The sequence below is a fragment of the Mesorhizobium sp. L2C084A000 genome (genome assembly GCF_000502875.1).
Taxonomy (GTDB): Bacteria; Pseudomonadota; Alphaproteobacteria; order Rhizobiales; family Rhizobiaceae; genus Mesorhizobium.
In genome coordinates this window covers 57,672-115,342 of the sequence record NZ_AYWX01000001.1, presented here as the reverse complement: position 1 = coordinate 115,342, position 57,671 = coordinate 57,672, and the positions used below count along the sequence as shown (strand labels likewise).

Sequence of the window (57,671 nt, the reverse complement as noted above, 5' to 3'; positions counted from 1 at the left end):
GGGCGCGGGAGTAGTAGCCGAGCCCGGCCCAGGCCTTCATCACGTCCTCGGTGGGCGCCGCGGCCAGCGCTTCGACATCGGGCCATTTCTCGACGAATACCTTGAAATAAGCCTTCACCGCTTCGACGGTGGTCTGCTGCAGCATGACCTCGGAGAGCCAGATGCGGTAGGGATCAGGCCGCACGCCGCGCGCATGCTCAATTGGTGTGATGCGCCACGGCAATTCACGGTGATGCACATCGTACCAGCTGAGCAGGCGGGATGCGATATCGTCGCTGACACCGGATGCAGCTGTGCTGCTATCTCCGGATGTGGCTTTGCCACTATCCCAGGATGCGGTCTTGCGGGTCTGGTCTGCTGGTGCCATTGATCTTGTATTGGCCTGGCCGGTATCTGCTGGGTCGTCGCTGGAGGACGTACATGGCAGGGAGAACGCCCTACGGCAATCCCATCCCGGTCAGCGATCTCGCGACCAGGATCCTCGATCCGGTGCTGCGCAAGCGGGCCGGCATTTCGATCGGCCTCGTCCAGTCATGGGACGAGATCGCCGGCCCGCGGCTGGCCAGCCATTCGCGCCCCGAAAAAATCCAGTGGCCGCGCCGTATGCATGAGGACGATCCGTTCGAGCCGGCCGTGCTGGTCATTGCCTGCGAAGGCATGGCGGCACTTCATCTGCAGCACGAGACGGGCGAGATCATCAACCGGGTCAACGCCTTCCTCGGCTTCACCGCCATCAATCGCATCAGGATCCTGCAGAAGCCGGTGACAGCCGACAAAGGAAAGCGCAAACCGGCCCTGAGGCCGCTGACGGCGGCTGAGAAGACGAAATTGTCGGGAACTGTCGGCCTGGTCGATAATGATGAACTGCGCGCCTCGCTGGAGAAACTTGGCGCGACCATTATTGGGGAGAGAAAATCATAGGCGTCTCGAAGAAAGTCATGGATTCGTCGTCAATATCTCGCATTCGTGATCGCCCTTGTCAGGTTTCGCGATTGGATTGGGGATCGAGATGCCTTAATTCGCGCCAACTCTCGCCTTTTCGTGTCTTTGCATTGCAAAATCCAACCCTTGTCAGGTGATTCGTATGAACCGTCCCCCGTTTGGTCAAAGCTTGTCTCGCAGAAATGTCCTGTCTTCGCTGGCCGCCATTCCGGCGGTGGCCCTGCTCGCCGCCTGCAGCGACTCTGGCGAGGAGGCGAAGGCCGCGGATGTGAAGCCTGCGGCCCCGGCCGCCCCCGCGAAGGCGGCCACGCCGGCCGCCGCCACCGCGCCGGAGGCCCAGGGCACCGTGGATGTGGCGGAACTGATGAAGCCGGGTGCGCTGCCCGACAAGCAGCTTGGCAAGGATGACGCCAAGGTCACCATCGTCGAATACGCCTCGATGACCTGCCCACACTGCGCGCATTTCGCCGANGGCAAGGATGACGCCAAGGTCACCATCGTCGAATACGCCTCGATGACCTGCCCACACTGCGCGCATTTCGCCGAGACCACCTTTCCGGACCTGAAGACCAAGTACATCGACACCGGCAAGGTCCGCTACATCCTGCGCGAATTCCCGTTCGATCCGAGCGCCGAAGCCGGTTTTATGCTGGCGCGCTGCGCCAAGGATAACTATTACCCTATGGTCGACGTCCTGTTCAGGCAGCAGGCGAACTGGGTTGGCGTTCAGAATACCAAGGATGCGCTGCTGCAAATCTCGAAGCTCGCCGGTTTTACACAGGAGTCCTTCGAGGCCTGCTTGACGGACCAGAAACTTCTGGACGATGTGAGATCGGTCCAGAAGCGCGGCGCCAATGAATTCAAGGTCGACTCGACACCGACCTTCTTCATCAACGGTAAGACCTACAAAGGGGCGATGTCGATTGAGGAAATGTCGGCCATCATCGACCCTCTGCTCTGACATCCAGTCAGCCCTGAGGCGGCGGCGCTTCGGCGTGCGCGGCTTCCTGTCGTGCCGCGAATTCCTTTCGCAAAATCACGGAAATCCGCTTAGTGGGCGGGGCGAATGAAGTTTTCGCGCCTTCGCCTCCTCGGTTTCAAGTCCTTCGTCGAGCCCGGCGAGTTCGTCATCGAACGCGGCCTGACCGGCATTGTCGGGCCGAATGGCTGCGGCAAGTCGAACCTTGTCGAGGCGCTGCGCTGGGTGATGGGCGAAAGCTCCTACAAGAACATGCGCGCGTCCGGCATGGACGACGTCATCTTTTCCGGCTCGGGCACTCGGCCCGCACGCAACACCGCCGAAGTCACGCTTTTCCTCGACAACAGTGACCGCTCGGCGCCCGCTGCCTTCAACGATGCCGACGAACTGCAGGTGTCGCGCCGCATCGAGCGCGAGGCCGGCTCGCTTTACCGTATCAACGGCAAGGAGGCCCGTGCCAAGGACGTGCAGCTTCTGTTCGCAGACCAGTCAACCGGCGCGCGTTCGCCGTCGATGGTCGGTCAAGGCCGCATTGGCGAACTGATCCAGGCCAAGCCGCAGGCACGCCGCGCGCTGCTCGAAGAGGCGGCAGGCATTTCCGGCCTGCACACCCGCCGCCACGAGGCAGAACTGCGGCTGAAGGCGGCCGAGCAGAACCTCGAACGACTGGACGACGTCGTCGGCGAGCTGGAAAGCCAGATCGAAAGCCTGAAGCGCCAGGCGCGCCAGGCGTCCCGCTTCAAGAACCTGTCGGCCGATATCCGCAAGGCAGAAGCGACGCTTTTGCATTTGCGCTGGACACTGGCCAAGACCCAGGAAGGCGAGGCACGTTCGGCGCTGGCGGTTGCGACAGCACTGGTCGGCGACCGCGCCGCAGCCCAGATGGCCGCCGCCAGGGAGCAAGGCATCGGCGCTCATAGGCTGCCGGACCTGCGCGACGCGGAAGCCGCCGCCGCCGCTGCCTTCCAGCGCCTGTCGATCGCCAAGTCGCAGATCGAGGAGGAAGCCGGTCGCATCCGCGCCCGTCAGAGCGAACTCGAGCGCCGGCTGCAGCAGCTCGACGGCGATATCGCACGTGAAGAGCGCATGGTCCGCGACAATGCGGACATTCTCGAGCGCCTTCGCACCGAAGAGGCAGCACTCAATTCGGAAAATGCCGGCGCCGCCGAACGCGAAGCCACCACCCGTGCGGCGTTCGAACAGGCGGCGTCGACGCTTTCGCAAAGCGAAGCCAAGCTCGCCGCGCTGACCGCCGAACGGGCCGAGGCTGCCGCCTCGCGCAACCAGATCGAACGGACGCTGCGCGACACCGCCGAGCGCCGCGACCGCTTCGCGCGTCAGCTTGCCGATGTCGACCGGGAATTGTCGGAGATACTCTCCAAGGTCGCTGGCCTGCCCGATCCGGCCGAGAAGCGCGTGCTGGTCGAACAGGCCATGGCGCTGCTGGAGGAGGCCGAGGCTGCCGTGTCCGAGGCCGAGCAGTCGGTCATCGATGCCCGCGCTGTCGAAAGCGCCGCCCGGCCACCGCTTCAGGATGCCAGGGCCGAGCTGGCACGGATCGAAACCGAAGCGCGCACTCTGGCAAAAATCCTGAATGCCGCCAGTGGGGATCTCTTCCCGGCCGTGTTGGAAAAGATCAGCGTCGATCGCGGTTTCGAAACGGCGCTGGGTGCGGCCCTTGGCGAAGATCTCGACGTGCCGCTCGACCGCAGCGCTCCGGTGCATTGGGGCGAAAGCGGGATCCAGCCCGGCGACGCGGCCCTGCCCGAAGGCGTAAAAAGCCTTGCCAGCGTGGTTCACGCGCCGGCACAGCTCGCCCGCCGCCTGGCGCAGGTCGGTATCGTCGATACCGCCGGCGACGGCCGCCGGTTGCAATCGCTGCTTGCTCCCGGCCAGAGGCTGGTCAGCCGTGAAGGCGCGCTCTGGCGTTGGGATGGCTTTACCGCCAGCGCCGATGCGCCGACCGCCGCAGCACAACGGCTGGCGCAGAAGAACCGGCTGGCTGAGCTCGATGCCGAGGCGATACAGGCGACGCTCGTCCTGCGCCAGGCCGAGGAGGCGCTGGGAGAGGCTGAACAGGCGCTGCGCCTGGCAAGCGAGGCCGAGCGCAACACGCGCCAGGCCGGTCGTGACGCCCAGCATCGGCTGGACGCTGCCCGCAATGCGTTGGCCGAGGCCGAGAGAGCCGGCGGCGAATTGCAGAGCCGGCGCGCCGCGCTCGATGAAGCGCGCGCCCGCATCGTCGACAGCCATGAGGAGATTTCGGCCGCCTTCGCCGAGGCGGAAATGCTGCTGCAGGACGCGCCCCATCTTGGCGATCTGCAATTGCAGCTCGAACAGTCCTCGGCCAATGTCGCCCGCGACCGCGCCGCGCTTGCCGATGCGCGTGCCGTGCATGAGGGGCTGCGGCGCGAAGCCGAGGCGCGCGCGCGCCGGCTCGATGCCATTGGCGCCGAGCGCAGCAACTGGCTGGAGCGGGCCGAAAACGCCTCGACGCAGATCGCATCGCTCGGCGAACGCAAGGCCGAGGCCGAGGCCGAACGCGAGCGGCTGGCCGATGCTCCCGATGAAATCGACGCCAAGCGGCGTGCCTTGCTGTCGCAGCTCACCGAGGCCGAGAGCTTGCGCAAGGCGGCGGCCGACCGTTTGCAGGAAGCGGAGAACCGGCAATCCGAACTGGACAAGGCCGCCGCCGGCGCCATCCAGTTCCTGGCCGAGGCGCGCGAGACCCGCGTTCGCGCCGAAGAGCGGCTGACCGCAGCCGACGAACGCCGGCTGGAGGTCGAGGCGCGCATCCAGGAGACGCTGAACACACCACCGCATCTGGTCATCCGCCACACCGGTCTTGAGGCTGACAGCCCGATGCCTGAAATGGCCGAGATCGAGCGTCAGCTCGATCGGCTGAAGATCGAGCGCGAACGGCTCGGCGCCGTCAATCTGCGCGCCGAGGAGGAGCAGAAGGAGCTATCCGACCGGCTGGAGGCGATCGTGTCGGAGCGCGAGGACATCATCGAGGCGATCCGCAAGCTCAGGCAGGCGATCCAGAGCCTCAACCGCGAAGGCCGTGAGCGGCTGCTGGCCGCCTTCGAGGTCGTCAACGGGCATTTCCAGCGGCTGTTCTCGCATCTGTTTGGCGGCGGCACGGCGGAATTGCAGCTGATCGAATCCGACGATCCGCTCGAGGCCGGTCTCGAAATCCTTGCCCGCCCGCCCGGCAAGAAGCCACAGACCATGACGCTGCTGTCCGGTGGCGAGCAGGCGTTGACGGCGATGTCGCTGATCTTCGCTGTGTTCCTGACCAATCCGGCGCCGATCTGCGTGCTCGATGAAGTCGACGCGCCGCTCGACGACCACAATGTCGAACGCTTCTGCAACCTGATGGACGAGATGGCCGCCACCACCGAGACGCGCTTCGTCATCATCACCCACAATCCCATCACCATGGCGCGCATGAACCGGCTGTTCGGCGTGACCATGGCCGAGCAGGGCGTCAGTCAGCTGGTGTCGGTCGACCTGCAGGCGGCCGAAGCGATGCGCGAGGCAAGCTGACCCAGGTCGCGCTACCTGCGAATGGGCGGCTCTGGAGCGATTTCAGGGAAAAGTGTGAACCCCGGCAAAAAAATCAGAGCGTCGGATTGTGTTTGTGCGAATGCAGTTTGGCCGAAGCCCAGACGAAATAGAGTGATCCCAGCTTCAGCACAGGCACCCTGCGATCCCGCTCGCGATCACGCAGTTCGCGGTAGGTCTTCACCTTCAGTGTGCCCCCCGGCAATCTGATTCGCAAAGCCATGATGCATAGAGCTTACGTGCCTTCTCCAGTCGATGGAAGGGTCATTTCAAGCTCCTTGTCAGTATTCGAGCTCTTGGAGGGTCGATCAGGAATTGTACTGGGCCACCAGATGACGAAATATTTGCCACACTGCCAGACCGGGACTTCGCCCTTGTACTCCCGCCGCCGCAGTTCATGACGTTGCTTGACCTTCAACACACCACCCGGAAGCCTGATCTTGATCGTCATCGTCCCTCAATACTGATGGTGCGCTTCCTGGGTGCCGCGCCCGAAGCTTCATCTGTCCGGCCAAGGTAGAAAAATCGCTACTCCCGGATCGGATCGTTGCAATCCGATTTCGCCGAGTCAATGGAGCCGAGGGCGAACTCCTGTGGCTATCGGCGCCGTGCACATAAGGCCTGACAACAGGCTCAACCTCTGCGCCGCAAGATCCAGTTCACACAGATCACGGCCACGAGGCCACATGCGATGCCGGCGCAATCGGCAACCCAGTCGAACACATCCAGATCACGTCGTATCAGCGCCGTGCCCTGGAGGACCTCGATCGCCGCTCCAACCATGGCGAGGAAGACGATCAGCCTTGTCTTGCGATCGGGCCAGCCGAGCCCTCCAAGGAAAGTCATGACGGCAAAGGCGCTGGCGTGGTTCAGCTTGTCGGACCGGAAACCGATATCGATCCCATACTCCTCGAGTCGGGGTATAGGCAGCAATGCAAGGGCAAGAACAGCGATAAGCGTGCCGAAAAAAGCGATCCGTTCGGCGGCTGGATAAAATCTCATTCTGTTCCAATCTGTGCCTGGCCGCCGCAAAGGTCGAATCCGGCTCGGTATTGGCGGTTCAGGCTGAAACTCAGATCGACGGCGTGTCTCTCAAAGCCGCAATTTTTGCTTGAGCCTCTTTAGCCAGGTTTGTTCCGCTTCATCCTGGCTTTGGTGCACCGGAACATAGCGCGGCCGTATCTTTTTTCCTTTGATGTAAAACGGCTTTTCGACTTCTCCAACCAGATTGACGAAAAGCCGGCATTTGGCTGTGGGCTGGCGGACTGTGACGCCGTGGACCGATTCAATCGAATTGATGAACAACACCAGCAGATTCCTGTCGTACTTGACGGTTTCAACGCACTCCAAGTGGGTGTCGTCGACATAGGCATCATTAAACAGCGCGGCTCTGTCCTCGAGCGTGACATACTTGGATTAAAACGACTGATTGTCGGGTCCCACAACGGCGTCGTAGTCTGCCGGTCTCATATAAAACAGGCCAGAAAATAGTTTGTCGCCATTATCGATGTGGCTTGTCCGCACCGAACCAGCATTGGTTACCGCGTGTTCCCGCTGAGCATGGCATCCATCAGGATATCATGGGTGCCATACGTGTCACTAAACCGGACACCCGCCTTCAACAGATACCTGCTTGTGTCTCATTCGAAGATTGGAGCGCTGAAAAAGGCATCGCATGGGTCCTTACCATGTCACTCATTAAAATGTCCGCGCCGGTCATGAGCGGGATCAATGTTTCTGCAAATGTGTATGCTTTGATGCCGTAAAGCCATTTCAGATAAAGAAGGGCGGCTGACGTGCCGGAGACGCAGCAAACGATATTCATCCGGGATACGATAAGCTCTATCGGGTATGTGTGCGGAAGGTTCGCCTCCGTGATCCTGGTGCTGGGGTCGGATGTCATATTTCCGACCGCATCAAGCAACTCGGGGAAGAAGGGCGCCCTTATTCTAGGATGTTCCTTCCAGACGATATCGTATCCCCTCTCGACGATCTGCTCCGCAATGTGCCGATAGATCGCCGCCTCTTGCGCGTACGACATTATGCCGTTTCGTGACAATGCCTGGCCCAGCAGCAGGATCCGCGGGTTGGTTGACGCACGGCAATCTCCATTGTCGCCGGAAAGCGCATCCCTGCTGACCTCATCTATTAAATCGCGCATCAGTGAAGCGCCGACCTGCGATCTCGGTACATCCGCCAGAGCATATGGAACGGGGATTTCGCTAAGCAAAGAGTAAAAGAGTCTCACCCGTTTCAGGTGGCGTCTTTCTATCTTGTCAGCCATTTTCCTTAAACGGAGCGCCGGTGAAATTGCAGAGAGGCCTGCAATAAAGGCTCCGGTGATGCGCTTTCGAAGCCTGGTGCCTGGCGGCCGTGCCATGGTTGACACTTCAAACGGAAGGTATGATGTCAAGCCATCCTCATACAGAACGATCTTGGCTCTTGGGTATGAGTCCAGCAGTATTTTTTCCGATGGCCGGTTAACGAAGCAGGCCCAGATTTCATCTGCAGAACTCACTTCAAGACCTATCGTGGCTCGGATCTGATGATGGATCCGGAAAATTTGCAGTTGCCCATATTTACGCTCGGATGTCAGAAGGTCGTATGCCCATATGATCCGTTTCCAGGTCCATACTGTAGACGCAAGCTTAGCAAGATCAGTCTTGAAATGCTCGGAAACGCCGGCCGTTTCATAAAGGACAAGATAGTCCTCATGCTCCTGTTGCGGCGGCGAGCTTTCATCCGCTATTGACTGGCGAAGTGAGGCAACCAAGCTGAGCAATTGCCAGGTCCCAAAGACGCAGCATATTCGGACTGGCAATTTAGAATCTCCAAATCGGATGGGAATAACTCCGCTTGTTCCGTCATTTCAACATGCCATTGCGTCAAATCCAACAGGCCGTGTGTGGCTCGGGACTGGTTGCGTCCGCTTCACAATACTCGCTCTTGCTTCAGCAAGAAATGTCTTGCCGGGCTTAACGTCCGCGGCAGACCGGAGTTCCGCGTAACAACAAGTCGGGCGATTTCCGCTAAACTGCGCGACGGACGCCTGTTAAGATCCGGTATGATCACAAGGAGGAGGCGGCAAGATCGCTCAAGTGACTCGATCCTGCCGCCGCGGGTCTTGTCTTCCGGTTGGCATCCAGGCGTGAATTCTCCCGGTTTTCGGGAAGGTCGTTGTCGGGGAAAGCGGGTTTCGCTGCCGTCAGGCAAAAGTAAGCTCCAGTTGTGAACCGGAGTGTGACGATGACAGACGCAGAAACCAGAATGTTTCGCATGCTTGGTGTGCCGGCTGGTCTGATGTGGCGGCCTGAGGTCCCTGCTGACCTGCCATGGCAGGGCATGTGTGGGCGCATCTGTGCATCGTGTCCGATGCGAAGCCCGCACTGCTCCACGACCGTTCTTGATGGCGGCGCCACGCCGCAACTTTCCCGGTGACCAAGGGTAAAGACGGCGCTGCAGAATGCGCCGCCCTGTCGCCCGCGATCAGGCGGCGAGCCAAGCCCGGGTGAAGTCCTGCTCATAGGCCTGATGCATCTGGTAACCCATCAAGGCAGGTTTCATATGGCAGAACAGCTTTCGCCAGTAGGGCTGAACGATGATGCCGGAATCCTGCAGCATGACCTGCAGTTCCTTCATCACCGCACGGCGCTGCTCCGGATCGGCGATGGCGTTGGCCTTGTGGACCTTGGCATCGAAGTCGGGATCGGCGAACCCTGTCTCGTTCCATGCCGAACCGGTCTGGTAGGCAAGCGCATAGGTCTGGATGCCGAGCGGTCGGGCGTTCCAATTGGTGGTCGCGAAGGGATACTTCGTCCAGTCGTTCCAGAATGCCGATTCCGGGATGACGGTGCGTTTCACCTTGAAGCCGGCTTCGCGCATCTGCTGGGCGACGGCATCGGAGCTTTCCTTGCGGTAATCGGCTTCGACCGAGATCAGATCAAACTCGAAATCGAGCTGGCCGGCTTCCTCGAGCAATGCCCTGGCCCGGACCGGATCACGTTTGATCGGCGGCAGGTCGGCGTGTTCGGGATGCATCGGTCCGACATGATCGTTCTGCGCGACGATACCCATGCCGTCGGCGCCCAGTTGCAGCACCGCTTCGTTGTCGACCGCAAGCTGTATGGCGTTGCGCACGCGCTTGTCGTCATAGGGTTTGGCGTTGACGTTGCAGCGCGAGACCAGGGTGGCGGCAGTGACGATCTCGCTTTTCTTCAGGCCCAGCCTGTCGAGCATGGCGACGTCATAGGACTGCGTCTGCCCATTCAGGTCGATCTCACCGGATTCGAAGGCGGAGACGGTGGCGGCCGAGTCGGTGCCGTAGTCGGTCCAGTCGATGCCGTCGAGGAACACCTCGCCGCCCCACCACGACCCGTCCGGCCGCTTGCGCACCGAGGCAGCAACGCCGACATCGAGTTTTTTAAGTTCGAACGGGCCCGTGGAAACGGGGTTGGCCGACAGTGGCGCAGCCTTCGGATTGAAGGTGTGGTGGACGATCAATGCCGGGTAGTCGGTCATCGCGGGGATGATGGTGATGTCGGGCTGAGACAGTTTCAGGACCACGGTGTGGCCGTCGCGAACCTCGATGGCACCAGTGCGCGCCACCTTGGTGTCGGGATCGATCAGCGCGGTCATGCGCCCGGCCATCGAGTTGCCGGCGGCATCCTTCTCGCACCAGCGCGTGATGTTGAAGGCGACATCCGTGGCGGTGAAATCGTCGCCGTTCGACCATTTCACCCCCGGGCGCACCTTGAGCACATATTCCGTGGCGTCCGCATTGATCTCCCAGCTCTGCAGCAGCACCGGCTCGAAGGTGAAATCCGGCTTCCAGCGCACCAGCGGTTCGAGAAACTGCATGGCGATGTTGCCCATCTGCGAAACCTTGAACTTGCGCGGGTCTTCCAGCTCCATCACCTGCATGGCAACACGCAGCACGCCGCCCTTCCTGGGTTGGGCGGCTTCTTCGGCCCGCGCCGGGACCGGCTGACCGATGAGCCCATAGGCAATCGCGGTGCTGGCGCCGAAGGCGCTGGCCAGCGCCAGGAACTCGCGGCGGCCAAGCGCGCCGCTCTTCGCGCCTTTCGCAAATGTGCCGATCGCCGGATGAAGAGGTCTGGATGTCATATCGGTTCTCCCATTGTTGATTTTACGCCCAAATTCGGTGGAATGCCCTTGCCGCGTCGTTGCTGGGCGCTGTTTTCTACAGGACGCAGCCGATGGCGGCGGGGCCGCGACGGCGAGGGGAAGGCAAGATGAATCTTCTGACGGCGATGCGGGTGTTCGATCGAGTCTGCCTGCTGGGCAGCCTGTCGGCGGCGGCCCGCGATCTCAACATGTCGACGACGGCGGTCAGCCGCACCATCAAGGAACTGGAAGACGACCTCGGCGTCCGGCTCATCAATCGCACCACAAGGCGTCTTAGCCTCACCGAGGCGGGCCGCGACTATGCTCCGCGTGCGCGCAGCCTGCTCGACGACATTTCCGAACTGCAGGATTCGACGCGCGGCCTGCACAAGGAGACGCGCGGCCTGATCCGGGTTTCCTGCTCCAATGTTCTGGGCCACACGCGCATAACCAAGCTGGTGCCGAAATTCCTCGAAGAAAACCCGCTCACCACGATCGAGTTCGACCTCACCGCGCGTTATGTCGTCGGCATTGTCGAGGAAGGCTACGATGTGGCCATCCGCTTCGGCGGTCAGGCGGATTCCGCCCTGATTGCCCGCCGGCTTGGTGAAGTCCGCAACTATGTCTGCGCCACGCCCGATTATTGGGATGCAAACGGCCGTCCGGTCCACCCGGATGAGCTGGCAAGCCATTCCTGCGTGCTGAGCAATTTCGCCAAGCGCCTTGGCACGTGGCCATTCATCGGACCCGACGGCCCTTTCGATGCGGCTGTCGGCGGGCGCATCTCGACCAACAGCGTCGAGGCCGCCTACCAGATGACCACCGCCGGTTTCGGCATCGGCAACCTGCCCAGCCTGCTGGTCGACGCTGCGATCAGGCACGGCCGGCTGGAAGTGCAGCTGGATGAGTTTCGCCCCGGCTCCAGCCCGATCTACGCGCTCTATCCGCACCGCACCTATATTGCGGCCAAGGTGCGCGCGTTCGTCGATTTCCTGATCCGCGAACTGTCGGCCGACTTCACCGCCTGAAATGCTGCGCGATTGCCCATGGCCAACGCCGTCAGGGGCCTGGCGCGAACGCCAGGCCCCCTCTGCCCCCGTCGCCCGACGCGGCAGCGTCATTTCCACCAGGCGGTGGTGTCGTACATCGGCCCCGGCTCCTCGAAGAGCTTTTCGTATTTGCACAGTGCCGGCGTCTTGCCGAGCGGCACCGAAACACCGTCCCTGAACGCCCATTCGCCACGTTGCGTCGTATCGGCCCGCACATAGCTGGACAGCGCAAAGGCCCGGTCGTGCTGCGATTTGTTGGGCGAGGAGCCGTGCACGGTAAGCAGCCCCCATAAAGCAAGGTCGCCCGGCTCCAGCACCAGCGGAACGATGGTCGCCGGGTCGATGCCGACCTTGCGCAACTCTTCTTCGGCGGTCAGGCCCTTCATCAGTTCGCCGGTTCCCTCGTCCGACAGGCCGAGATAGCCGAGCTTGTGGCTGCCGGGCACGACCTGAAGGCAGCCATTGTCCAGCGTCGCCCGATCGACCGCGAGGCCTGTTGTCACGGTGGCGTCGGCGACATTGTCGAAGGCGGCCTGGTTACGGAAGCGCAGATCCTGGTGGAAGCGATAACCCGTGACATTGGCGCCGGGCGGCTTCCAGTGCAGCTGTTGGGCGATCTGCCTTATGTCACGGCCGATCAGGCCCTCGAGCAGCTTCAGATAGTCGGGATTGCGGCGGAATTCTTCGAAATAGGAATTGATCCAGGAAAACCAGTAAGCCTGCAGCACATAGCGTTGGCCAAAGTCCGATTCAGGCAGGATCTGGAAATTCAGGTTGCCGTGCCGGAAGGTGGCGTGATGCTTGAGGCCGTCGGCATAGACCGCATCGGTTTCCTTCTTCAGCCGGATCATCTCGTCGCCGTCGACGAATTGTCGAACGACCGCGTATCCTTCCTCGCGGTACTGCTCCACCGCTTCGCGTGCCTGCCTGTCAGTCAGCATGTCCGTGACAACCCCTGTCTGTGATCCGTGTCGATCGTAACGAAGGGGTTGCCGGCGATAAGCCATGGATTTTGGCATCGACTTTCCCGATTATCGGGAAATTGAGCGGGGCCTCAAAGGTGCATTGGTCGCAATCGGCTGGTCAGATACGTGCTGCGCCGGCAGACCCTAAAAATAGGTCCGCGGCGCGACAAGGTTCTTCTGCTGGCGAACATAAAAACAGTAGAAGCCGAACGCCGCGGCAAACCACATGAAGGCCTCACCCATGGCCAGCCGGTTGTTGGAATTGGTAAGGATGCTTAGGGCGAAGAAGACCAGTGTGGAGATGTAGCAGGACCATGCGGCCGGAGCGACAAGCTTGGCTCGCATGGCCAGTAGAACCTGCCTGGCCGACCAGGTGTAGAGAAAGGCAAAGAACGCCAATCCGACCACACCATAGCGCACGGCAATCTCCAGATAACCATTGTGGAAGACGTTGAAGATCATGGGATGATAGGTTCTGTTCTGCCATTCGGTCAGCCAGCTGGAACTGGCTCCGAAGATCGGGTGGCGCTTCCAGATATTGATCGCATCCGCCCACAGCATCAGCCTCTCCTTGGCTGCAAGCGGAACCGCGTCGCTCGCGATGGCACGGTCGAAGGCGGGGAGGACCCCATGCCTGAACACATCCGGAACCAAGGTTTTGATGAATGCCATGGTATCGTCGGCGGTGGACGAGAAGATGTTGTGTGCTGCGACAATGCCGGCCGCCACGATCACCAGCACGCCACCCGAAACCAACAGTTCGCGACGATGGCCTCTCGCCAGGGTCATGACCGCCAACAAGAGCAGAGCGAGCGCAAGCGCAAGCCACACTCCCTTTGACCGCATCTCGATGATATTGACGAGGGCAAGCAGCAGGACGGCTGTCGAGAGGACCCAATGCAGGTTCTTGGTTGCTTTCCCGAGGTCCGTTCTCTGGGCCGAGTAGGCCATGAATTGCAGCGTGCAGAGGAAGATGAAACCGGCCGCTACCGACGCGTGGATGGGATTGTTGAAAAGCCACGGGGCCGGTTGGATGCCTTGAAACATGTCCGAATAGAAGGTGTCCGCAGCCAGGAAGACGAGACTGAGGATCATGAACCAGAGCACGAGCCGTGCGGGTTGCCTGACAAACAGCAGAAACGCGAAGCCGGTCGTCGCGTAGAACAGCGGAAACATGTAAATGCCTTCGGCGCCACCCAACTGGTGGGTGCCGAAATAGACGATCGCCAGTCGGATGAAGACATAGAGCGACCAGCCCAGACACAGAAAGCCGACCCAACCGATCAGCGGTTTGCTGTAGGTCCACAAATCCACTCTGAACCAGCGGATGACCGCGAACAGGGCCAGCGCCAGGCCCGCATAGCGGTAGGTGTCGGCCTCGCGCCACACCGCGGAAACCAAAGCTAGAATGGCGAGTGCCGCAAGCAACAGAAGCAAGGTGTGGCGCGGCGCGTTGTCCTTGGCATCATCCAGGGCATCTCGCGGCAGAGGGGGCGGCAGCAGGACGTGATGGAGGCGGCGCAGCTCGTCGCTGGCCCGCAACACCCCGGCACGTATCCGGCTCGGCCCGCCCAGCCTTGCGGATTTGTAGCTTCCCGAGGGGCCCGCTATGCCCGAGATCCCACTGCTGGCGGCGAAGCCAAGCACGTTTTGGCGGACCGAATAGACTTTCAGACCGGTATCCCAAAAGCGCTCGAGTGCAACGTCCCATGGCATTTTCATAACGGCGAGCGCCGACAACAGACCCTGCGCGCCCTCCCGCGTCACCAGATAGGCGGCGGCCGAGCCTTGCGGGCCATGCAGCGCACGACCGATCTCGTCGCCTTCCACTGTCTCGACCGCGCGCATGAAGAAGCTCATGCGATGGTTGGTCAGCTTGATGACATCGAAATCCGGCACCGCCGCGATGATGGCCTCGATGCGCCGCATGGTGTTTTCGCTGAAGAGGACGTCGTCCTCGACGATCAGGCCATGGGCGCTGCCACCGGCCAGGAACGTTTCCAGCGCCTGGATATGGCTGCGGTAACAGGCATATTCGCCCGAAAGGATGTCGCGCCCGCTCAGCTTGCGCGCGGCTGGCAGATCGATCTCCGTCCAGTCTTTTTCAGCAAGCGCCCGACCGTCGACGGCGGCAATGCGCCGCAAGGTCAGTCCTGCCGTTTCGGCGCTGGCAAGCAATTCGCTCCAGCGCTGGGTCTCGCGATCGAGGTTGATGGCGAAGATAGGAAGGTTCATTGAAGTTCCATGTTGAGCCGCCACCCACCTGGCCGACCTATGTATGGAAAGAAGGAGATGTTCAAGGCGACACTGTCCAGATCATGTGCAAATGCTGACCCGAATTTGCCGCGATGGCGTTGGTTTCGCTGAACTTATGACGCAGTCGAACTATTAACCGACCGGCTTCATGGAAGATCGCAAAGGTACTCTCGGGTCCCATGTGTTCGGAACGGACCTGAGCGGGATGGCTGGGGCGCCAGGATTCGAACCTGGGAATGTCGGTACCAAAAACCGATGCCTTACCACTTGGCGACGCCCCAATTGCCGTCAGAGTCGCTTGTGCGGCGCGTTATTAGCAGAGCAGCCAAAAAGCACAATCCTTATGAGTGACGGTTGGAACGCTCGAATTGGGCAGGCAACGCAGCACTGCCAAATGATATGCAGCGGGCTATTCGGACCACACCGCCATCTCGTTTCCGGCTGGATCGACGAAGTGGAAGCGCCGGCCGCCGGGGAACGGGAAGATCGGTTTGACGATCGTGCCGCCGGCGCTTTCGACAGCGTCGAGGGTTTGCTCCAGATCCCTGCTGTAGAGCACGGGCAGCGGCTTTGATGGCGCTTCCGTGGCATCTGCCTGGAAGCCTCCGTCCAGGCCTTCGGCAAAAGCCGAATAGGTCGGCCCATAATCGGTGAACGACCAGGCAAAGGCAGTACTGTAGAAAGCCTTCAGCCGGTCCAGCGTTCCACCGGTCGCGGGCATTTCCAGATAGTCGAGTTTTCCGGGCAGTTTCATGGCGCACCTGTTTGTTCCCTTTATGTTCTACATCAAAAACCTCGGAATGGCAAGTCATTTTGCCGCATCTTCGGACGCGGCTTTTGCTTAATCGATTGTAGAAGGCCGACCGCTTTGCCGGCGCTTGCCTTTCGCACTGCAGCATCATATCGCTCCAAGGACGGACCGGCGGAACTTTCCGTTTCGCCAATCTTTCCAATCTCCTGCAACCGGAGAGCGATGCATGACCAAATGGGTTTTCACCTTTGGCGATGGTGCGGCGGAAGGCCGTGCCAGCGACAAGAATCTCCTGGGCGGCAAGGGCGCCAACCTGGCCGAGATGTGCAGCCTGGGGCTGCCGGTGCCGCCGGGCTTCACCATCACCACGGAGGTCTGCAACGCGTACTACGCCCACGGCCGTATTTATCCGGCCGGGTTGGAAGCCGATGTCGCGGTCGCGCTCGATCACATCGGCCGGCTGACCGGCCGTCGGTTCGGCGACCCGTCGAAACTGCTGCTGGTGTCGGTGCGTTCGGGCGCTCGCGCCTCGATGCCCGGCATGATGGACACCGTGCTCAATCTGGGCCTGAACGACGAGACGGTCGAGGCGCTGGCCGCCGATTCCGGCGATGCGCGCTTTGCCTATGACAGCTACCGCCGCTTCATCCAGATGTATTCCGATGTCGTCATGGGCCTCGATCATGAGGTGTTCGAAGAAATCTTGGAAGATCAGAAAGGCGGGCTCGGGCACGAGCTCGACACCGAACTGACGGCGCTCGAATGGCAGGGCGTCATCGCGCTCTACAAGGCCAAGGTCGAGGAAGAGCTCGGCAGGCCTTTTCCGCAGGATCCGCACGAGCAGCTCTGGGGCGCGATATCAGCCGTGTTCTCGAGCTGGATGAACAACCGCGCCATCACCTATCGCCGCCTGCACGACATTCCCGAAAGCTGGGGCACGGCGGTCAACGTCCAGGCCATGGTGTTCGGCAATATGGGCGAAACCTCGGCCACCGGCGTTGCCTTCACGCGCAACCCTTCGACCGGCGAAAAGATGCTCTATGGCGAGTTCCTGGTGAACGCGCAGGGCGAGGACGTCGTCGCCGGCATCCGCACGCCGCAGAACATCACCGAAGCGGCGCGTATCGCAGCCGGCTCGGACAAGCCGTCGCTGCAGAAGCTGATGCCTGACGCGTTCCAGTCCTTTGTCACCATCTCCGACAATCTGGAGAAGCACTACCGCGACATGCAGGATCTCGAATTCACCATCGAGCGCGGCAAATTGTGGATGCTGCAGACCCGCTCCGGCAAGCGCACCGCCAAGGCGGCGCTGAAAATTGCCGTCGAGATGGCGCGGGACAGGCTGATCACGAAGGAGGAAGCCGTCGCCCGTATCGACCCGGCCTCGCTCGACCAGTTGCTGCATCCGACCATCGACCCCAAGGCCGCGCGCGACGTCATCGGCATCGGACTGCCGGCGTCGCCCGGTGCCGCCACCGGCGAGATCGTCTTTTCCTCCGGCGACGCCGAGGAATTGAAGACGCAGGGCCGCAAGGCGATCCTGGTGCGCATCGAAACCAGCCCCGAAGACATCCACGGCATGCATGCGGCGGAAGGCATCCTGACCACGCGCGGCGGCATGACCAGCCACGCCGCGGTGGTGGCACGCGGCATGGGCAAGCCTTGCGTCTCCGGGGCCGGCTCGCTGCGTGTCGACTACAAGGCCGGCACGCTGATGGCGATGGGCTCGACCTTCCGCAAGGGCGACATCGTCACCATCGATGGCAGCAATGGCCAGATATTGAAGGGCGCCGTATCGATGCTGCAGCCGGAACTTTCCGGCGATTTCGCCGCCATCATGGAATGGGCGGACGCGGTGCGCCGCATGAAAGTACGAACCAATGCGGAAACGCCGCTCGACGCGCGCATGGCGCGTTCCTTCGGCGCTGAAGGCATCGGCCTTTGCCGCACCGAGCACATGTTCTTCGACGGCGAGCGCATCGTCGCCATGCGCGAGATGATCCTGGCCGACACCGAAAAGGACCGGCGCATCGCACTCGCTAAGCTTCTGCCCATGCAGCGCTCGGACTTCCTCGAACTGTTCGAGATCATGGCCGGCCTGCCGGTGACGATCCGCCTGCTCGATCCGCCGTTGCACGAATTCCTGCCGAAGACCGAGGAGGAGGTGGCCGAGGTCGCCGCCGCCATGAAGGTGTCGCCGGACAAGCTCAGGCAGCGCACCGAGGCGCTGCACGAGTTCAACCCCATGCTCGGCCATCGCGGCTGCCGCCTGGCTGTCTCCTATCCCGAGATCGCCGAGATGCAGGCACGCGCCATTTTCGAGGCGGCGGTGGAGGCCGGCAGGAAGGCCGGCGCCCTGGTGGTCCCCGAGATCATGGTGCCGTTGGTCGGCCTGGTGAAGGAACTCGATTACGTCAAGGCGCGCATCGATGCGGTTGCCAAGAGCGTCATGGAGGAAACCGGCGTCAAGATCGATTACCTCACGGGAACCATGATTGAGCTCCCCCGCGCCGCGATCCGTGCCCATGTCATTGCAGAGTCGGCCGAATTCTTCTCCTTCGGCACCAATGACCTGACCCAGACGACCTTCGGCATCTCGCGCGACGATGCGGCCTCGTTCCTGGAAACCTACCGCCAGAAGGGCATTATCGATCAGGACCCGTTCGTCTCGCTCGACATCGACGGCGTCGGCGAACTGGTGCGCATGGCCGCGCAAAAGGGCAAGGCGACGCGGCCAGACATCAAGCTCGGCATCTGCGGCGAACATGGCGGCGACCCGGCTTCGATCCGCTTTTGCGAAGAGGTCGGCCTCGACTACGTGTCCTGTTCGCCCTATCGCGTGCCGATCGCCAGGCTGGCGGCCGCGCAGGCAGCGGTGCTGGTTGCGAAGGCAGGCCGCCGATAGGATCCATCCAGCTTACCGTTTTGTAAGGCAATTCACGCGAACGTGCTGGCGGCGTCGCGTAATCTCGACATTGTTCCTGCCCAATTTGCGGCCATCCGCAAATTGCTCCCGGAAACAGATGCTGCAGATTTCTCCCGCGCCGTTCCACTCGATCCTGGTCATCCAAACTAAGTTCATAGGCGATCTCGTCCTCGCCTCGGCGCTCGCCAACAACCTGCGGCTCGAATTCCCCGGCGCCAGCATCGTCTTTCTGTGCGAGGCCCGCTTCGAGAGCTTCGTCATGGCCCATGGTATCGCTTCCGAGGTGGTCGCATTCAGGCGCGACCGCATGCGCGGAACGCCCTTGGAGCGCGGGAAGGAGCTCTACGCCATGGTGCGGGCGTTACGCCGCTTCCGTTTCGACCTGACCATCGACCTGACCGATTCGAAGACGTCGCGCATGGTCACCGGGCTCGTCAACGCCAAGACCCGTGTCGGTTACAATCCTTCCGAAAGACCCTTGCGTATGTTGGAGCGGCAACCCGCCAATGTCTTTGCCAAGCCCTACGGCTTTGATGGTCAGCATTTCCTGTACCGCTACCTCTCGCCGCTCGAAGCGCTCGGCATCGAACTTCGCACGGTGATTCCGAACCTTCAGCCGCTGCCATCGGAGACGGCGAAAGCATTGGCGCTGCTGGGTAAGCACCATCTGCGGCCAAACGCATTCATCGCCGTGCATGCGGGTGCAAGCTTCGAGGGCCGACGTTGGCAGCCGGAGCGGTTTGCAGCAGTGATCGTCGAGATTGCCGGCGAGACCAGCCTGGATGTCGTCTTGGTGGGCGGCCCGGACGAGCGCGAGATCGCCGAACGTATCGTCGCCAGAACCGCGCCCTCGGTCGTCAATCTCGTCGGTGACCTGTCGCTTGAAAGCCTGCTGGCGTTGCTGAAACAGGCTCGGCTGTTTCTCGGCAATGAGAGCGGCCCGATGCACATGGCCGCAGCCACCGGAACCCCGGTTGTCGGATTGTTCGGTCTGACGGAGCCGTCGCGCTGGGGTCCAGTCGGCGTGCCCAGCATCTCGCTCCAGCCGCCGATGCCTTGCGCCTGCATGGCCGAAAACCTCTGCCGCGCGCCGGATCCGAGCAAAGCATGCTGCGTCTGGGGCCTGGAGGTCAAGCCTGTGGTCGATGCGGTGCGCGAGGTTCTTTCGCGCACCGAAATGAAACTGGAACACGCCATCTGAGATCATGCGCCGCATGCACGACCGCTCTCGACGCGGTGGAATGACCTGTCGCCCACAGGAACGGCCACATTGTCGCGGAGCGCTTTTCAGCTATGCACCATCCCGATTTCCGCCTTCATGCGGGTCGTTGGGATGCCTGCTTGAAATGACGGGTCCGGGAATCGGTTTGATGCGCCTGCTGCAAAAAAATCTCTGCATGATCGCCCTGTCGTGGGCGATGGCATCCGCCAGCCATGCCGCGCCGCTCGTCGAGCCGACGCTGCACATCAAGTCGCAGGCGAGCGGAGCCGGCCGTGTGGCGCTTACGCTCGACGCGTGCGGTGGACAGACCGACAACCGGATACTTTCGGCGCTGGTGGACAACAAGATTCCCGCCACCATTTTCGTGACCGGCATCTGGCTGAGGCGAAACGCCGCCGCCGTCGAAATCATGCGGGCGCATCCCGATCTGTTCGAACTGGAAAATCATGGCGGCCACCACATTCCGGCGGTCGACACGCCGCGGAAAATCTATGGCATCCGCAGTGCCGGCAGCCCGGACGCGGTGCTGGCCGAGGTCGAATCGGGAGCCGCCGCTCTTGCCGGGACCGGCGAGCCGGCACCGAAATGGTTCCGTGGCGCAACCGCCGAATACAGCCCGTCGGCAATCGCCATGATCCGCAAGCTTGGCTTCAAGGTCGCGGGTTTCTCGATAAACGGCGACGGTGGCTCTTTGCTCGGCGCCAAGGAGACCGCCCGGCGCATCGCGGCGGCCAAGGATGGCGACGTCATCATCTCGCACATCAACCAGCCGACCCATGCGGCCGGCGAAGGCGTGGTGCAGGGGCTGCTGGCGCTCAAGGCCAAGGGCTTGACCTTTGTGCGGCTCGACGATGCCGAAGGCATCGGCAACAACGGCACGACGGAGTGAGTGGCCAGCCGAGCGGATCTCGATGCCTTCGGCGTCGGCTCAGTCCGGTTTGGCTTCGATCGTGACCTTGCTGGCATAGAATGCGCCGTGGTTGCGGATCTCAGCCATCTCGTCGAAAGGCCGCTCATAGGCCCACATGGCGTTCTGGCCGGTCTCCCCGGCAGGCAGCACGCTCCAATAGCTTGCATCGCCCTTGTAGGGGCAATGGGTCGAGTGGTCGGTGCGGCCGAGCTTGCCGAAATCGATGTCGGCGAACGGAATGTAGAACGCCGCCGGATAGGGGGCCTCGGTCAGCACCTTGGCCTTCGCTGTTGAAGCGATGACCATGTCTCCGGCACGCACGGTAACGGTGCCGGCATAGGACTCGATGGTGATGATTTTGTCTGGGTTGCGTTGGAAACCGGGTGCGGGGTTGGCGATCTGATCCATGCGGGGGCTCTCCTTGCGTCGACTTTAAGGTGTGTCGCGCAAGCGCATTGTGCAAGCCGCTATCGCCATCCAGTACGCAAAACTTGCCGGGCCGACGCCGATGGATCGCGCCTTGGAACCCTCGAGATACTTGTCGTCAGCTGTCAGGCAGCGGCCTTGAATACGTCCATGAGACCGGCATAGGCGGCAGCGATCCCGGCGACCGGGTTGCTGCTTCTCGATACGGTCTCGACCTTCAAGGAACCGCCGCCGGTAGGCAAGGTGAGCAGCAGGAACTGGCGGTTTCCGCCATCGCCGACTGACGCGGCCGCGACGTGCTGGTCCTCGCCCTGATTCTGGACGCACATCTTGAACAGCAGCGTGCCGCCGACCGCTTCCAGCGCGCCGCCGACAACTTCAACAAATTCATCTTCGGAAACAGTTTTTGTGTCCGGCACCACATCGGCCAGACTTTCGGCAAGCGTACTCTCGAGAGCCTTGTCGTCGAGCTGCGCGTCCATGCGAACCTCTTTCAGTCGCCAATCGCACCCCTTTGCCCGTTAACGAAACTTAACGCCGACGATGGCCGCATTGTGGCGGTTTTCCACCAATGCGGCACTTGGTGGTGCTGGCGGCTGGACAATCGGCCGGTTCGCTCCACAATAGCCCGAAAAGCACAACGCAAAAGCGTGAGGGAGGACCGAATGCTGGGACTGATGCAGGAATGGCCGCTGCTTTGCCATAAGCTCATCGACAATGCCGAGCGGCAGCATGGCGTGCGCCAGATCGTGACGCGCTCGATCGAGGGGCCGATCGTGCGCACCACTTACGCCGACATCCATCGTCGTGCCCTGAAGGTCGCCCAGCGGCTGGAGCGCGACGGCTATGGGCTGGGCGACCGTATCGCGACGCTCGCCTGGAACACCGCACGCCATATCGAGGCCTGGTACGGCATCATGGGCATCGGCGCCATCTACCACACGCTCAATCCGCGGCTGTTTCCCGAGCAGATCGTGTGGATCATGAACCATGCCGAGGACAAGGCAGTCTTCGTCGACCTGACCTTCGTTCCGCTGCTCGAGAAAATCGCCGGCGCCGTAAAATCGCTGAAGCAGGTGATCGTGCTGACCGACAGGGCGCATATGCCGCCGACGACATTGCCCAACGCGGTCGCCTATGAAGATTGGCTTGACGAAGCGGATGGCGACTTCGCCTGGAAGACCTTCGACGAAAGCACCGCCGCCGGCATGTGTTACACGTCCGGGACCACGGGCGATCCCAAGGGCGTCGTCTACAGCCATCGTTCGAACGTGCTGCACGCCATGATCGCTGCCATGCCCGACGCCATGGGACTGTCGTCGCGCGATACGATCCTGCCTGTCGTGCCGATGTTTCACGCCAATGCCTGGGGCCTTGGCCAGAGCGGGCCGATGATCGGCGCCAAGCTGGTCATGCCCGGCTGCAAGATGGACGGCGCCTCGATCTATGAACTGCTCGACACCGAGAAGGTGACCTTCAGCGCCGCCGTGCCGACCGTCTGGATGATGCTGCTGCAGCATCTGGAGGAGACCGGCAAGAAGCTTCCCTATCTGAACAAGGTTGTCATCGGCGGCTCGTCCTGCCCGCGCGCGATCATGACCAAGTTTCAGCAGAACTACGATGTCCAGGTCATCCATGCCTGGGGCATGACCGAAATGTCGCCGCTCGGCACGCTGTGCACCCTGAAGCCGGACCATGCCGGTCTTGAGGGCGAAGCCCGGCTCGATGTCCAGCAGAAACAGGGCTATCCGCCGTTCGGCGTCGAAATGAAGGTGACCGACGACGACAACAACGAGCAGCCTTGGGACGGCAAGACTTTTGGCCGCCTGAAAGTGCGTGGGCCGGCCGTTGCCCGTGCCTATTATGGCGGCGCCGGCGTGGAGCAGTTCGATGAGGATGGCTGGTTCGACACTGGCGACGTCGCCCACATCGACGCCGGCGGCTACATGCAGATCACCGATCGCGCGAAGGACGTCATCAAGTCCGGCGGCGAATGGATTTCGACCATCGACCTCGAGAATCTGGCTGTTGGCCATCCCGATGTCGCCGAGGCGGCAGCCATCGGCGTTCAGCATTCGAAATGGGGCGAACGGCCGCTGCTGGTCGTCGTCCGCAAACCGGGCAAGGAACCGACCAAGGCTGACATTCTCGACTTCATGGACGGCAAGGTGGCCAAATGGTGGATGCCGGACGATGTCGCTTTCGTCGGTGAAATTCCGCACACCGCCACCGGCAAGATCCAGAAGATCACCTTGCGCCAGCAATTCAAGGACTATCGCCTGCCGACGGATTGACGCGATGGTGCATGTTTCGGCTTCATGCCATCGCAAAAAGGCACTAAGTCTCCGTTCGGGTTGGGGCAGCACGGAAAACGATGGTTAGCATTCCTGAACGGCAAACGTCGAAGGCGGCCGGCTGGTCGCGGCGCACGGCCGCTTTTTCGTTGGTGCTGCTGCTGACGGTCTTCGTCGGCCATCGCTTCGATCTCGTCGAAACACCTGTCTTTCTGTGGGTGCTGGGCATTGTCGCGCTGCTGGCGGCGATGGCGCTGTTGTTTGCCGGGTTTGCCTTTTCGCGGCTCTGGAATTTCGGCGACCGCGGCGGTCGCGACCTGACGGTCGGCGCGCTGCTGGCACTGCTGGTGCTCGCACCCTATGGCGTCGCCGCCTACTGGGCGACGATCTATCCGCCGCTCAGGGATATCTCGACGGATTTCGACGAACCGCCGGCGCTCGACGTGAGCGACCGGAGGAAGGATATGAACGTGCTTGCGCCGTCGACGCCTGGGGAACAGCGGCTGCAGACCGATAGCTATCCGCTGGTCAGCGCACGCAGCTACGACCTGCCGTTCGAGACCGTCGTCAATGCCGTCGAAACCGTGCTCGACCGGCGCGACTGGGAGCTGTCGGAACCCTATCCCGATCTCGCCGGGCAAAGCGAGGTGACCATCACCGCCGTCGCCAAGGGCTTCGTGATCGGCCTTCCCGCCGACGTGGCGATCCGCGTGACGGACGATGGCGACACGGTCATCGTCGACATGCGGTCGGCATCCCGCTACGGCCGCTACGACCTCGGCGACAATGCGGCGCGCATCACCGAATTTCTCGCGGAACTCGACCAGGAAGTCGCCGGTCAGGTTGGCGCCGCTCCGGTCGAATGAGACCCAGGGGAGGCTATTCGCCAGGGTCGAACTCTCCTTTGAACAAGACTGTCGCGACCGGTCCAATCGGATTGGCGATCCGGCTCTCCAGGACTTCGACAAGTTTGCGTCCGACACCCGCTATGTCCACGAAATGAACGCCGATCTTCGCAGGCAGGAAGCGCGATAGCCGCGTGCTGTCCCGAGTGACAATGTGGATGTCACTCCCTGGCGCGAGACCTCTTCTGCCGAGAGCGTGTAATGCCCCCAGAAGGCCCAGTTCGTTGGCGCATGCCAAGCCCGTCGGCGGATCTGACCAGGCCAGCATGCGATCGAACCAGGCTGCGCTCGATTCCATGGTGAACATTCCATGACCGATCAGCGACTGGTCGATCGGAATACCAGCCTCGGCCATTGCCCTTCCATACCCGGAAAGACGCATGGCACTCGCCTGGTCGCCCGGAACGAGAAGTTGCAGCGCAATGCGTCGGCAGCCCTTGTCCATGAGCCGCCGGGTCGCCTCGTAGGCAATCTGTTCATTGTCGATGTCGACATAAGGATATGCTGTATCCAGGTCAGTTCTTCCAAACGCGACGAATGGCATGCCTCTATCCAGCAATAGCTTAACGCGCGGATCACCCGAGACCATGCGTGTGATAATCAGTCCGTCTGTGCTGCCCGCCTGAAGCTGTCGCTGCACACTCTCGATGGGATCATCATCGGGCGTGGTGGAGTAGATGGATAGGCTATAACCCGCTTGCCGCGCCGCCAGCGTCATGCCTTCGATTAACGGAAGCTTCAACAGATCGGACAGATGATCTTTTGTTTCCATCGGGTATATTGCTGTCATCGTCAGCGTGCGGCCAGTTTTGAGCGCGAAGCCATGATGATTTGGCACATAGCCGACCCGCTGCGCCACTTCCTTGACGCGAGCGATGGTGGCGGGATGAACCTCCGGCCCATCCTTCAGCGCGCGGGATACCGTGGTGACCGAAAGGGAAAGTTCCGCCGCGATCTGTTTCAGGTTGGTCATGTCGCCCGACCTCATTTGCGAAAGCGCCGGCTGATTTGCTGACTTCCACTACGTGACCGAATTCCACCTCACGGTCAATCCAAGCTCTCGCTAAAGCAGCTTGACTCTCCTGCAATTGGATGCAATCGTAACGTTACGATTGTCAAGAATTGGCCATTTTGAGCGCGTCTCAACAAATTCTAGGGAGGAGAACCTATGTCTTGGTTACGCATTTCCTTGACGGCATTAGCATTCTCGGCCGCCGTGCCGGTCTATGCCCAATCAGTCACCATCACGACCGCGGGCGGCGATTATGGCAACGCCATGAAGGAAGCCATGTGGGCCCCCGCTGCAAAAGAGCTTGGCTATGATGTCCGCGAGGAGACCCTCAGCGACGGCTTGGCCGCCCTGAAGATGCAGGTCACCTCGGGCGCGGTCACAACCGACGTCATTCACCTGGGCTCACCGGAGGGCGCGCAGGCCGCCGCACAGTCGCTGCTGGAGCCGCTCGACTACAAGATCATCGATCCAAAGGCCGTGCCGGATGGCGCAAAGTCCGACTACTGCTATCCGTTCGACTCCTATGGCACCGTCATGTCCTGGAACACCAAGACCTATGGCGAGAACCCGCCAAAGACATGGGCGGAGTTCTGGGATGTTGCCAAATTTCCGGGCCGTCGCGCCCTCCGCGCCAATGCACAGGACTCGATCGAGATCGCGCTGCTCTCGGACGGCGTAGCACCGGCCGACGTGTATTCCGTGCTCAGCACGCCGGAGGGCCTGGATCGCGCGATCAAGCGGCTTGAAGCGATCAAACCAAATGTCGCGGTGTGGTGGACTTCGGGAGCTCAGTCCGCGCAGTTGCTGAAAGATGGCGAGGCGGATTTGGTCGTTACCTGGAACGGGCGGGCCCAAACCGTGAAAGCGGATGGCGGCGCGGTCGATTACACGTTCAAGGGTTCCGTCATCGGTACGGATTGCCTCGGGGTACCGAAGGGGGCGCCGAACAAGGAAGCGGCCATGAAACTCATCGCGGCGATGACACAGCCCGCGCGCGTGGCGAAGCTGACCGATTTCATCGCTTATGGCCCGGTCAATCCTGCTGGCTATGAGGGTGGCCTTATTCCCGAGGACCGTCTGAAGACCCTTGCGACCGCGCCTGAAAATGCCGGCACTTCGGTGTTTTCGAATGCGGACTGGTGGGTCAAGAATGGCGAAGCTGCTCAAAAAACCTTCGATGAGATGATGGCCCGCTGAGTCTCAGCTTTAAGGCTGAAGCACATGATGAAGTCGCTCCCGATCACCATCGACAGCGTGCGCAAGACCTACGGATCTTACGTCGCGCTGGACGATGTCTCGCTCGACATTCAGGCTGGCGAATTTCTCACGCTCTTGGGGCCGTCCGGATCGGGCAAGACCACGCTGCTCATGGCTTTGGCCGGATTTGTCCGGCCCGATTCCGGTAAACTTTTGTTGGACGATCGGGACATTACCCGCCTGGCCCCCAACAAGCGCGACATCGGCATAGTCTTCCAGAACTACGCCCTGTTTCCCCACATGAACGTTCTGGCAAATGTCGAGTATCCGTTGGTGCTGCGCAAGACGCCGAAAGCCGAGGCCCGCCAGAGGGCACTCGACACTTTGGTCCGCGTGAAGCTTGAAGGTTTGGCGGAGCGCAACATTGCCGCATTGTCCGGCGGCCAGCGCCAGCGGGTGGCGTTGGCGCGGGCGATCGTCTTTGAGCCACGCGTGATGCTGATGGACGAGCCGTTGTCGGCGCTCGACAAGAACCTGCGCGAAACCATGCAGTACGAGATCCGGCGTCTGCACGATGATCTGGGGATCACCACGATCTATGTGACGCATGACCAGCGCGAAGCGCTAATCATGTCCGACAGGATCGCGGTGATGAATTCCGGCCGCATCCAGCAGATCGATACGCCACAGCGGATCTATGATCGTCCATCGACCCGCTTCGTCGCGGAGTTCATGGGCGAGGCCAACATTGTGGCCCCGGGCTCGGCGCGCAGAATAGACGGCGCCGATGCGTCACGCGAAGCTCTGATGATCCGCGCGGAATGCTTCCATCTTGATGCGAAGCTCGTCGGGCCAGACGGGGTGGCCCTTGAGGGAACGCTGCGCGCCAAGGCGTTTCGTGGCGAGAACTGGCTTTTGACGCTGGCGCTTGACGGCGGGCAAGAGATACTTGTCTGCATTCCGGCGGCGCTGGCCAGCGGCTGCGCCGAACTTGCCGCCGGTCAGCGGGTGACCGCCTATGCACCAGCAGCGAAAGTTCACGCGATACCGGGAGTGGTAGCGTGACCGTCCTTGCCGATCCTGCGCTCGCGGCAGACGCGCGACGCGAGCGGCGGTTCTTCCTCTCGCTTTCACTGCCTGCGCTGTTCATCGTCGGACTGGCGGCGATACTGCCTATCCTATGGATCATCCGGCAATCCTTCCTGACCACGGGGGGCGAGTACACCGTCGGCAACTACGAGAAGGTGCTTTCGAGCGGGCTGACATGGTCGGCACTGGTCACAACCCTTGAACTGTCCCTGGGCACGCTGGCGATCTGCATTCTTCTCGGTACTCCCCTGGCGCTCGCCCTGGCCAGCGCCAGACCAAGGGTGGCCAATTTGCTGATGGCCTTCGTCATGCTGCCGTTGTGGACCTCCATTCTGGTGCGCACCTATGGCTGGCTCGTGCTGTTGCGACGCGATGGCCTGATCAACGCAACTTTGACGGGTTCAGGCCTGACAGCTGAGCCATTGCCGCTGGTCTACAATTTCACGGGAACGCTGATCGGCATGGTTCACTACATGCTGCCGCTTTTTCTGCTGCCCGTTTATGCGGCGATGCGCGATATCGATGCAAACCTCGTCCGCGCGTCGGCGAGCATGGGCGCCACTCTCGGGCAAACGATCCGCACGGTCATCCTGCCGCTTTCGGCCGGCGGCATCTTCTCGGGTTCGATCATCGTCTTCATTTACACCATAGGGTTCTTCATCACGCCCGCGGTGCTTGGCGGTGGCAAGGTAAATCCGCTTTCCACCCGGATCGAGCGCACGCTATCGACCTTCCAGGATTGGGGCTCGGCGAGCGTCCTGGGCATTCTGCTCCTCGTTCTTATGGCGTTGGTGGGGGTGATGTTCCTGGCTGCGCGGCGGCTCATTGCCGGACGCAGCATCGGCACAGCCCATGCTTGAAGCCTATCCAGACAGCAGGCTGGCCCGCATCCTCCTGTGGAGCTTTTGTGCGCTCGTTATGGCGTTCCTGATGCTGCCGACGCTCGTCGTCGTCCCGCTCTCCTTTTCGGCGTCCAATCTTCTCGAGTTCCCGCCGCGCGCATACTCGTTGCGCTGGTACGAGACTTTCTTCGGTTCGGCGACATGGATGGCCGCACTCAGGACGAGCCTGATCCTCGGCACATTGACAGCGATGATCACAGTGCCGCTGGGGCTTCTGGCCGGCATCTCGATCAACCGGCTCGGCGGAAAGGCCGCCGTAACCATTCAGGGCGTTCTGCTCACCCCGTCCATTGTGCCGGGGATCCTGCTCGCGATCGGTCTCTTCTTTGTTCTGGCGGCGCAACGTCTTGTCGGAACGCTGTTCGGTGTCCTGGTCGGACATGTGGTACTAGCCATTCCGGTCGCGTGCATTGTGTTGTTGCCCGCCTTGGCCCGCTTTGACTGGAACCAGGTTCAGGCGGCGCGCAGCCTGGGCGCAAACTGGGCGAGAGCCATTGGCGGAATAATTATCCCCCAACTTCAGATCAGTCTGTTGTCGGCCACACTGATGGCCTTCCTGACCTCGCTAGACGAATCCGTCATTTCGATCTTCGTCGCGAGTGGTCAAAACAGCACGCTGCCGAAGCTCATGTTCCTGTCGCTGCGCGATCAGATCGACCCGACCATCGCGGCGATTTCGACCTTGTGGACCGTCATCGTCGTGGTCGTTGTCCTGGTCGTGACCCTTCGCCAAAAATCCTGAGCGAGACTGAAAACATGCCCAACAATCATCATGCAGCCGACGATCTGGCCGATCATTCAACGGACATACCCCAAGTGGGGTTGGCGATCATCACCGGATCGGCGAATTGGGGTCTCGCCTTTCCGGAAGATGTCGAAGTTGATGGCGTCCGCACCTTGCAGCGAGACATGAGTTTCCAAACGCCTTTCGGTCCCAGCGACAATTGGAAGCTGCTCGAATTCGATGCATCTATTACCGTCGAGGGCAAAACGAAACGTGCCCTGTGCATGTATTCGCACGGCAATCCCCGAGACCATATCGACCATTCCTGTCATCGCCGCGCGTTCTGGGTGTTGATGAGTGCGGGTGTAAGGCAGATTCTCTCCTGCTCGACCATTGGCGCCGTCAACAAGGCTATCAAGCCCGGCGACATGGTGGTGAACGCCGATATCCTGGAACTGACGCAGACCCCGTTTTCACTACTTCCCGGCCGCCAGAGCTTCGACTGCTCGGGCAAGCAGATCGTATGTCCAAGATGTGCGGCATTGTTGGCCGAGACCGCCCGGCGCCATTGGCCAGCCGAATGCCGCGTCCATGGCATCGAGCAGCAGTTGGTGGCTGCCCACTGCTACGGGCCGCGACTGACAACTCCCGCCGAAGCTCTGGCATATCGAAACATGGGAGCGGACGTGCTCAACCACTCGATCGCCCCTGAGGCCACCTTATCGCGCGAGATCGGCGCCTGTTTCGTGCCCCTGGCGTTCGTCACGGCCGGTTTCAACGACTATATGGACCGCGAGCGCCAGAAATTGCTGCAGGAGCACGTGCTGCCGAGCCTCTCCATGACAGCCTCGCGGGTTGCGCTGGAGACCGCGGCACGTCTTCCAACGGATCCCGAATGCTCTTGCCAGGGCTTGAAGTCGCCTCAGCCAGCAGAGCGCTCCAGCCGGTTCTAGAGCGAATGGCGCCGATAGCTTAGCCAGCCGGCGTGAAAATGCCGTCGATGGCCGGTGCGGCATCGGTCACAACCAGGCCGCGCGCCGTCAGGTCCTCGAGATGGGCAAGCACCGACAATCCGGCGGCACCATGCAGCCGCGGGTCGGTGTCCCTGTAGATCGCCTTGACCATGTCCACGATCGTCCGGTCGCCCTCTTTGACCCGCTCCAGGATGGCGCGCTCGCGCATCTTTCGATGCGTCTTCAACCCGCGCATGAAAGCGCGCGGTGTTGTCACCGGCCCGCCATGTCCCGGCAACAGCAAGCGGTCCCCGCGTTCGATCAGCCGGTCCAGCGAGGCCATATAGTCGGCCATCGCTCCATCCGGCGGGGCGACGATGGAGGTTGCCCAGGCCATGACATGATCGGCCGAAAACAGGATACCGGTTCCCTCCAGCGCGCCAATTCTTTCCAGCGCGAACGCCGCATGATTGGCGGTGTGGCCCGGGGTCAGAACCGTCCTGATCGACCAGCCGTCGCCGTCGACCACCTCGCCGTCGGGCAGGGCGACATCAGGGACGAAACCCGTGTCGGCACTGGCATCGAGCGCATTGGTCTCGCCGATATGCAGGGCTCTTGCCGGCCGGTGCGGCCCCTCTGCCAGCACGAGGGCGCCGGTGCGCTCTTTCAGCCGGGCCGCCAGCGGGGAGTGGTCGCGATGCGTGTGGCTGACGAAGATATGGCTGACCGGCCGGTCTGCGATCACGCCGAGCAGGGTCCGCAGATGCGCCTCGTCATCCGGCCCCGGATCGATCACCGCCAGCGTATCGCGGCCAATTATGTAGCTGTTGGTGCCGTGAAAGGTGAAAGGGCTTGGATTGCGGGCCGTGATGCGCTGGACATCGGGCGCGACGTTCACCCCCTGGCCATAGAAGGGGTCGAAGCCGGTATCGAATTTCAGTGCCATGCATCGGTGCCTTGTTTCGGGAAACGGCAAAACCGATTGCCGCATAACACGCAAGCCAATATAGGAGGATGTGAGGCCGCGAACATCGGTGTGCGGCAATCGGATTGGGGAAATACCATGGCAATTGCAACTACGATGCGTCCGCTTGTTTCTCTGGCTCTGCCGCAAAATGGCGCGGCGCGGCTGGCAACGCAGCTTTTCCTGGCCATCGCCGGAACGCTTGTGCTGACCCTGTCGGCCAAGACCAAGGTTATGCTCGGGCCGGTCGACATTTCGATGCAGACGCTGGCCGTGCTGCTGATCGCCGCCGCTTTCGGCATGCGTCTCGGCGTCGCCACCCTGCTGCTCTACATGGCGGAGGGCGCCATGGGCTTCCCCGTCTTCCAGAGCACGCCTGAAAAGGGTCTCGGCATTGCTTACATGCTCGGCTCGACCGGCGGCTATCTCGCCGGCTTCGTGGTCATGGCGGCCATTGTAGGCTGGGCCGCGGATCGCGGCTGGGACCGCCATCCGATCAAGCTTTTCAACGCCATGCTGGTTGGCGAAGTCGTCATGATGGCGATGGGCTTTGCCTGGCTGGCTCTGCTGATCGGCCCGGAAAAGTCGTGGCAGTTCGGCGTCGTGCCCTTCATCGTCGGCGACCTGATCAAGGTGGCTCTCGCGGCAAGCCTGGTGCCGGCCGTCTGGACGCTGCTGAAGCGCGGCTGAAGCGCGCGATCGAAGAAACGGCCAGGGGCAATCAAGCCACTGGCCGGAGCGGCGTGACTGGCCGATTTCCGGTCTGGTGTCCGCCAACCTCGATAGATTGTCGGTTATATCGCCCTAGACGCTGCGACATCTTCAGTAATGATCATCAAGCCGCTTTATTAGCCTAGGCTTTTCAATTCCCGAACTGTTGACCTAAGAAATAGATGCTTGCTGGCGCAGCCGCGCTGTCGTAGCTCTTGGTCTTCGACTGTATCGAATCGCCGGGGGGCGAGACGTCCGATTCGTTGTTGTGAGCGATTAGGTCAGATGCACTATCGCGCTGGTCTGTCGCCGACACGGCAGCTTCGGGGAAGGGGGGAAGACGTTGAATGTCGCAGCGTCGACTATTGTCGGAAGCCGGCATTTCCTGTTCAGGATTCGGTTTCAACTGCTTGGCGGACTGACATTCGCGATTTTTGCGCCGGCGATCATCCGGATTGTCTTCAATCCTGAATTTATCTATTCGGCCAATCTTCAGGTCACGGTGGCCGCTGCGGTCATCGCGCACCTTGTGGGCTTCTTGTCCTATCGCCGCATCGGAAATTTCCCGGGCGTGGCCGCGGCAAGTTACATCTTGCCGACATTTGCCCTGTCCTATGGGGCTGTTTTCCTGACCATCTTCTTTTTTCGGTTCGAGTACAGCCGGTTTCAAGCCGCCGCCAGTTTCACGCAGTCCACGCTCTGGTATTTCGGCCTGAGCCTGTTGACGCGGCGTCTCGATCCGTACCGGCTCGTCGTGATTCCCGGCGGAGATGTCGAGCGCCTCAAGACGTTACCGGGTGTGCATTGGTTTTGGATCAAGTCGACCAGTACGATAATCGAAAGAGCCAGCGGCGTGGTCGTTGATCTGCGTGCCGATCTTGGCGCGGAATGGGAACGATACATCGCGGATCGGGCCCTTTCGGGAACGCCCGTATACCACGTCAAGCAGGTCAGCGAGTCGCTGACCGGGCGGGTCGAGATCGAGCACCTGTCGGAAAACACGCTTGGTTCACTCAATCCGAACCAAGCCTATCTCAAGATCAAGCAGGCAGCCGACTGGGTCTCGGCACTTGTCTTGATTATCGTTCTTTCCCCGGTTCTGGCGTTAATAGCGCTGCTGATCCGGCTGGATTCCGATGGTCCCGCGCTGTTTCGCCAGCAGCGCATGGGCTACCGGGGCAAGATCTGCACGGTCTACAAGTTTCGCTCGATGCGCCAGCACTCTGACGCCGGCAGCGACAAGGAGAGGGCGATCACCAGGCGCGATGATGATCGCATCACCCGAGTCGGGCGTTTCCTGCGAAAATCCAGAATCGACGAACTGCCGCAGGTCATCAACATCCTGCGTGGCGAAATGAGTTGGATCGGACCGCGACCGGAAGCTGTCGTGCTGTCACAGTGGTACGAGGCTGAGCTGCCATTCTATCGCTACAGGCATATCGTCAGGCCAGGCATAAGTGGGTGGGCACAAGTAAATCAGGGGCATGTGGCTGCCGTCGATGACGTTATGGAAAAATTGCACTATGATTTCTATTACATAAAGAACTTTTCGCCTTGGCTGGACGTTTTGATAACCCTCAAGACAATGAAAACGATGCTTACCGGCTTTGGTGCGCGATAACCAATGCGAAGCATGGCTCTGGAATAGCAAGCGCAGGAAGCAGATGGATCTCGCCTCCAGGAAAATAGCGATCATCGGGCTTGGCTATGTCGGCCTGCCGCTGGCGGTCGCCTTCGGTGCCGGCAGGGATGTCGTCGGTTTCGACATCGACCAGTCGAGGGTGGACGCGCTGAGGCGTGGCGACGACCATACGCTGGAAGCCAGCAGCGATGAGATCAGTGCTGCGTCGCGGCTGACATTCACCACCGACAAGGCCGATCTGCGCGATTGCGGGATTTTCATCGTCACGGTTCCGACGCCGATCGACAGGGCCAATCGTCCGGATCTGAAACCGCTGATCATGGCATCGACTTTGGTCGGTGAGGTCATATCGCCAGGCGCGGTGGTGATCTTCGAATCGACGGTCTACCCCGGCTGCACGGAAGAGGTGTGCGCTCCGCTGATCGAGAAACATTCGGGCCTGCGCTACAATGAGGGGTTCTTCCTCGGCTACAGTCCCGAGCGCATCAATCCGGGCGACCGCGAGCATCGGTTGCAAACGATCGTCAAGGTCACCAGCGGCTCGACGCCGGAAGCGGCCGAAGGTATCGATGCGCTCTATGCCTCGATCGTGCCGGCAGGCACACACCGTACCTCGAGCATTGCGGTCGCCGAAGCGGCCAAGGTCATCGAGAACACTCAGCGCGACCTCAACATCGCGCTGATGAACGAGCTGTCGCTTATCTTCGGCAAGCTCGGCATCGACACGTCCGAAGTGCTGGAAGCCGCCGGCACCAAATGGAATTTCCTGCGCTTCACGCCTGGTCTCGTCGGCGGCCACTGCATCGGCGTCGATCCCTACTATCTCACCCACAAGGCCCAGGAACTCGGCTATCATCCGGAGGTGATTCTTGCCGGCCGCCGTATCAATGACGGCATGGGTCAGCACGCGGCGGATCAGACGGCCCGCCTGATGATGCGCAAGGGAATACCTGTCGTTGGCAGCCGGATTCTGGTGATGGGCGCGGCTTTCAAGGAAAATTGTCCGGACCTGAGGAATTCCAAGGTCGCCGATATCGTCGCCCAGCTGAAGGAATACAATGCCGGCATCGACATCTGGGATCCCTGGGTCGATGCGCAGGAATGCGCGCGCGCCTTCGGCATAACGAGCATGAAGGACATTCCCGACGAGCGCTATGACGGCGTCATCGTGGCCGTCGGCCACAGGCAGTTCCGTGCGCTGGGCGTCGATGGCCTACAGGCGCTTTGCAAGACCCCGAGCGTCATCTACGACATCAAGGGTCTGTTCCCCAGGCATGTTACGGATGGGCGTTTCTGATGAGGGTTCTGGTCACCGGCGCCGCCGGCTTCATAGGGTATCACGTAGCCAAGCGGCTGCTGGAGCGCGGCGACGAGGTCGTCGGCATCGACAACGTCAACGACTACTACGATCCGCAGATCAAGGAGGCGAGGCTGCGGCTGCTGGACGAGGCGAGCCGCAAGACCAATGCGGGCTATCAGTTCATCCGCGGCAATCTCGCCGACAGAAGCGTGGTCGATGCCTGCTTTGCCGACCACGCATTCGACCGGGTGATCCATCTCGCCGCCCAGGCCGGGGTTCGCTACAGCCTGGAAAACCCGCACGCCTATGTCGAAAGCAACATCATCGCCTACACCAACATGCTGGAGGCCTGCCGCAACAACTCCGTTGCGCACCTGACCTATGCCAGCACGTCGAGCGTCTATGGCGCCAACACCGACATGCCGTTTTCCGAGCACCGGCCGGCCGACCACCCGCTGCAGTTCTACGCCGCGACCAAGCGCGCCAACGAGCTGATGGCGCACAGCTACAGCCATTTGTTCGGGCTGCCGACAACCGGGCTTCGCTTCTTCACCGTGTATGGCCCTTGGGGGCGCCCGGACATGGCGCTTTTCCTGTTCACCAGGAACATCCTTGCCGGCGAGCCGATCAAGCTGTTCAACAACGGCAACCACACGCGCGACTTCACCTATGTCGAGGATATCGCCGAAGGCGTCGTCCGAGCCAGCGACAGCCCGGCCACAGGCAATGCCGCCTGGGACTCCAGCCGTCCGGATTCGGCCACGAGCAGTGCCCCCTGGCGCATCTTCAACATCGGCAACAACAGCCCGGTGAAGCTGACCGCCTATGTCGAGGCGCTGGAAAACGCGCTTGGCCGGAAAGCCATCGTCGAACTGCTGCCGCTGCAGCCCGGCGACGTGCCCGATACCTTTGCCGACACATCGGCGCTGGAGCAGGCGGTGGGCTACCGTCCGACGACGACGGTGACCGAGGGTGTCGGGCGGTTTGTGGAGTGGTACCAGTCGTACTTTGGACGGGGATAGGCCTGTTCTTGGCGGTTCGCGGCTGGTCCGCGCATAGCTGCGCCCGATGACCGCGCAACTAGGAGGAGATGGAATCGATACGGCTCGCAAACAGGCAGTCTGCAACCCATTGCAGTCCCAGGCACTATTGAGCGTTTGCATCCCCACGTTCAATCGGCGGGATCGCGTTGCGGCGCTGGTTCAGCAACTGTTGCGTACGGACTGCCCATTGCAGATATGCGTCCATGTCGACGGTTCGACCGATGGAACGAACGAAGCGCTTGCGGAAATCGCATCTCGCGATGCCAGTTTGGTGGTCACCACCGGCCCGAATGACGGCAGAGGCCGCGCGATGTTTTCGGCGATTGCTTCCGCCACTGGCGACTATTGCATGGTCTTCGATGATGACGACGATCTCTTCACCGATCGCTTGCCGGAAGTCTGTGAGCACCTCTCGCAGAGAAGTGTCGATGAGAAGATTGCGGGTTTTGTGTTCTCGATGGCTCTTGGCCACCCAGAGACGGCAGCAGAGCCATTTCCATCGGAACGGACAAACCTGATAAAGATGCGGGCCGACGAACGGGTGGTCGGCGACAAGAAGGAGGTCATCAAAACTCCTTTGCTTAAACGGGTTGCCGTGCCCCCAGCGGGGCGGTTCCGCCGTGTTCCAACATCTCTTCTCTGGTCCAGATTGGCGATCGAATACGACGTTATCTGTGTCAATGTCGAGATTGGACGAAAACGATATTTGCCGGAGGGGATGACGGCAAGGATTCGGCTTCTTCAGCGGCAAAATGCATACCCGATGTTGTTGCTGAACTTGAACTACATCAAGGCGTTCTGGCTAGGACGATATCGGTCGGTTCGGTTCCTGGGCAAGGCGGTTCTTGCCTGTTTGAGCTTTGGTGCCTTGAGTTTCCCGTTCTTGCTCAAGAGGTCATTCGTGCGGGTGACTTCATGAAAGAAGCCAGCCTGTGGAAGTTGGTGGAAGCCATCGTAATACGAATTGTTCCTGGTCTTCTGAACATAGCGACGTTGCTGTACATCGGCAGCCATCTGGAGACTGGACAGTACGGTATTTTCAGCACGACGATTGCAACAGTTTCATTTATTTCGACACTTGTTTTTGGAGTCGCGACCTATTCGATAATGCCGGTTTCCGCAAAAATGCATGCCGCGGGAATGGGTAGAGAGTACGTATCGTCCATCTTGACCGTGCTGGCAGTTGTGGCGTTGTTTGTCGTCCTGTCTGGACTGGCACTGACGTGGCTGGGATTTGGCAATGCCGTTGCCGCGACCATCATCGTTTCTTTCGGCTTGCACACCGCACTTCAAGAGATTTTGAGGTCACAACTGCGCTTGTGGGCGTACGGTTGGTCGGCGATTGGCCAGGCCGTCGCATACCAGGCAGGAGCTATAGTCCTGCTTGTCGGAGATGCGAAAGTAGGCTCGGCTCTTGCAGCCTTTTCGCTCAGCTATTTCGTCGGAGCGCTGATTTCATTTGCCTTGCTGGGACCTAGGAATCTGAGACGGCCTGGCTTTTCCTATCTTGCCGGGTCTCTGGTCACTGGCTGGGGATTTGTGTTGAGCAATCTGGCCGAGAGCGGCGTGTTTGTCGGCATCCGATACATAGTTTTGTTGCTTGGCTCCGAGACCCATCTCGGTGTCTTCTCGTTTTGTGTCGATCTTTCACAACGGTCCGTCGGCTTCTTCATGAATGCGGCCAGCTTCGTTTTCGTGCCAAGGGCGTTTCTCAGCGCCGCAAATGGAAACGTCAGGGAGTTTCGGCGCGGACTGTTCGAGGGAGCGGCCATCGCACTCATTTTTGCGACCGCGGCGGCGGCCGGAATAGTTGGCCTGTTTTTCTCGGGCCATGCCTCCGGATGGCTGGGGAAGTCTTTTGACCCTGTGGTGTTCGGGATCGTTTCTTGTGCTGTTCTGATCAACAGGACGAAAAAGGTGATCATCGATCCGTTTGCGCTTCGGTCGAGCAAAGCGATGACGTTGACCTATTCCTACGCGATAGGGGCGTTGGCTTGCTGTTGTCTGGCGGCATTGGGCCTTTGGTGGCGGGTGCCGCTTGGCAGTGAAATGGCGTTTTTGTTCGGATATGTCGTTGCCGCTGCCTGTTCCTTTTTCGCATTGAGGAATGTGATTGCAGACCAAGGGCCTGATGCGAAACAGCGCACTGTTTTGGTGGTCGGGCCGGATGCCAGAAATGAATGAGAAGAAAGCACTCTACGACGAGGAAAACAGGCGCATCGTCCATGTCGGCACGGTGGCTGATGACGACTATTGGGATTCTCACTGGGCCGAAGGGATTGTCTTGAGGCCGGATCGCTTTGTCGTTGAAACCACCAGGCGATACCTGACCGGATCGGCCAAGATCCTGGACGCTGGATGTGGCTTGGCCAATACGGTCCATGGCCTCCACCAGGCAGGCTTTTCCGCCTACGGGATCGACTTCGCGCAGAAGACCGTGGGGATGGTGAACCGTGCCGCGCCCCATTTGCAAGTGACCGTGGGGGATGTTCGAGCAACGGGCTTCGCGGACGAATTCTTCGATGGGGTGTGGTCTCTGGGGGTGATCGAGCACTTCTTCGACGGTTACGATGAGATCGCATTGGAGATGAGGCGCATCATCCGGTCAGGAGGAGTTGCCTTCGTGACAGTGCCGAGCATTTCTCCTCTCCGACGGCTGAAGATCAGAATGGGTCTCTATCCCAGGTTTTCAGGTGAACAGGCCGGATTTTACCAGTTCGTTCTTGAGCCGTCTTCGATTGTTTCCAGTTTCGAACAGTACGGCTTCAAGCTTCTGGGATCACAGCCAAGGGGAGGCTTCAAGGGGCTGAAGGACGAGACATTTTTCTCCAAGCCGATGCAGGCCTGGTACGACAGCAAGAATGGAATCCTGAGAGGTTTGCGTGCTGCTGCGGACCGGTTGCTCGGCCCATTTTCGCATCATACGCGGCTCTACATCTTCCACAGGATATAGCGCGGATGTCAAATCCGAGTGGGCGCAGATCGCCAAACGAAACCGGTGGTGAAGCAGTGTCGATATTGCGAAAGTTTGTTCGCGCGAATGTGGCCATTTCCGAGTTCCTGGACAGTGCTCTGCCGCGGCGCCTTCGCATCGACGGCAACCGTACCTTTGCGACGGAGATAGCACCTCCCTTACTTACCTCAAACGCACGGGTTTACGATCTTGGCGGGGGTGCCAGGCCGTTCGTCAGTCTTTCGGAGAAGCGGCGCCTGGGGCTTTTTGTCGTTGGGCTCGACCTCGACGCGGAAGAGTTGTCGAAAGCGCCACGCGGAATATACGACGAGGAGATTGAAGCGGACCTTACCTCGTTTAGGGGGAGGGGCGATGCTGACGTCGTCATTTGCCAGGCAACGCTCGAGCACGTCCGTGATGGCGAGGGTGCCGTGCGCGGCATTGCCAGTTGCGTGAAGCCGGGAGGCATGGTTGCCATTTTCTCGCCCTCGCGCAACGCCGTTTTTGCCAGATTGAATCGGGTCCTGCCGGAGGGGATGAAGCGACGGCTGCTTTTTGCGATCTATCCTGAAAAGGGCATGGGTCATGACGGGTTTCCGGCCTTCTACGACAAGTGCTTGCCCAGTGACGTCGAGACAATCGCAAAACGGAACGACCTGGAACTTGTCGAGCGCCGTCTGTTCTGGAAAAGCTCCTACTTCTATTTTTTCGTGCCGGCCTTTCTTGCCTGGCGCATCTGGTTAGGCGTTTCGGCCCTGTTTCTCCGCAAGGATGCCGCTGAAACCTACGCCTATGTCTTTCGGCGAAAACAGTGAGTTCCCGCGGCTCATGAAAAGGAAGCTCGCGCTGATCGCCATTCCGCTCGACAGAAGAGGCGGTGCCGAAACCATTCTGAAACTTGTTGCGCGCGCACTCGCGAGGCGACCCGACTGGGACGTCGAAATCGGCTTCTTGGGTAGCCAGGCGGCGGGCGAGGCCGCTGGATCACACCAGGACGGAATTCGGTGCAGCTACGGCTTTGGCGGCGGCAAGGCCATGAGCGAGTTTTTGCTCGCCCCGCGGCTGCTCCGGCGTCGGTACGATTTGGTGTTCTCGAGCCACGCACGGGTAAACTCGTTTCTGGCTGCCGCTCGAAGCATTGGACTTCTCCGCAGCCATAGGCTGGTCGCCCGCGAGTCCACGGTACTTCTGGATCGTTTCAAGGGTCCTCGCGCGCTCGCTTACAAGGCGCTCTACGCTGCCTATGGCAGCCAAGACATGATAGTCGCGCAAACGAGCTATATGAATGAACGCTTGCGTGACGTATTGCCCCGGCGAGCAATCGCCAAGTTGTGTACTTTGCCCAACCCGGTCGACGACGATCTCATCGTCAAAATGTCCATGGAGGCATTGTCCGGGCACGACGCCGAGATACTTTCCCGCCGTCCACAGATAGTCTGGTGCGGCCGGCTGATTGATGTGAAGCGTCCGACGATCGCGGTTGATGTGCTGGCCGAAGTCAGACGAAGGACCGGCGAGGATTATGGGCTGACCATGGTTGGCTCTGGCCCCATGGAAGCGGAGTTGAGAGCCCGCGCCGGCAAGCTTGATCTGGCCTCGCGACTAAATCTGCTCGGCCAGAGAGACAACCCGTTTCCGCTGTTTCGCGCAGCGCGTGCCGGCATGCTCACGTCGGCGACGGAGGGATTTCCCAACGTCCTTCTGGAAATGATGGCTTGCCGGATTCCCGGCATCGTCACCACCCCCTGTGCGGGAGATCTGGACATGCTGTCGGGCCTGGAGATTTCAGCCGGCTTTGGCGCGTCGGAAATTGCGGAAGCACTGCTGAAGGTCATTCAAGTCGGTGACCGGTCGGCCTTGTACGGAAAGACCTTGTCGGAAAGATCGCCGGATCGGTTTGCGGATATGCTGTTGAGAGCGCCGTCGTCATATCCGGGTGGGCAGAGATGACGGCCGTTGCTCGCAACAAGATAGTCGTCTCGATAAACACATCCTGGAATGTCGTCAATTTCCGCAAGGGACTGATCGAGGCGCTGCGGAGCCGTGGCTATGACGTGGTCGTCGTCGCGCCGAGAGACGAGTATTCTCCGCTGATTGGGGCCATGGGCTGCCGCTATGTCGAACTCGACATGGACAATTCCGGCACGTCACCGTTGCGGGATTTGGTCCTTCTGTGGCGCTACTGGCGTCTCTTGCGGCGCGAGAGACCGCTGGCGTTTGTCGGCTTCACGATCAAGCCCAATGTGTTCGGCTCCATCGCGGCCAATCTGAACGGCATTCCCGTCATCAACAACATTTCGGGATTGGGGACGGCGTTCGTCCGCGGTGGTCTGCTGCTCAGGATTGCCAAGGCCTTGTACCGGGTGGCATTGGCCCGTTCCAAAATGGTTTTCTTCCAGAATGACGATGACCGGATGCTGTTCGTCGACGAACGTCTGGTTCGCAAGGATCGAACCGCGCTTTTGCCTGGCTCCGGCATCGACCTCGTGCGTTTTGCCCCGTTGTCCGAAGCGCGCACCGGGTCTGGCGCCATCGTCTTTCTTCTCGTGGCCCGGCTTCTCTGGGACAAGGGTGTCGGCGAGTTCATCACGGCGGCCCGTCGGGTTTGCCGTGAGGTGCCCGGAGTGCGTTTCCAGCTACTCGGCTTTCTTGATGTCGAAAACCGGACCGCGGTCAGCCGCGAGCACGTGGAAAAATGGGTTGGCGAGGGATTGGTCGAATATCTCGGCTCCACCGAGGATGTGCGGCCTTTCATGCGTGCCGCCGATTGTGTCGTGCTGCCCTCCTACAGGGAGGGAACGCCGCGCTCGCTGCTCGAGGCGGCTGCGATGGGCAAGCCGCTGATCGCAACCGACGTGCCAGGATGCAGGGAAGTGGTGGACCACTCCGTCAATGGCTTCCTATGCAAGGTGAGGGACCCTGATGACCTTGCGAGCAAGATGGTCGAGTTTGCGCGGCTGGACGGCTCGTCCAGGGACAGAATGGGGGCACAGAGCAGAAACAAGGTCGAGCGGCAGTTTTCGGAAAGGATCGTCATCGAGAAGTACATGCAGCAGATAGAAAGACTGAGCGCCCTTGCGACGAAATGAGCGGACCGGCCGCACAGGGTCGGATGGAGGATGGTTTTGTCAGTCAGGAGCATAGCGTTGCTTGCCGTCGTGGCTGTTTTGTTTGGTGTTGGCTTTCTGGGCATCATCGTGATGCAGAGGGGCGGCCCGTCCCCCGCGAAGCCGGTAGCCGAGCTCAAGCCGTTTGACGGCAAGCTCGCAATCCCATCGGTCGATGATCTGCGCGTCGGCGGTCGCAAGATCCTGCTGTGCGGAGCGGCGTTTTCCAGGCCTCAGGCTATGCGCCTCCTGGTGACGGAAGCGGCGCGCCGAGACTACCAGGGGCTCGTCCTGGCCTGCAAACCTGTCGGTGCCGGAACACCTTGCGACGGCAAGATCGCCTCCAGGGTTGGCGATACCCTTGTTGTGCAGTGCTTGACGGCCGAGGGCGAAGATTTGGCCACCATACTTACGCAGGGCGGAATTCTCTGCGGCCAGCCGGTTCAGGCCGGCGCAACGTACAAACCTTGCTGAGCAGGTCGCCAGTAAAGACCGGAGCCTCTTGCGGCGAAGTGAGTGGGTCTTGTTCTCAAGCTGGCCGGCTGCCCGTATTTGGGTATTTATGGGTCCTTTCTTGGGTATGTCGGTTCTTGAATTTTCGGGTATTTGTGGGTATATTTGTGGGTATGACCCTGAAGATCGACTCTCTGCAAATTACCACCGAGATCCTTGCCCTGGTCTCGGAGATCGACGAATTCAAAGGGGCTTGGCGAGCGCTGGGCGCGCTCGCTCCGGAGCGCCTATCGGCTCTGCGCCGCGTTGCGACCATCGAGAGCATCGGCTCTTCTACCCGTATCGAAGGAAGCAGGCTTACTGACGGCGAAGTGGAGCGGCTGCTCGCCAACCTCGACATCAAATTCTTTGAGTCCCGAGACGAGCAGGAAGTCGCCGGATATGCGCAGGTCATGGAAATGATCTTCGCGCATTTCGATGCGATTGATCTGACCGAAAACCACCTGACACAACTACACCGTGACCTGCTGGCGTTCAGCAACAAGGATGAACGCCATCGCGGTGCATATAAGACACTCGCCAATAATGTCAGTGCGTTCGATGCCGACGGGAAAGAGATTGGCGTCATTTTCGAAACGGCGACGCCCTTCGATACACCAAAGCGGATGAAGGAGCTTATCGAGTGGACTCGCAACACACTCAACGAGCAAAGCCTGCACCCTCTGCTCGTCGTCGCAATCTTCACGGTGGTGTTTCTGGAGATACACCCATTCCAGGACGGGAATGGACGGCTGTCGCGCGTTCTGACGACGCTCCTGCTGATGCGCAGCGGATATGCGTATGTGCCTTACTCTTCCCTCGAAAGCGTGATTGAGAACAGCAAGGAAGGCTACTATCTGGCGCTACGCCAGACCCAGAAGACGATCCGCAGCCCGAACCCCAATTGGCAGCCATGGGCTGTGTATTTCCTGCGCGCTCTGCAGCAGCAAAAGCGGAGGTTGGAGAAAAAAATCGAGCGGGAACGCCTTGTGCTCGGCACGTTGCCCGAACTCTCGCTGCAAATCGTTGAGGCCATCAATGAGCGTGGGCGCATAACCATCAGCGAGATCGTCAACTTGACAGGTGCAAACCGAAACACCGTCAAAAAACACTTGGCCATTCTGGTCGAAGCGAACCATCTGGCCCAACATGGAACCGGCAAGGGAACGTGGTACGGCCAAAATAGGCGGTAAAGGCTCCAAGTCTGAGGCACGTCGACTTGGTGAATTGGATCGAGGTGGGGGCATGGAGCCAGATCTCTATGGCCGAGAGATGAGGAATGGGTAGCCGAGCCGGCCGTCTACCCCGTTGGCCGCGATTGGTATCGAGCCGATCTCGAATTACATGCTGTCAGCAGGAATATCTACACCGAAAATGTATCTATAATTCAATATATTAGCTTGGGTGTCGGAAGGTTTGGCGCGCTCAGCTTGGTCAAATCTTATCGAGCCAGTCACCGCGGAAAGGAGACCTCAAATTTTTGCCCGATAATAAGAAACCTGTGAAAGTTAGTCGAAAACTATTAATGCGATTTGGCTAAAGTACTGTGCTCGGACAGACACGCATCAGCTTAAATCGCCTCGCGCGCGCGAAACAGGTTGGAATTGTGGCCAAAAACTGGTACGCGCTGATGCACTGCCTTTGACTGGGTGCGTCTGAAGTGGTGCAGCAAGAAGGGATCGAAGACTGATGAACCTTGTGGTCAAAACTGCGCTTGCCGTATTTGTCGTGTCAATCGGGTTTGGTCCAGCTTCATCGTTTGCCCAGGATGCTTCGTGCAGCTGCGCGACACCCTATCAAGGTTCGGCAAACCCGATCGGATCCATCCGTTCCGCCATCGGTGATGTGATGGTGTCGCAGACGGCGGGCTATGGCGCTGCCAAGGTTGGAAGCGCGCTCGATTTCGGCAGCCGTGTGGTGGTTGGCGCCAAGGGCGCGGCCTCCGTTCTGGTCGGCGGCTGCAATCTGGAGGTTTCGGCCAATTCGAGCCTCGACGTTTCCCGCCTTGGCGACAACATTTGCCTCAAGCTTGTCGGCTCGGAGCAGACGGCTGCTATTCAGCCCTCCGGCGGCGGCGCTGGGTTCGGTCCGCCGGAGACGATTTTCGCCGGGGCGCTTCTGACGTCTGGCGTGCTCGCGGCGACGCAGGACGACGACAACGGCGTCAGCCGCTGACGAAGATATGGCGGCGTCGGCCGCTGTAGAGAAGGGTCTGGATAGGTTGGCGGGCCGGCTGGTTTATTGGGTTTGTTAACCATATTGTTCTATTGGGGCGGGGCGGGCTGTAATTCGTACCAACAGGGCGAGTTACAGATTTTGGTGGGGTAAAATGATGAGTTGCCATCGGTTCGGGGCTGCTTTTGCTTTTGTTGCATTCGTCGCAGGGGGCGTCCTGTTCGCCGAGCCCGAGGCTGTAGCTCAGCAAACCTGTTCCTGTCTTGCGCCCGTGCCGGCGTCCGAAGACGCGATAGGTCGTCTTACGCAGGTCCGGGGTGATGTCCAGATGTCCCAGGCCGGCGGCTATGCAGGGGTGGATGCCGAGGCGCCGGTGTATGCGGGCGCGCGCATCATGACCGGGTCGCAGGCGTCTGCTTCGCTGGCTATCGGAGCCAATTGCGCGCTCGATATTCCAGCCAATGCCACCGTCAAGGTCGACCCTATCGAAGGCGGCATGTGCGTTTCGCTTGAGACACCATCTGCGACGATCGTACCCGCCAGCTCAGAACCTGGCATGCTGCCGGTTCTCTTGGGCGGCGCCGCCGTCGGTGGTGCCGTCGCCCTTATTATCGGCCTGCAGGATGACGACGACGCGGTCAGCCAATAGGCGGGATACGACCCCCGTTGTTTTGCGTAAATTTGTCAAATGCGTCATTCGCCTTCATGCGGGTGACGCGTTTCTATTTTTGTCGAGGCGAAGCTTTGCCTCCTCTCAACCAGAAACGCCAATGATCGACCTGCATTCACATATCCTGCCCGGTCTCGATGACGGTTCTCCTGACTTGGCCATGTCGCTGGAGATGGCACGGCTGGCAGTCGCCGACGGTACAACGCATATGGCATGTACGCCGCATGTAATGCCTGGGGTTTATGAGAACGCCACGCAAAACATTGCCGAGGCTGTTCAGGCGTTGGAACTGGAGCTTCATCGCGCTGCCATACCGCTTACCCTATACGTTGGCGCTGATGTTCATCTCGCGCCTGATCTTTCCGATCGATTGAGGCTTGGTACGGTGCCGACTCTGAACGGATCCCGCTATTTTCTGTTCGAACCGCCACATCACATTCTGCCTCCGCGGCTCGAAGACTTCGCCGCGCGTCTCATAGGCGCCGGCTTCGTGCCGATCCTCACTCATCCAGAGCGGTTGACCTGGATCAAGGCGAATTACGACGTCATCGAGAGGTTGAATACGCTAGGCTGCCTTATTCAGCTCACGGCTGATTCTGTGACGGGGGCCTTTGGACGTACGGCGCTCTACTACTCGGAGAAGCTGCTGGATGAGGGCAGGGTGGATATTGTCGCCTCCGACACGCACGGCGCCAGCCGGCGGCGGCCAGGGCTTTCGCAGGCGGTTGTCGCCATCGCGAACCGGTGTGGGGAAGATGAGGCTTACAACATGGCAGTGAAACGCCCGGACGCGATATTGCAAAATCGGCCGCTCGTGCCCATCGGAAAGCAAAGCGCGAGGAAATCGGGCGGCAGCAGTGCGGGGCGGTTTGGCGGATTGGGCCGGTTGTTCAAGAGCGGGGCTCTTTGATGGGCATTTTCGATCTTGCAAGAAGTCATGCGGGCACCGTGCCCGCTTTGCTCGCATCGCTAGCAATATCTGCTTGCGCAAGCACTTCGTCGACATCGACGTCCTCCACCAGTTCTGTCGATGCGCTGCAGCCGATGGCGTCTTCATCGGCGCTCTCAGGCGGTGGTACGCTGCAGGTGGTCAAGGATCTCCCGCCGCCGCAGAATACCCAGAACGGCAGCGAGCAGCCGCTGTCTGCCAACGATGTACTCGAGGTCAGTGTGTTTCAGGTCGATAATTTGAACAGAACAGTTCAGGTCGACGCGGGCGGGCAGATTTCGCTTCCGCTGATTGGAACCATGACTGCAGCCGGCAAGACCGTTCGTCAGCTCGAGAAGGAAATCGAGACTGCCTACGGTGAAAAGTACTTGCAGTCGCCTGACGTGACGATTTTCGTCAAGGAGTCGATTGGCCAGCGCATCACGGTCGATGGTGAAGTCAACAAGGCCGGCATTTATCCGGTGTCCAGCAGCGCTTCCTTGCTCGACGCGATCGCCCTTGCCGGAGGGTTCAATCCGGTCGGTGATGCCGGCAAGGTCTTCGTCTATCGCAATGTCGGCCAAAACAAGCTGGTCGCAAATTACAATGTCGAGGAAATCCGCGCCGGCAAGAACCGCAACCCGCGGATCTATGGCGGCGACGTGGTCGTCGTTTTTGCTTCGAAGTCGAAAATCGCGATGAACAATTTGAAGGATGCGCTGGGCCTCGCCTCCAGCGCTGCCCGCATTGCGGTCATTCCGTAGACACGGACAACTCCAGGATCACCTCGCGCATGCTCGATCGTAACAGGCAGCCCCAACTTGCCGGACCCGGACATGGCCAGGCCGTGTCCGCGGACTCCTATTACGACGTGCCGCAAAACTACGGTCCCTATGGTCGCGACTATGCGGGCCAGGATGAGGGGTTCAACCCGCTCAAGCTGCTTTTATACATCGTCCAGTATCGCTGGCTGATCGTCATGATGGCGGCGGCCGGGCTCGTTGCCGGCGTCATCGTGACGATGATGCAGACACCAAAATATCTGGCGACGACGCAGCTCGAAGTTCTGGTGCCTTCGGCGAAAGTGTTTCAGGACATTGAGGTTGTTTCCGAAAACAGCGACGTCCGGGCCTTCCTGACCGCTCGGGAGAAGCTGAAGAGCCGGGCATTGGCTCAGCGCGTGGTGTTCCAGCTTGGGCTTAGCGAAAAACCGGATTTTCTGTTTCCGACGCCGAGCTTTTCCCCGAGCAATATTGTCTACCGTGCGTTCGGGATGTCCAAGTCACCCTCCATTGAGGAGAAAACGCCCGAAGAGCGCGAGGCAATTGCGATCAAGCGCATCCAGGAAGATCTGACGGTCAATCTGGTCACCAATACAAGCCTGCTATCGATCACCTTCGTCGATCAAAAGCCGAAATATGCAAGCGACGTTGCCAATCAGGTTGCGCAGAGTTTTATCGATCAACGTCTCGATCAGACCAGCGAGACCTCTGATCTGGCACGGCAGTTCATCCAGGAACAGGTTTTGCAAGTGAAGCAAAAGCTGCAGACCTCCGAAGAGGAACTGGTCACCTATGCAAAAGATGCCGGTATCACGGTTACCCGCGATGACAAATCGCTGATCGGCTCCAACATCGAAGCCCTGAACACCGCCCTGGCCACGGCAATCCAGGAGCGTCTTGATGCGGGGCGGGTGGTCGATCAGATAGAAAAGGGCCGCGGGTCGAGCCTCGGTCCGGTTCTGGAAAGCGAAGGTTTGCAGAAGCTTAGCGATAAGCTGGCGGATCTGACCAGCCAGTATCAGCAGAAATTGGGCATCCTGAAGCCCGGTTTTCCGGAAATGCAGCAATTGCAATCGCAGATCAAGGAACTGCAGCGACTCTACAACAACGGCGTGCTGGCGATAACCGATTCGTTGCGGCTGAAATATCAGGAAGCGCAGAACAAGGAAACCGACCTCAACTCCAAGCTCGCGGAGATGGAGAGGCAGCAGGTCGTCTTCAACGACAAGAATATCAAATACACGATCCTGAAACGCGAAGTCGACTCCAACCGGTCGCAGTATGACAGCCTTATCGCCAAGCTGAATGAAGTCGGCGTTAGCTCGGAGCTCAAGACGCAAAGCGCTGCAATAGTCGATTTCGCTTCGCTGCCCACAGCCCCCTATTCTCCACGTCTGAGCATCAATCTTGCAGTCGCTCTCGCGCTTTTCATGGCCCTGGCTGCATCGATCATCTACATCATCGAGTTGCTGAACAACACTTTCACCAACCCGGAGCAGATCGAGAAAGAGCTGGGGCTGGCGATGCTCGGCATCCTGCCGCTTGTCGGTGACCGCGAACTCATAGCCAGCATCGCCGATCAAAAATCCGGGCTCTCCGAGGCCTATCGTTCGCTGCGAACATCGCTGCAGTTCTCCGGTGCGGAGGGCGCGCCGCGATCGCTGCTGGTGACCAGTTCGGAACCGTCGGAAGGCAAGTCGACCACGTCGTTCAAGCTTGGCCAGGATTTCGCGGCACTCGGCGCAAGGGTTCTGCTTGTCGACGGCGATCTCCGCAAACCCAACCTGCACCGGCTGTTCGGCCTCGACAATGCGATCGGGTTGAGCAACCTGCTGACAAATACCGTTCGCAAGGACGATCTGCCGAGCATTTTCAGACCGACGAAATACCCCAATGTCACCGTGCTGACGTCCGGAACGATTCCGCCGAATCCGGCCGACCTGCTCTCGTCGCCGAAGATGGCGTTGATCTTGACCAATCTAGGCAAACGCTTCGATCTGGTCATCATCGACGCCCCGCCGGTCGTCGGTCTTTCCGACGCACCAATCCTCAGCCGGCTTGCCGAAGGCACGTTGATGGTCGTTTCGACCAATCAGGTCACACGCAAGTCAGCCAAAACGGCACTCAAGCGTCTGCGCTCAGCCGGTGCGAACGTGATCGGAGCGGCGATGTCGAAATTTACGGTCAACAAGTTCGATTACAATTACGCCTATAAATACATGAACTATCAGTACTACGACTATGGCGCGAGTACCCCGAAAATTGAGGGCAAAGTCGATGACCGAGCAGGCCAGCCCGCTCACGCGAAATCTCCGGCGTTCAGGCGTTTGGTTCGTCGCCTCCGTTCTGGTGTTGGCGGTTTCGTCGATAGGGCTAAGTCGGCTTCTTGAGTCGGAAACGCCGGCCGTCTCGCTTGCGCTTGATCCGTTGAACACAGATGCCTTGATAGGCGAAATTGCCGGTCGGTTGAGCGAAACAGGCGACGGTGTTGATCTCGACGTCTTGGCAGCAAAGGCGAGGGGCGCGCTTCGTTTCAACGTCGCGGACGCCCGGCTCTACAGCCTGATAGGCGAGATTGAGTATCGACAAGGCGAGAAAGACGAGGCTTTTGAACTCTTCGACCAGGCTCGAAAGCTGTCCAAGACCGAAATCCATTCGCTTCAGAGATCGATCGATCGCTCGATCGAGGTGGGCGATCTGTCAAAGGCCGTTGCCGAGATCGACACGTTGCTGCGCCGGTGGCCCGACAGATTTCCAGTCATTGCGGCAGGCTTGCCGGCTATTCTTTCAAACCCGGACGGATATCAGGCTGTCCTGGCAGCCTTAAGGATCGAGGCGCCGTGGAGATCCAATCTTTTCTCCGCCCTTGGTAAGGATCCGCGGGGCCTGCGCGTCGCAAATCAACTGTTGCTTGACCTTGCCGGATCGAGCTCACGACCGACGTCGAAGGAATTGTCTGCCGTAATCGACGGGTATATCCGGCAGAAGGAATACGAGGCGGCCTATCGGCTGTTCCTGTTCAGTCTGTCCGATCAGGAGCGGACACTGGCCGGATACATTTTCAACGGCGGCTTTGAGCATATCCTCAGCGACAAGCCATTCGACTGGCAGGTTCGCGACCGCTCCGGTCTGGAAATTACCTTTGCCGGGGCGCGCGATGTCGGCGAAAGCGATAGCGGAGCGACTGTCCGGTTCCTGAATACGCCGGTGAAGAACGCCGCGCTCCAGCAATACGTTGGATTGCCTCCCGGCTCCTACAGGATTTCCCTGATCGCCTCCGCGAGAAACCTGAAGCTGCCCAAGCAGTTGTTCTGGTCCATCAGATGCGCGGATCCGGCGGGCGAAATAGCTCGGTTCGATATTCCGGAAGGCACATTCAATCGGCGGCAGTTGAGCCTGGATTTCGCAATCGGACCAAGCGCGTGTCCCATGCAATTGTTGCGGCTGGAAACAGCTGCCATCGCTGAGAGCTGGCGATTTCGGTACGTTGGCACGCTGGTCATGCACAAATTGAGCATCGAAAGAGTTTCATCTTGAGAGAGCGGTCAACCCGGTCCACGGAATGGGAAAAATATCTGCTTGGGTCGGTTCTTTTCCTGTCAGTGCTGATTGGCGGCGGCACCGCGAGCGGTCTCTATACCGAAGCGCTGATCGAGGTGGCGGCGATTGTCGCGGCCGCGGCCGTCTTTTCAATGCCGTCGGAGCACGGCATCCCTCGCTCGGCCCTGTGGTTGCTTGCTCTGGGCCTAGCCGTGTTCTGTTTTCAGATCGTGCCGCTGCCTGCCGCCCTGTTGAGCGGATTGCGGCCTGAGGTTTTACTTGCAAATCCATGGCTGAGCGGTGAAACCGGGCTGCGTTTCGTCAGTGTCGGCGTGGGACGGACGATCGAGTGTCTGTTGTACTTCGTGGCGATGGCTGCATTCTTTCTGAGCGTCACCCGCCTGCGCCCAGATCAGGTCTACGGTCTTCTGCCCTTCTTTTTGATGGGTGTCATCTGTAACGGATTGGCTGCGGCGATCCAGTATTCGCTCTCCGACACGGTTGCCATACAGGGTTTGCTGCCGTTCACGATCAATGCGGGACTGTTTGCCAACCAAAACCATTTTTCAGCTTTGCTCTTCGTCTCCATCCCCTTCGTCGTCTACTACGGCCTGTTTCGCGGGCACCTTCTGTCCGGGTCGCTCGGTTTGATAACGCTGCTGCTGCTGCTTCTGGCCGCCGGTTCGCGCGCCGGTATTCTGATAGGGCTGGCGATCACAATAATATCGGTTGTCTTTCTGTCCGCGCGCTCGAGGCTGGGTGGGTATGGAATACCCGCTGTCTTCATCGGGCTTTCGCTCTACACGATCGGGGCGTGGACGAAGATCGATGCGGAAGTGGTTGATCCGGCCTTTGGACGGGCCGAATTTGCTCGCACGACGATCGCGGGAATTGAAGAGAACTGGGCGACGGGCGTCGGCTTTGGGAGTTTTCCGAAAGTCTACCAGATTTACGAAAAGGGAGAGATGATCTTCAAGCCCTACGTCAATCACGCCCACAATGATTATCTGGAGTTGGCACTTGAAGGTGGCGCGCCTGTTGTCTTTCTGGTCGCGGCCTACTCGGTATTGCTTTTTGCGTTTTCCCTTGCGGCACGGCGAGATCCGCTGCAGAAAATGGCATTTCTCTCAGTATCGTTTCTGCTCGTTCATTCCCTGGTCGATTATCCCATGCGAACGGCGGCGCTTGCGATGACTTTCGCCTATATGAATGGCATCATCTTTCACAAGGGATTCGCTGGGCGGTTAAGCCAGAGAGGCGAGTCGACCGAGGCCCATGATGACAATCTGCTTGTTCCCGTCAGGCCGGCCTTGGCAAGACGATAGCAATGCGTCGCCTGGAATTGGCCATGGATTGGCGCTGGACCGTGACCCGGTCGTTTGCCGAACGCCGAGATTGACAAGCCATTGCATGGAACCTAAGCACGGGCGGCTGGGGCCGGGGGGTTCAGGCATGTCAAGGAGAGCTTCTTGAAAGGAATTATCCTTGCTGGAGGCAGTGGAACGCGTCTTTATCCACTAACATTAGCAGTCTCTAAGCAAATTCTGCCGATATACGACAAGCCGATGATCTATTATCCGCTGAGCGTTCTGATGCTCGCGGGTATCCGTGAAATTCTGATCATTTCGACGCCGCGTGACCTGCCGATTTTTCGCGATCTGCTTGGCGATGGATCGGAGTTCGGCCTCGACCTGTCCTATGCCGAGCAACCGCAGCCCAACGGGCTGGCGGAGGCCTTCATCATCGGCCGCAATTTCATCGGCAAGGACAACGTGTCGATGATCCTCGGCGACAACATCTATTTCGGCGATGGGCTGTCGCAGCTTTGCCGCGACGCTGCCTCGCGCGAAAAGGGCGCTTCGGTGTTCGCCTATCATGTCGAGGATCCCCAGCGTTATGGCGTGGTTTCCTTCGACAAGGCCACGGGAACGGCGCTGACGATCGAGGAAAAGCCGCAGGTGCCGAAATCCAACTGGGCGGTCACCGGTCTCTACTTTTATGACAACGACGTCGTCGACATCGCCCCTGCCATCCGTCCCTCGGCGCGCGGCGAGCTCGAGATCACGGCGGTCAACAACGTCTACCTCGAGCGCGGCCAGTTGCATGTGCATCGGTTGGGGCGCGGCTTTGCCTGGCTCGACACCGGCACGCATGACAGCCTGCATGAGGCCTCGTCATTCGTGCGCACCATCGAGCACCGCCAGGGCATCAAGGTCGCCTGTCCCGAAGAGATCGCCTTTGAACAGGGTTGGCTGACAGTGGACCAGGTTCTGCGTCGCGCCGACCACCTGGGCAAGAATGAATATGCCGCCTATCTGCGCCGGCGTGTCGTCGACCTGTCGGAGGGCTAGGCGTTGGAGGTCAGGCCCCTTGGCATCGATGGCGTGCTGGAAATCGTGCCGAAGCGACATGGCGACGCGCGCGGCTTCTTCGTGGAAACCTACAATGCCGAGCGCTTTTCGCAGGCCGGCATAGACCTGGCTTTCGTGCAGGACAATCATTCCTATTCCGCCGCGGCGGGCGTCTTGCGAGGGCTTCATTATCAGCTTGCGCCGCGCGCGCAGGACAAGCTGCTGCGCGTCATCCGGGGCAGCATTCTCGATGTGGCCGTCGACATTCGCCGCGGTTCGAAAACATTCGGAAAATGGGTCGCTCTCGAAGTGTCGGCCGAAAAGGGCAACCAGATTCTGGTGCCGAAAGGCTTCGCGCACGGCTTCGTGACGCTCGTGCCTGACACCGAGGTCCTGTATAAGGTGACCGACACCTATTCGCAGGCGCATGATCGGTCGATCCGTTTCGACGATCCCGACATCGGCATCGAATGGCCGTCATTGACCGGCGGGTTCCAACTCTCGGACAAGGACCTCAAGGCGCCGCTACTGGCTGCCGCCGAGGTGTTCGCCTGATGGGTTACGTGAGGACAGCGGCATGAATTTTCTGGTGACGGGCGGTGCTGGCTTTATCGGTTCCGCGGTGTGCCGGCATCTATGCGCCAACCCGGCCTATCGGGTGACCAATCTCGACAAGCTTACCTATGCGGGAAACCTGGCCTCGCTGCGGCCGATCGAGAACGCACACAATTATCGCTTCGCGCAGGCCGATATCTGCGACGAAAAGGCGGTGCTCGACATCCTCCGGCGCGACGATATCGACATCGTCATGAACCTTGCCGCCGAGAGCCATGTCGACCGCTCGATCGATGGGCCGGGCACCTTCATCGAAACCAACATCGTCGGCACCTACAAGATGCTCAATGCCGCGCTGGAATACTGGCGCGGCCTGCCCGAAGACAGGAAGAGCCATTTCCGCTTCCATCATGTCTCGACTGATGAGGTGTTCGGCGATCTTCCCTTCGATGGCGGCATGTTCGTCGAGGAAACGCCCTACGCCCCATCCTCGCCCTATTCCGCCTCGAAAGCGGCCTCGGACCATCTGGTGCGGGCCTGGCACGAAACCTATGGCCTGCCGGTCGTGCTTTCCAATTGCTCGAACAATTACGGACCCTATCACTTTCCCGAAAAGCTGATCCCGCTGGTCATCCTCAATGCGCTCGATGAAAAGCCGCTGCCGGTCTATGGCGCCGGCGCCAATGTGCGCGACTGGCTGTTCGTCGAGGATCACGCACGCGCGCTGGAACTTGTCGCGACCAGGGGACTGCCCGGCGAAAGCTACAATGTCGGCGGCAATTCCGAGCGGACGAACCTTGGCGTCGTCGAGACGATCTGCGATCTGCTCGACAGCAGGCGGCCGCGGGCAGGGGGCAAGAGCTATCGCGACCTGATTTCCTTCGTCACCGACCGCCCCGGTCACGATCGCCGCTATGCCATCGACGCCTCGAAGATAGGCCGGGACCTGGGCTGGGCGCCCAATGAGAATTTCGACAGCGGCCTCGCCAAGACCGTCGACTGGTTTCTCGACAACACATGGTGGTGGGGACCGATCCGCGAGCAGCGCTATGCCGGTGAACGGCTGGGCGAAGCACGCAAGGGGGCGGCGTGAGGCTGGTTGTCACCGGACGCGACGGACAGGTCGCGGCGAGCCTTGCGGAGGCCGGCCAGGCGGCCGACGGCGTTGAGGTCATAGCCATTGGCCGTCCGCAACTCGACCTTGCAAGACCTGACACGGTGATCGAAGCCATCGCGGCCGCGAAGCCGGGTATCGTCGTGTCGGCTGCCGCCTACACGGCGGTGGATCAGGCCGAGGACGAGCCCGATCTGGCATTCGCGGTGAACGCCGTCGGCGCCGGCAAGGTGGCGCAAGCGGCGGCGCTGCTTGGCGTTCCCGTCATCCATCTATCGACTGACTATGTCTTCGACGGCACCAAGGACGCCGCCTATGTCGAGACCGACGCGACCGCACCAGCCAGCGTCTATGGCGCCTCCAAGCTTGCCGGCGAACAGGCGGTTGCATCAGCCAATCCGCGCCATCTGATCCTGCGCACGGCATGGGTCTACAGTCCGTTCGGCAAGAATTTCGTGAAAACCATGCTGCGGCTGGCCGCCGACCGCGACGAGATCGCGGTGGTGGCCGATCAGTGGGGAAATCCGACATCGGCACTTGATATCGCCGACGCGATCCTGCATGCGGCGGCACAGCTGCACGACGGCGCCGCCACATCCGGCATCTATCATCTGACCGGAACCGGCGAGGCCAACTGGAGCGGCTTTGCCCGCCATATCCTGGACACAAGCCGCGTGTTGGGTGGTCCTTGGGCGCGGGTACGGGACATTGCTACGATGGATTATCCGACCAAGGCGCGCCGCCCCGCCAATTCCCGGCTGTCGAGCGCGAAATTCGCCGACGTGTTCGGGTGGAGGGCGCCGGACTGGCGTCAATCGACGGGGGCGGTGGTGCACCGGCTCCTAGCCGGTGAGACGAAACAGGCATTGACGGCATGAACAAGCACCCTTCAGCGGAAAACACGCGCGATGCGATGCCTGCCGGCAAGGCACGCGCCAAAGCCAAAACGGCAAGGCCTGCAAAGCAGGCTCTTTCACTTCGTGACCTGTACGACGCGCATCGCGGCAAAGTGTCGGATAAATGGTCGATCTATCTCAGCACCTACGACCATATTTTTTCAGAGTATCGAGACAGGCCGGTTCGAATCCTGGAAATCGGAGTTCAGAATGGCGGATCCCTGGAGATATGGCAGAAATATTTCCCCAATGCTGAAATAATCGTTGGTTGTGACGTCAATCTGGCTTGCGGGAATCTCGTTTTCGACAGCCGGAAGATAAAGATCTCCGTAGGTGACGCCAATACTGATGAAACAGAGCGCGACATCATCTCGATGTCGGAAAAGTATGATATTATAATTGATGACGGATCGCACCTATCCTCGGATATAATACGCTCGTTCGCACGATATTTCCCCCATCTTTCCGAAGGGGGCATGTACCTCGCCGAGGATTTGCATTGCAGTTACTGGCAGGAGTTCGAGGGCGGTCTCTACGATCCGCTTTCCTCGATGTCGTTTTTCAAGCGTCTGCTTGATGTGGTCAACCATGAGCATTGGGGGCTGGATCGCCGTCGGGTCGATGCCTTGGCGATTTTCGCCGACAGGCACCAAGTCGCATTTGATGAAGCTTCTCTCGCATCGGTTCATTCCGTCGAGTTCTTGAACTCGCTTTGCATTGTAACGAAGCTGCCAATTCCGGAAAACGTCCTGGGCGCGCGCAACGTGCACGGGCGGGTCGCGCTCGCCGACGGGAGCGTGGTTCTTCTCGACGAGACGAAGAGCAAGGCGATCGATCAAACCGGAAATCCATGGTCGTTGAAGTCAACAACGATGGAGGAGGAGATCGAAACCAACCGGAAATTGGTGGGGCATCATGGGGCGCGTATCGAGGCTTTCTCCAGCGAGATGGCTGAAATGCGAGAACAAATCCGGACCTACAAAGACGAGATCTCAAGCGCAAGGACACAAGTCAGCGCAAGAGACGACGAGATTGCTCAAGGGCGGACACAGATCATTGCGAGAGACAAGGAGATCGAGCTCCTGCAACAAAATTTGTCGATGGCGCACAGGGCGACGAGTGCGCTGCTTGCGGATCGCGACGAGGCGCGATCCGAGGAAATCCGGTTGCATGAGGTTCTCGATGCCGTTTATGCCAGCACATCCTGGCGAGTGACCAAGCCTCTGCGCGGGATTGGGAGCCGCGTCCACGCTATCGGCACCGCTCGCATGACGATCCGCCGCTTGGCAATTCGCGGCGCTTACGCTTGTTGGCACAATCTGCCGCTCTCCATCGACCTCAAGCGAAAATTGAAGAGAGCAGCGTTTTCGACCTTTCCTTCGCTGTTTGGCGTTACAAATGCCTACCGCGCCTGGAGAAGCATGGAGGCACCCCAAACGCCTTTGGGCAGCAACGAGATGGTCTTGCGCGGGGCGCTGGTCAGTTCCGGTCCGATCTTTGCGCCCGAACCCGTCTATGTGCCGGTTCTCAAGGCGCCGCCACTGCTCCAGAAGCCGGTGCGCGTCATCGCGTTCTACCTGCCGCAATTCCACCCGATCCCCGAAAACGATGAATGGTGGGGGCAGGGCTTCACCGAATGGACCAATGTGAGGCCCGCTGAGCCGCAATTTATCGGCCATCACCAGCCGCACGTGCCGGATGCGCTCGGGTATTATGATCTGCGCGACACTGCAGTTCAGCGCCGCCAGATAGAGCTGGCAAAGCTCTATGGCGTGGAAGGTTTCTGCTTCTATTTTTATTGGTTCGCCGGCAAGCGGCTTCTGGAAAAGCCGCTTGAGAACTGGCTCGGGGACAAGAGCCTCGACATGCCGTTCTGCGTCTGCTGGGCCAACGAGAACTGGTCGCGTCGCTGGGACGGGATGGACCAGGAAATCCTCATCGCGCAGGATCACTCCCCCCAGGACGACCTCGCCTTTATCGCCGAGGTCGCGCCTTATCTCCGTGACCCTCGCTACATCCGCATCGATGGCAAGCCGCTGTTGCTGGTCTACCGACCAAGCCTGCTCCCGGCGGCGGGTGAGACAGCGCGGCGCTGGCGGACCTGGTGCCGGGAGAATGGTGTTGGCGAGATTTTCCTAGCCTACACCCAGTCCTTCGAATCTGTGCCTCCCCACCGCTACGGGTTCGATGCCGCAGTGGAATTTCCGCCAAACAATTCCGCGCCGCCAAATGTCACGCATACAGTGACGCCGCTG

Annotated in this window: 52 protein-coding genes and 1 tRNA gene (2 of these 53 cut by a window edge); 38 read left to right on the top strand and 15 right to left on the bottom strand. The window is 60.2% G+C overall.

Going from position 1 to position 57,671, the window contains the following annotated elements; genetic code table 11:
- Positions 1–367, bottom strand: the start of a protein-coding gene (gene mutY / locus X735_RS164980) for an A/G-specific adenine glycosylase (protein ID WP_023808582.1). Its footprint begins 815 nt before the window's first position; the window shows 367 of its 1,182 coding nt (coding positions 1–367); the start codon lies at positions 365–367; its stop codon lies beyond the left edge, outside the window.
- Positions 368–420: 53 nt separating this feature from the next.
- Between mutY and X735_RS164985 the strand changes: the two genes are divergently transcribed.
- The 3 genes from X735_RS164985 to smc all read left to right on the top strand — a co-directional run bounded on the left by X735_RS164985 (position 421) and on the right by smc (position 5,470).
- Complete coding sequence (locus X735_RS164985) at positions 421–921, top strand: DUF721 domain-containing protein (RefSeq protein WP_023808581.1); 501 nt, start codon at positions 421–423, stop codon at positions 919–921.
- A 163-nt stretch (positions 922–1,084) separates the two neighbouring features.
- On the top strand, positions 1,085–1,903 hold the full coding sequence (locus X735_RS164990; protein ID WP_023808580.1) for a DsbA family protein: 819 nt from the start codon (positions 1,085–1,087) through the stop codon (positions 1,901–1,903).
- A 105-nt stretch (positions 1,904–2,008) separates the two neighbouring features.
- Positions 2,009–5,470 carry a chromosome segregation protein SMC gene (gene smc / locus X735_RS164995; RefSeq protein WP_023808579.1) on the top strand — a complete coding sequence of 1,154 codons (3,462 nt, stop codon included), beginning with the start codon at positions 2,009–2,011 and terminating at the stop codon, positions 5,468–5,470.
- A 73-nt stretch (positions 5,471–5,543) separates the two neighbouring features.
- Here the strand turns inward: smc and X735_RS1000000169205 are convergent, their stop codons facing one another.
- The 6 genes from X735_RS1000000169205 to X735_RS165010 form a co-directional block, all read right to left on the bottom strand.
- Positions 5,544–5,711, bottom strand: a complete 168-nt coding sequence (locus X735_RS1000000169205; protein WP_196815284.1) for a hypothetical protein — start codon at positions 5,709–5,711, stop codon at positions 5,544–5,546.
- A gap of 12 nt (positions 5,712–5,723) precedes the next feature.
- Positions 5,724–5,939: a hypothetical protein gene (locus X735_RS1000000167030; protein WP_081734726.1), complete on the bottom strand. Its 216-nt coding sequence runs from the start codon at positions 5,937–5,939 to the stop codon at positions 5,724–5,726.
- 182 nt (positions 5,940–6,121) lie between these two features.
- Positions 6,122–6,490 (bottom strand): hypothetical protein, encoded by a 369-nt coding sequence (locus tag X735_RS165000; protein WP_023808577.1) that lies wholly within the window; start codon positions 6,488–6,490, stop codon positions 6,122–6,124.
- Between the two features lie 90 nt (positions 6,491–6,580).
- Entirely contained in the window at positions 6,581–6,796 is a 216-nt protein-coding gene (locus X735_RS1000000169200) for a hypothetical protein (RefSeq protein WP_196815283.1), read from the bottom strand.
- A gap of 310 nt (positions 6,797–7,106) precedes the next feature.
- On the bottom strand, positions 7,107–8,309 hold the full coding sequence (locus tag X735_RS165005) for a polysialyltransferase family glycosyltransferase (protein WP_280940275.1): 1,203 nt from the start codon (positions 8,307–8,309) through the stop codon (positions 7,107–7,109).
- 665 nt (positions 8,310–8,974) lie between these two features.
- A complete protein-coding gene (locus X735_RS165010; protein ID WP_023808574.1) occupies positions 8,975–10,612 on the bottom strand; it encodes an ABC transporter substrate-binding protein in 1,638 nt (545 codons plus the stop codon).
- 128 nt (positions 10,613–10,740) lie between these two features.
- Between X735_RS165010 and X735_RS165015 the strand changes: the two genes are divergently transcribed.
- On the top strand, positions 10,741–11,640 hold the full coding sequence (locus X735_RS165015) for a LysR family transcriptional regulator (RefSeq protein WP_023808573.1): 900 nt from the start codon (positions 10,741–10,743) through the stop codon (positions 11,638–11,640).
- Positions 11,641–11,729: 89 nt separating this feature from the next.
- Here the strand turns inward: X735_RS165015 and X735_RS165020 are convergent, their stop codons facing one another.
- From X735_RS165020 to X735_RS165035, 4 genes are all read right to left on the bottom strand, one after another.
- Positions 11,730–12,602: a phytanoyl-CoA dioxygenase family protein gene (locus X735_RS165020; protein ID WP_023808572.1), complete on the bottom strand. Its 873-nt coding sequence runs from the start codon at positions 12,600–12,602 to the stop codon at positions 11,730–11,732.
- Positions 12,603–12,770: 168 nt separating this feature from the next.
- Positions 12,771–14,861, bottom strand: a complete 2,091-nt coding sequence (locus X735_RS165025) for an O-antigen ligase family protein (RefSeq protein ID WP_023808571.1) — start codon at positions 14,859–14,861, stop codon at positions 12,771–12,773.
- Positions 14,862–15,088: 227 nt separating this feature from the next.
- Positions 15,089–15,163, bottom strand: a tRNA-Gln gene (locus X735_RS165030).
- A gap of 128 nt (positions 15,164–15,291) precedes the next feature.
- Positions 15,292–15,636, bottom strand: a complete 345-nt coding sequence (locus X735_RS165035) for a VOC family protein (RefSeq protein ID WP_023808570.1) — start codon at positions 15,634–15,636, stop codon at positions 15,292–15,294.
- A gap of 223 nt (positions 15,637–15,859) precedes the next feature.
- Here X735_RS165035 and ppdK point away from each other — a divergent pair, with 223 nt between their 5' ends.
- The 3 genes from ppdK (at position 15,860) to X735_RS165050 (ending at position 20,670) form a co-directional block, all read left to right on the top strand.
- Positions 15,860–18,538 (top strand): pyruvate, phosphate dikinase, encoded by a 2,679-nt coding sequence (gene ppdK / locus X735_RS165040; protein WP_023808568.1) that lies wholly within the window; start codon positions 15,860–15,862, stop codon positions 18,536–18,538.
- Positions 18,539–18,656: 118 nt separating this feature from the next.
- Complete coding sequence (locus X735_RS165045) at positions 18,657–19,760, top strand: glycosyltransferase family 9 protein (RefSeq protein ID WP_023808567.1); 1,104 nt, start codon at positions 18,657–18,659, stop codon at positions 19,758–19,760.
- A 169-nt stretch (positions 19,761–19,929) separates the two neighbouring features.
- Positions 19,930–20,670, top strand: coding sequence for a polysaccharide deacetylase family protein (locus tag X735_RS165050; RefSeq protein ID WP_023808566.1), 741 nt, complete (start codon positions 19,930–19,932; stop codon positions 20,668–20,670).
- A gap of 39 nt (positions 20,671–20,709) precedes the next feature.
- On the opposite strand, the gene X735_RS165055 is transcribed toward X735_RS165050, so the two are convergent.
- A complete protein-coding gene (locus X735_RS165055; RefSeq protein ID WP_023808565.1) occupies positions 20,710–21,099 on the bottom strand; it encodes a DUF427 domain-containing protein in 390 nt (129 codons plus the stop codon).
- Positions 21,100–21,242: 143 nt separating this feature from the next.
- A complete protein-coding gene (locus tag X735_RS165060) occupies positions 21,243–21,599 on the bottom strand; it encodes a hypothetical protein (protein WP_023808564.1) in 357 nt (118 codons plus the stop codon).
- 183 nt (positions 21,600–21,782) lie between these two features.
- Here X735_RS165060 and X735_RS165065 point away from each other — a divergent pair, with 183 nt between their 5' ends.
- Together X735_RS165065 and X735_RS165070 are read left to right on the top strand one after the other, a co-directional pair.
- Positions 21,783–23,411 carry a fatty-acid--CoA ligase gene (locus X735_RS165065; protein WP_023808563.1) on the top strand — a complete coding sequence of 543 codons (1,629 nt, stop codon included), beginning with the start codon at positions 21,783–21,785 and terminating at the stop codon, positions 23,409–23,411.
- Between the two features lie 80 nt (positions 23,412–23,491).
- A complete protein-coding gene (locus X735_RS165070) occupies positions 23,492–24,277 on the top strand; it encodes a DUF1499 domain-containing protein (RefSeq protein WP_023808562.1) in 786 nt (261 codons plus the stop codon).
- Between the two features lie 13 nt (positions 24,278–24,290).
- On the opposite strand, the gene X735_RS165075 is transcribed toward X735_RS165070, so the two are convergent.
- Entirely contained in the window at positions 24,291–25,289 is a 999-nt protein-coding gene (locus X735_RS165075; protein WP_023808561.1) for a LacI family DNA-binding transcriptional regulator, read from the bottom strand.
- A gap of 195 nt (positions 25,290–25,484) precedes the next feature.
- On the opposite strand from X735_RS165075, the gene X735_RS165080 reads away from it, so the two are divergent.
- Genes X735_RS165080 through X735_RS165100 form a run of 5 tightly spaced genes read left to right on the top strand, consistent with a single transcriptional unit; the run spans position 25,485 to position 30,193 of the window.
- Positions 25,485–26,525, top strand: coding sequence for an ABC transporter substrate-binding protein (locus X735_RS165080; protein ID WP_023808560.1), 1,041 nt, complete (start codon positions 25,485–25,487; stop codon positions 26,523–26,525).
- A gap of 27 nt (positions 26,526–26,552) precedes the next feature.
- Positions 26,553–27,590, top strand: coding sequence for an ABC transporter ATP-binding protein (locus X735_RS165085; protein WP_023808559.1), 1,038 nt, complete (start codon positions 26,553–26,555; stop codon positions 27,588–27,590).
- A complete protein-coding gene (locus X735_RS165090) occupies positions 27,587–28,474 on the top strand; it encodes an ABC transporter permease (RefSeq protein ID WP_023808558.1) in 888 nt (295 codons plus the stop codon). Before X735_RS165085 ends, X735_RS165090 begins: the two co-directional genes overlap by 4 nt.
- Positions 28,467–29,258: an ABC transporter permease gene (locus X735_RS165095; RefSeq protein ID WP_023808557.1), complete on the top strand. Its 792-nt coding sequence runs from the start codon at positions 28,467–28,469 to the stop codon at positions 29,256–29,258. The genes X735_RS165090 and X735_RS165095 overlap by 8 nt, the downstream gene beginning before the upstream one ends.
- Before the next feature lie 14 nt (positions 29,259–29,272).
- Positions 29,273–30,193, top strand: coding sequence for a 5'-methylthioadenosine phosphorylase (locus X735_RS165100; RefSeq protein ID WP_023808556.1), 921 nt, complete (start codon positions 29,273–29,275; stop codon positions 30,191–30,193).
- 19 nt (positions 30,194–30,212) lie between these two features.
- Here the strand turns inward: X735_RS165100 and X735_RS165105 are convergent, their stop codons facing one another.
- Entirely contained in the window at positions 30,213–31,139 is a 927-nt protein-coding gene (locus tag X735_RS165105; protein WP_023808555.1) for an MBL fold metallo-hydrolase, read from the bottom strand.
- A gap of 117 nt (positions 31,140–31,256) precedes the next feature.
- Here X735_RS165105 and X735_RS165110 point away from each other — a divergent pair, with 117 nt between their 5' ends.
- The 24 genes from X735_RS165110 to X735_RS165230 all read left to right on the top strand — a co-directional run.
- Positions 31,257–31,847: a biotin transporter BioY gene (locus tag X735_RS165110; RefSeq protein ID WP_023808554.1), complete on the top strand. Its 591-nt coding sequence runs from the start codon at positions 31,257–31,259 to the stop codon at positions 31,845–31,847.
- A gap of 364 nt (positions 31,848–32,211) precedes the next feature.
- Positions 32,212–33,489 carry a sugar transferase gene (locus X735_RS165115; protein ID WP_050592621.1) on the top strand — a complete coding sequence of 426 codons (1,278 nt, stop codon included), beginning with the start codon at positions 32,212–32,214 and terminating at the stop codon, positions 33,487–33,489.
- Between the two features lie 43 nt (positions 33,490–33,532).
- Positions 33,533–34,807 carry a nucleotide sugar dehydrogenase gene (locus X735_RS165120; RefSeq protein ID WP_023808552.1) on the top strand — a complete coding sequence of 425 codons (1,275 nt, stop codon included), beginning with the start codon at positions 33,533–33,535 and terminating at the stop codon, positions 34,805–34,807.
- Complete coding sequence (locus tag X735_RS165125; protein WP_023808551.1) at positions 34,807–35,832, top strand: NAD-dependent epimerase; 1,026 nt, start codon at positions 34,807–34,809, stop codon at positions 35,830–35,832. Before X735_RS165120 ends, X735_RS165125 begins: the two co-directional genes overlap by 1 nt.
- Positions 35,833–35,878: 46 nt before the next feature.
- Entirely contained in the window at positions 35,879–36,772 is an 894-nt protein-coding gene (locus X735_RS165130; RefSeq protein WP_031212203.1) for a glycosyltransferase, read from the top strand.
- Positions 36,769–38,037 carry a hypothetical protein gene (locus X735_RS165135; protein ID WP_023808549.1) on the top strand — a complete coding sequence of 423 codons (1,269 nt, stop codon included), beginning with the start codon at positions 36,769–36,771 and terminating at the stop codon, positions 38,035–38,037. Before X735_RS165130 ends, X735_RS165135 begins: the two co-directional genes overlap by 4 nt.
- On the top strand, positions 38,030–38,806 hold the full coding sequence (locus X735_RS165140; protein WP_023808548.1) for a class I SAM-dependent methyltransferase: 777 nt from the start codon (positions 38,030–38,032) through the stop codon (positions 38,804–38,806). Before X735_RS165135 ends, X735_RS165140 begins: the two co-directional genes overlap by 8 nt.
- Positions 38,807–38,811: 5 nt before the next feature.
- Positions 38,812–39,621, top strand: a complete 810-nt coding sequence (locus X735_RS165145; protein ID WP_081734723.1) for a methyltransferase domain-containing protein — start codon at positions 38,812–38,814, stop codon at positions 39,619–39,621.
- On the top strand, positions 39,599–40,756 hold the full coding sequence (locus X735_RS165150; protein WP_031212201.1) for a glycosyltransferase: 1,158 nt from the start codon (positions 39,599–39,601) through the stop codon (positions 40,754–40,756). Before X735_RS165145 ends, X735_RS165150 begins: the two co-directional genes overlap by 23 nt.
- Positions 40,753–41,895 carry a glycosyltransferase family 4 protein gene (locus X735_RS165155; protein ID WP_023808545.1) on the top strand — a complete coding sequence of 381 codons (1,143 nt, stop codon included), beginning with the start codon at positions 40,753–40,755 and terminating at the stop codon, positions 41,893–41,895. The genes X735_RS165150 and X735_RS165155 overlap by 4 nt, the downstream gene beginning before the upstream one ends.
- A 57-nt stretch (positions 41,896–41,952) precedes the next feature.
- Entirely contained in the window at positions 41,953–42,387 is a 435-nt protein-coding gene (locus X735_RS165160) for a hypothetical protein (RefSeq protein WP_127295725.1), read from the top strand.
- A 152-nt stretch (positions 42,388–42,539) separates the two neighbouring features.
- Positions 42,540–43,598 carry a DUF977 family protein gene (locus X735_RS165165; protein ID WP_031212199.1) on the top strand — a complete coding sequence of 353 codons (1,059 nt, stop codon included), beginning with the start codon at positions 42,540–42,542 and terminating at the stop codon, positions 43,596–43,598.
- Positions 43,599–44,253: 655 nt separating this feature from the next.
- A complete protein-coding gene (locus X735_RS165170; protein ID WP_245273032.1) occupies positions 44,254–44,580 on the top strand; it encodes a hypothetical protein in 327 nt (108 codons plus the stop codon).
- A gap of 328 nt (positions 44,581–44,908) precedes the next feature.
- On the top strand, positions 44,909–45,229 hold the full coding sequence (locus X735_RS1000000169195; RefSeq protein ID WP_023808541.1) for a hypothetical protein: 321 nt from the start codon (positions 44,909–44,911) through the stop codon (positions 45,227–45,229).
- A gap of 121 nt (positions 45,230–45,350) precedes the next feature.
- The gene (locus X735_RS165180; protein ID WP_023808540.1) at positions 45,351–46,160 is read left to right on the top strand and encodes a CpsB/CapC family capsule biosynthesis tyrosine phosphatase; all 810 of its coding nucleotides are present in this window, start codon (positions 45,351–45,353) and stop codon (positions 46,158–46,160) included.
- Entirely contained in the window at positions 46,160–46,942 is a 783-nt protein-coding gene (locus X735_RS165185) for a polysaccharide biosynthesis/export family protein (protein WP_031212196.1), read from the top strand. Before X735_RS165180 ends, X735_RS165185 begins: the two co-directional genes overlap by 1 nt.
- 29 nt (positions 46,943–46,971) lie before the next feature.
- A complete protein-coding gene (locus tag X735_RS165190; protein WP_023808538.1) occupies positions 46,972–49,350 on the top strand; it encodes a polysaccharide biosynthesis tyrosine autokinase in 2,379 nt (792 codons plus the stop codon).
- Positions 49,238–50,497 carry a hypothetical protein gene (locus X735_RS165195; RefSeq protein ID WP_032908594.1) on the top strand — a complete coding sequence of 420 codons (1,260 nt, stop codon included), beginning with the start codon at positions 49,238–49,240 and terminating at the stop codon, positions 50,495–50,497. Before X735_RS165190 ends, X735_RS165195 begins: the two co-directional genes overlap by 113 nt.
- A complete protein-coding gene (locus tag X735_RS165200; RefSeq protein WP_031212191.1) occupies positions 50,494–51,825 on the top strand; it encodes an O-antigen ligase family protein in 1,332 nt (443 codons plus the stop codon). The genes X735_RS165195 and X735_RS165200 overlap by 4 nt, the downstream gene beginning before the upstream one ends.
- Before the next feature lie 144 nt (positions 51,826–51,969).
- Entirely contained in the window at positions 51,970–52,851 is an 882-nt protein-coding gene (rfbA, locus tag X735_RS165205) for a glucose-1-phosphate thymidylyltransferase RfbA (protein WP_023808535.1), read from the top strand.
- A gap of 3 nt (positions 52,852–52,854) precedes the next feature.
- A complete protein-coding gene (gene rfbC, locus X735_RS165210) occupies positions 52,855–53,406 on the top strand; it encodes a dTDP-4-dehydrorhamnose 3,5-epimerase (RefSeq protein WP_023808534.1) in 552 nt (183 codons plus the stop codon).
- Between the two features lie 22 nt (positions 53,407–53,428).
- A complete protein-coding gene (gene rfbB, locus X735_RS165215) occupies positions 53,429–54,499 on the top strand; it encodes a dTDP-glucose 4,6-dehydratase (protein WP_023808533.1) in 1,071 nt (356 codons plus the stop codon).
- Positions 54,496–55,398: a dTDP-4-dehydrorhamnose reductase gene (gene rfbD, locus X735_RS165220; protein WP_023808532.1), complete on the top strand. Its 903-nt coding sequence runs from the start codon at positions 54,496–54,498 to the stop codon at positions 55,396–55,398. The genes rfbB and rfbD overlap by 4 nt, the downstream gene beginning before the upstream one ends.
- Positions 55,395–57,671 carry the 5' end (the start) of a glycoside hydrolase family 99-like domain-containing protein gene (locus X735_RS165230; RefSeq protein ID WP_081734721.1) on the top strand. Its footprint extends 2,307 nt past the window's final position, so only the first 2,277 of its 4,584 coding nucleotides appear in the window; the start codon lies at positions 55,395–55,397; its stop codon lies off the right edge, out of view. Before rfbD ends, X735_RS165230 begins: the two co-directional genes overlap by 4 nt.

Excerpts from the sequence above, each read along its gene's own strand:
- X735_RS165065 (WP_023808563.1), top strand. The coding sequence starts at position 21,783 with ATGCTGGGACTGATGCAGGAATGGCCGCTGCTTTGCCATAAGCTCATC.
- X735_RS165045 (WP_023808567.1), top strand. The coding sequence starts at position 18,657 with ATGCTGCAGATTTCTCCCGCGCCGTTCCACTCGATCCTGGTCATCCAA.
- X735_RS165185 (WP_031212196.1), top strand. The coding sequence starts at position 46,160 with ATGGGCATTTTCGATCTTGCAAGAAGTCATGCGGGCACCGTGCCCGCT.
- X735_RS165155 (WP_023808545.1), top strand. The coding sequence starts at position 40,753 with ATGACGGCCGTTGCTCGCAACAAGATAGTCGTCTCGATAAACACATCC.
- X735_RS165020 (WP_023808572.1), bottom strand. The coding sequence starts at position 12,602 with ATGCTGACTGACAGGCAGGCACGCGAAGCGGTGGAGCAGTACCGCGAG.
- X735_RS165110 (WP_023808554.1), top strand. The coding sequence starts at position 31,257 with ATGGCAATTGCAACTACGATGCGTCCGCTTGTTTCTCTGGCTCTGCCG.
- X735_RS165085 (WP_023808559.1), top strand. The coding sequence starts at position 26,553 with ATGAAGTCGCTCCCGATCACCATCGACAGCGTGCGCAAGACCTACGGA.
- X735_RS165035 (WP_023808570.1), bottom strand. The coding sequence starts at position 15,636 with ATGAAACTGCCCGGAAAACTCGACTATCTGGAAATGCCCGCGACCGGT.
- X735_RS165150 (WP_031212201.1), top strand. The coding sequence starts at position 39,599 with ATGTCTTTCGGCGAAAACAGTGAGTTCCCGCGGCTCATGAAAAGGAAG.
- X735_RS165095 (WP_023808557.1), top strand. The coding sequence starts at position 28,467 with ATGCTTGAAGCCTATCCAGACAGCAGGCTGGCCCGCATCCTCCTGTGG.
- X735_RS165060 (WP_023808564.1), bottom strand. The coding sequence starts at position 21,599 with ATGGACGCGCAGCTCGACGACAAGGCTCTCGAGAGTACGCTTGCCGAA.
- X735_RS164985 (WP_023808581.1), top strand. The coding sequence starts at position 421 with ATGGCAGGGAGAACGCCCTACGGCAATCCCATCCCGGTCAGCGATCTC.
- X735_RS165170 (WP_245273032.1), top strand. The coding sequence starts at position 44,254 with ATGGTGTCGCAGACGGCGGGCTATGGCGCTGCCAAGGTTGGAAGCGCG.
- X735_RS165145 (WP_081734723.1), top strand. The coding sequence starts at position 38,812 with ATGTCAAATCCGAGTGGGCGCAGATCGCCAAACGAAACCGGTGGTGAA.
- X735_RS1000000169195 (WP_023808541.1), top strand. The coding sequence starts at position 44,909 with ATGTCCCAGGCCGGCGGCTATGCAGGGGTGGATGCCGAGGCGCCGGTG.
- X735_RS165195 (WP_032908594.1), top strand. The coding sequence starts at position 49,238 with ATGACCGAGCAGGCCAGCCCGCTCACGCGAAATCTCCGGCGTTCAGGC.
- X735_RS165120 (WP_023808552.1), top strand. The coding sequence starts at position 33,533 with ATGGATCTCGCCTCCAGGAAAATAGCGATCATCGGGCTTGGCTATGTC.
- ppdK (WP_023808568.1), top strand. The coding sequence starts at position 15,860 with ATGACCAAATGGGTTTTCACCTTTGGCGATGGTGCGGCGGAAGGCCGT.
- X735_RS165015 (WP_023808573.1), top strand. The coding sequence starts at position 10,741 with ATGAATCTTCTGACGGCGATGCGGGTGTTCGATCGAGTCTGCCTGCTG.
- X735_RS1000000169205 (WP_196815284.1), bottom strand. The coding sequence starts at position 5,711 with ATGGCTTTGCGAATCAGATTGCCGGGGGGCACACTGAAGGTGAAGACC.
- X735_RS165135 (WP_023808549.1), top strand. The coding sequence starts at position 36,769 with ATGAAAGAAGCCAGCCTGTGGAAGTTGGTGGAAGCCATCGTAATACGA.
- rfbB (WP_023808533.1), top strand. The coding sequence starts at position 53,429 with ATGAATTTTCTGGTGACGGGCGGTGCTGGCTTTATCGGTTCCGCGGTG.
- X735_RS1000000167030 (WP_081734726.1), bottom strand. The coding sequence starts at position 5,939 with ATGACGATCAAGATCAGGCTTCCGGGTGGTGTGTTGAAGGTCAAGCAA.
- X735_RS165140 (WP_023808548.1), top strand. The coding sequence starts at position 38,030 with ATGAATGAGAAGAAAGCACTCTACGACGAGGAAAACAGGCGCATCGTC.
- X735_RS165025 (WP_023808571.1), bottom strand. The coding sequence starts at position 14,861 with ATGAACCTTCCTATCTTCGCCATCAACCTCGATCGCGAGACCCAGCGC.
- X735_RS165050 (WP_023808566.1), top strand. The coding sequence starts at position 19,930 with ATGCGCCTGCTGCAAAAAAATCTCTGCATGATCGCCCTGTCGTGGGCG.
- X735_RS165070 (WP_023808562.1), top strand. The coding sequence starts at position 23,492 with ATGGTTAGCATTCCTGAACGGCAAACGTCGAAGGCGGCCGGCTGGTCG.
- X735_RS165130 (WP_031212203.1), top strand. The coding sequence starts at position 35,879 with ATGACCGCGCAACTAGGAGGAGATGGAATCGATACGGCTCGCAAACAG.
- X735_RS165075 (WP_023808561.1), bottom strand. The coding sequence starts at position 25,289 with ATGACCAACCTGAAACAGATCGCGGCGGAACTTTCCCTTTCGGTCACC.
- X735_RS165055 (WP_023808565.1), bottom strand. The coding sequence starts at position 21,099 with ATGGATCAGATCGCCAACCCCGCACCCGGTTTCCAACGCAACCCAGAC.
- X735_RS165180 (WP_023808540.1), top strand. The coding sequence starts at position 45,351 with ATGATCGACCTGCATTCACATATCCTGCCCGGTCTCGATGACGGTTCT.
- X735_RS165125 (WP_023808551.1), top strand. The coding sequence starts at position 34,807 with ATGAGGGTTCTGGTCACCGGCGCCGCCGGCTTCATAGGGTATCACGTA.
- X735_RS165105 (WP_023808555.1), bottom strand. The coding sequence starts at position 31,139 with ATGGCACTGAAATTCGATACCGGCTTCGACCCCTTCTATGGCCAGGGG.
- X735_RS165010 (WP_023808574.1), bottom strand. The coding sequence starts at position 10,612 with ATGACATCCAGACCTCTTCATCCGGCGATCGGCACATTTGCGAAAGGC.
- X735_RS165000 (WP_023808577.1), bottom strand. The coding sequence starts at position 6,490 with ATGAGATTTTATCCAGCCGCCGAACGGATCGCTTTTTTCGGCACGCTT.
- X735_RS165100 (WP_023808556.1), top strand. The coding sequence starts at position 29,273 with ATGCCCAACAATCATCATGCAGCCGACGATCTGGCCGATCATTCAACG.
- X735_RS165165 (WP_031212199.1), top strand. The coding sequence starts at position 42,540 with ATGACCCTGAAGATCGACTCTCTGCAAATTACCACCGAGATCCTTGCC.
- X735_RS165080 (WP_023808560.1), top strand. The coding sequence starts at position 25,485 with ATGTCTTGGTTACGCATTTCCTTGACGGCATTAGCATTCTCGGCCGCC.
- smc (WP_023808579.1), top strand. The coding sequence starts at position 2,009 with ATGAAGTTTTCGCGCCTTCGCCTCCTCGGTTTCAAGTCCTTCGTCGAG.
- X735_RS165190 (WP_023808538.1), top strand. The coding sequence starts at position 46,972 with ATGCTCGATCGTAACAGGCAGCCCCAACTTGCCGGACCCGGACATGGC.